The sequence below is a fragment of the Bradyrhizobium sp. DOA9 genome (assembly GCF_000617845.2).
Taxonomy (GTDB): Bacteria; Pseudomonadota; Alphaproteobacteria; order Rhizobiales; family Xanthobacteraceae; genus Bradyrhizobium.
The window spans coordinates 6,947,229-7,003,176 of record NZ_DF820425.1 but is presented as its reverse complement, the minus strand read 5'-3'; the positions used below and the strand labels follow the sequence as shown (position 1 = coordinate 7,003,176).

The 55,948-nt window shown below is 65.4% G+C and carries 53 protein-coding genes and 1 pseudogene (2 of these 54 only partly in view); 27 read left to right on the top strand and 27 right to left on the bottom strand.

The genetic code is table 11. The features are described from left to right. On the top strand, positions 1-988 hold the 3' portion of the coding sequence (locus BDOA9_RS32865; protein WP_025038198.1) for an ABC transporter substrate-binding protein. The gene continues 755 nt to the left of window position 1, outside the view; the window shows 988 of its 1,743 coding nt (coding positions 756-1,743); its start codon lies off the left edge, out of view; the stop codon is at positions 986-988. A 218-nt stretch (positions 989-1,206) separates the two neighbouring features. Here BDOA9_RS32865 and BDOA9_RS32860 read toward each other — a convergent pair whose 3' ends face one another. The 5 genes from BDOA9_RS32860 to BDOA9_RS32840 form a co-directional block, all read right to left on the bottom strand. After that, entirely contained in the window at positions 1,207-2,307 is a 1,101-nt protein-coding gene (locus BDOA9_RS32860; RefSeq protein WP_025038197.1) for an alkene reductase, read from the bottom strand. 181 nt (positions 2,308-2,488) lie between these two features. After that, positions 2,489-2,992, bottom strand: a complete 504-nt coding sequence (locus BDOA9_RS32855) for a DUF1993 domain-containing protein (protein ID WP_025038196.1) — start codon at positions 2,990-2,992, stop codon at positions 2,489-2,491. Positions 2,993-3,253: 261 nt separating this feature from the next. Beyond that, on the bottom strand, positions 3,254-4,555 hold the full coding sequence (locus tag BDOA9_RS32850) for a lytic murein transglycosylase (protein ID WP_025038195.1): 1,302 nt from the start codon (positions 4,553-4,555) through the stop codon (positions 3,254-3,256). A 91-nt stretch (positions 4,556-4,646) separates the two neighbouring features. After that, complete coding sequence (locus tag BDOA9_RS32845; RefSeq protein ID WP_025038194.1) at positions 4,647-6,587, bottom strand: glycosyltransferase; 1,941 nt, start codon at positions 6,585-6,587, stop codon at positions 4,647-4,649. Further along, positions 6,584-7,927, bottom strand: a complete 1,344-nt coding sequence (locus BDOA9_RS32840) for an HlyD family secretion protein (RefSeq protein ID WP_025038193.1) — start codon at positions 7,925-7,927, stop codon at positions 6,584-6,586. Before BDOA9_RS32840 ends, BDOA9_RS32845 begins: the two co-directional genes overlap by 4 nt. A 287-nt stretch (positions 7,928-8,214) precedes the next feature. Between BDOA9_RS32840 and htpX the strand changes: the two genes are divergently transcribed. The 3 genes from htpX to BDOA9_RS40055 all read left to right on the top strand — a co-directional run bounded on the left by htpX (position 8,215) and on the right by BDOA9_RS40055 (position 10,530). Beyond that, positions 8,215-9,153, top strand: a complete 939-nt coding sequence (gene htpX, locus BDOA9_RS32835; protein WP_025038192.1) for a zinc metalloprotease HtpX — start codon at positions 8,215-8,217, stop codon at positions 9,151-9,153. A 135-nt stretch (positions 9,154-9,288) separates the two neighbouring features. Continuing rightward, positions 9,289-9,930 (top strand): tetratricopeptide repeat protein, encoded by a 642-nt coding sequence (locus BDOA9_RS32830; RefSeq protein WP_025038191.1) that lies wholly within the window; start codon positions 9,289-9,291, stop codon positions 9,928-9,930. Positions 9,931-10,110: 180 nt separating this feature from the next. Continuing rightward, the gene (locus BDOA9_RS40055; RefSeq protein WP_340162402.1) at positions 10,111-10,530 is read left to right on the top strand and encodes a DUF3551 domain-containing protein; all 420 of its coding nucleotides are present in this window, start codon (positions 10,111-10,113) and stop codon (positions 10,528-10,530) included. 223 nt (positions 10,531-10,753) lie between these two features. On the opposite strand, the gene BDOA9_RS32825 is transcribed toward BDOA9_RS40055, so the two are convergent. From BDOA9_RS32825 to BDOA9_RS32815, 3 genes are all read right to left on the bottom strand, one after another. Beyond that, positions 10,754-11,695, bottom strand: a complete 942-nt coding sequence (locus BDOA9_RS32825; protein ID WP_052363064.1) for an IS5 family transposase — start codon at positions 11,693-11,695, stop codon at positions 10,754-10,756. Between the two features lie 274 nt (positions 11,696-11,969). Beyond that, positions 11,970-12,320 carry a hypothetical protein gene (locus BDOA9_RS32820; protein WP_025038189.1) on the bottom strand — a complete coding sequence of 117 codons (351 nt, stop codon included), beginning with the start codon at positions 12,318-12,320 and terminating at the stop codon, positions 11,970-11,972. A 166-nt stretch (positions 12,321-12,486) separates the two neighbouring features. Then, the gene (locus BDOA9_RS32815; RefSeq protein WP_025038188.1) at positions 12,487-13,287 is read right to left on the bottom strand and encodes a hypothetical protein; all 801 of its coding nucleotides are present in this window, start codon (positions 13,285-13,287) and stop codon (positions 12,487-12,489) included. A 232-nt stretch (positions 13,288-13,519) separates the two neighbouring features. Here BDOA9_RS32815 and BDOA9_RS39165 point away from each other — a divergent pair, with 232 nt between their 5' ends. After that, positions 13,520-13,813, top strand: coding sequence for an antibiotic biosynthesis monooxygenase (locus BDOA9_RS39165; RefSeq protein WP_025038187.1), 294 nt, complete (start codon positions 13,520-13,522; stop codon positions 13,811-13,813). Positions 13,814-13,954: 141 nt separating this feature from the next. On the opposite strand, the gene BDOA9_RS32805 is transcribed toward BDOA9_RS39165, so the two are convergent. Beyond that, on the bottom strand, positions 13,955-15,400 hold the full coding sequence (locus BDOA9_RS32805; RefSeq protein WP_025038186.1) for a helix-turn-helix domain-containing protein: 1,446 nt from the start codon (positions 15,398-15,400) through the stop codon (positions 13,955-13,957). Positions 15,401-15,630: 230 nt separating this feature from the next. Here BDOA9_RS32805 and BDOA9_RS32800 point away from each other — a divergent pair, with 230 nt between their 5' ends. The 3 genes from BDOA9_RS32800 to BDOA9_RS32790 all read left to right on the top strand — a co-directional run bounded on the left by BDOA9_RS32800 (position 15,631) and on the right by BDOA9_RS32790 (position 18,299). Beyond that, positions 15,631-17,265: an isocitrate lyase gene (locus BDOA9_RS32800; RefSeq protein WP_025038185.1), complete on the top strand. Its 1,635-nt coding sequence runs from the start codon at positions 15,631-15,633 to the stop codon at positions 17,263-17,265. 72 nt (positions 17,266-17,337) lie between these two features. Then, positions 17,338-17,550, top strand: a complete 213-nt coding sequence (locus BDOA9_RS32795; RefSeq protein WP_024341447.1) for a DUF4170 domain-containing protein — start codon at positions 17,338-17,340, stop codon at positions 17,548-17,550. A 194-nt stretch (positions 17,551-17,744) separates the two neighbouring features. Continuing rightward, positions 17,745-18,299 carry a hypothetical protein gene (locus BDOA9_RS32790; protein WP_025038184.1) on the top strand — a complete coding sequence of 185 codons (555 nt, stop codon included), beginning with the start codon at positions 17,745-17,747 and terminating at the stop codon, positions 18,297-18,299. Positions 18,300-18,403: 104 nt separating this feature from the next. Here the strand turns inward: BDOA9_RS32790 and BDOA9_RS32785 are convergent, their stop codons facing one another. Continuing rightward, on the bottom strand, positions 18,404-19,288 hold the full coding sequence (locus BDOA9_RS32785) for a metallophosphoesterase family protein (protein ID WP_025038183.1): 885 nt from the start codon (positions 19,286-19,288) through the stop codon (positions 18,404-18,406). Positions 19,289-19,381: 93 nt separating this feature from the next. On the opposite strand from BDOA9_RS32785, the gene BDOA9_RS32780 reads away from it, so the two are divergent. The 4 genes from BDOA9_RS32780 (at position 19,382) to BDOA9_RS32765 (ending at position 22,609) form a co-directional block, all read left to right on the top strand. Beyond that, positions 19,382-19,873: an NUDIX domain-containing protein gene (locus BDOA9_RS32780; RefSeq protein ID WP_025038182.1), complete on the top strand. Its 492-nt coding sequence runs from the start codon at positions 19,382-19,384 to the stop codon at positions 19,871-19,873. A gap of 48 nt (positions 19,874-19,921) precedes the next feature. Beyond that, positions 19,922-21,064 carry a hypothetical protein gene (locus BDOA9_RS32775; RefSeq protein ID WP_244521563.1) on the top strand — a complete coding sequence of 381 codons (1,143 nt, stop codon included), beginning with the start codon at positions 19,922-19,924 and terminating at the stop codon, positions 21,062-21,064. Next, complete coding sequence (locus tag BDOA9_RS32770) at positions 21,061-22,002, top strand: glycosyltransferase family 2 protein (RefSeq protein ID WP_025038180.1); 942 nt, start codon at positions 21,061-21,063, stop codon at positions 22,000-22,002. Before BDOA9_RS32775 ends, BDOA9_RS32770 begins: the two co-directional genes overlap by 4 nt. Before the next feature lie 91 nt (positions 22,003-22,093). Continuing rightward, on the top strand, positions 22,094-22,609 hold the full coding sequence (locus BDOA9_RS32765) for a GNAT family N-acetyltransferase (protein ID WP_025038179.1): 516 nt from the start codon (positions 22,094-22,096) through the stop codon (positions 22,607-22,609). 155 nt (positions 22,610-22,764) lie between these two features. On the opposite strand, the gene BDOA9_RS32760 is transcribed toward BDOA9_RS32765, so the two are convergent. The 6 genes from BDOA9_RS32760 to BDOA9_RS32735 form a co-directional block, all read right to left on the bottom strand. Then, entirely contained in the window at positions 22,765-25,134 is a 2,370-nt protein-coding gene (locus BDOA9_RS32760) for a TonB-dependent receptor (protein WP_025038178.1), read from the bottom strand. Positions 25,135-25,279: 145 nt separating this feature from the next. Then, complete coding sequence (locus BDOA9_RS32755) at positions 25,280-25,696, bottom strand: DUF2946 family protein (protein ID WP_025038177.1); 417 nt, start codon at positions 25,694-25,696, stop codon at positions 25,280-25,282. A gap of 143 nt (positions 25,697-25,839) precedes the next feature. Beyond that, positions 25,840-27,903, bottom strand: coding sequence for a membrane protein (locus BDOA9_RS32750; RefSeq protein ID WP_025038176.1), 2,064 nt, complete (start codon positions 27,901-27,903; stop codon positions 25,840-25,842). Positions 27,904-27,970: 67 nt separating this feature from the next. Then, on the bottom strand, positions 27,971-30,781 hold the full coding sequence (locus BDOA9_RS32745; protein ID WP_025038175.1) for a DUF4159 domain-containing protein: 2,811 nt from the start codon (positions 30,779-30,781) through the stop codon (positions 27,971-27,973). After that, positions 30,778-31,722, bottom strand: coding sequence for a DUF58 domain-containing protein (locus BDOA9_RS32740; RefSeq protein ID WP_025038174.1), 945 nt, complete (start codon positions 31,720-31,722; stop codon positions 30,778-30,780). The genes BDOA9_RS32745 and BDOA9_RS32740 overlap by 4 nt, the downstream gene beginning before the upstream one ends. Then, on the bottom strand, positions 31,722-32,720 hold the full coding sequence (locus BDOA9_RS32735; RefSeq protein ID WP_025038173.1) for an AAA family ATPase: 999 nt from the start codon (positions 32,718-32,720) through the stop codon (positions 31,722-31,724). Before BDOA9_RS32735 ends, BDOA9_RS32740 begins: the two co-directional genes overlap by 1 nt. Positions 32,721-33,013: 293 nt before the next feature. Between BDOA9_RS32735 and BDOA9_RS32730 the strand changes: the two genes are divergently transcribed. From BDOA9_RS32730 to BDOA9_RS32700, 7 genes are all read left to right on the top strand, one after another. Continuing rightward, positions 33,014-33,625, top strand: coding sequence for a DUF1285 domain-containing protein (locus BDOA9_RS32730; RefSeq protein WP_025038172.1), 612 nt, complete (start codon positions 33,014-33,016; stop codon positions 33,623-33,625). A gap of 2 nt (positions 33,626-33,627) precedes the next feature. Continuing rightward, on the top strand, positions 33,628-34,299 hold the full coding sequence (locus BDOA9_RS32725) for a CoA pyrophosphatase (protein ID WP_025038171.1): 672 nt from the start codon (positions 33,628-33,630) through the stop codon (positions 34,297-34,299). Further along, positions 34,296-34,559 carry a DUF6111 family protein gene (locus tag BDOA9_RS32720; protein WP_025038170.1) on the top strand — a complete coding sequence of 88 codons (264 nt, stop codon included), beginning with the start codon at positions 34,296-34,298 and terminating at the stop codon, positions 34,557-34,559. Before BDOA9_RS32725 ends, BDOA9_RS32720 begins: the two co-directional genes overlap by 4 nt. 10 nt (positions 34,560-34,569) lie before the next feature. Then, positions 34,570-35,826 carry a CCA tRNA nucleotidyltransferase gene (locus BDOA9_RS32715; RefSeq protein ID WP_025038169.1) on the top strand — a complete coding sequence of 419 codons (1,257 nt, stop codon included), beginning with the start codon at positions 34,570-34,572 and terminating at the stop codon, positions 35,824-35,826. Next, positions 35,823-36,593: a sulfite exporter TauE/SafE family protein gene (locus BDOA9_RS32710; protein WP_025038168.1), complete on the top strand. Its 771-nt coding sequence runs from the start codon at positions 35,823-35,825 to the stop codon at positions 36,591-36,593. Before BDOA9_RS32715 ends, BDOA9_RS32710 begins: the two co-directional genes overlap by 4 nt. A 257-nt stretch (positions 36,594-36,850) precedes the next feature. After that, on the top strand, positions 36,851-37,681 hold the full coding sequence (locus BDOA9_RS32705) for an outer membrane protein (protein WP_025038167.1): 831 nt from the start codon (positions 36,851-36,853) through the stop codon (positions 37,679-37,681). Positions 37,682-37,848: 167 nt separating this feature from the next. Then, positions 37,849-38,202: a cupin domain-containing protein gene (locus tag BDOA9_RS32700; RefSeq protein ID WP_025038166.1), complete on the top strand. Its 354-nt coding sequence runs from the start codon at positions 37,849-37,851 to the stop codon at positions 38,200-38,202. A 266-nt stretch (positions 38,203-38,468) separates the two neighbouring features. Here BDOA9_RS32700 and BDOA9_RS32695 read toward each other — a convergent pair whose 3' ends face one another. Together BDOA9_RS32695 and BDOA9_RS32690 are read right to left on the bottom strand one after the other, a co-directional pair. Further along, the gene (locus BDOA9_RS32695) at positions 38,469-38,672 is read right to left on the bottom strand and encodes a YodC family protein (protein ID WP_025038165.1); all 204 of its coding nucleotides are present in this window, start codon (positions 38,670-38,672) and stop codon (positions 38,469-38,471) included. Positions 38,673-38,784: 112 nt separating this feature from the next. After that, positions 38,785-39,834: a hypothetical protein gene (locus BDOA9_RS32690; RefSeq protein ID WP_042336838.1), complete on the bottom strand. Its 1,050-nt coding sequence runs from the start codon at positions 39,832-39,834 to the stop codon at positions 38,785-38,787. Positions 39,835-40,077: 243 nt separating this feature from the next. Between BDOA9_RS32690 and BDOA9_RS32685 the strand changes: the two genes are divergently transcribed. Beyond that, the gene (locus BDOA9_RS32685) at positions 40,078-41,061 is read left to right on the top strand and encodes a Bug family tripartite tricarboxylate transporter substrate binding protein (RefSeq protein WP_042336837.1); all 984 of its coding nucleotides are present in this window, start codon (positions 40,078-40,080) and stop codon (positions 41,059-41,061) included. Positions 41,062-41,466: 405 nt separating this feature from the next. Here the strand turns inward: BDOA9_RS32685 and BDOA9_RS32680 are convergent, their stop codons facing one another. The 4 genes and pseudogenes from BDOA9_RS32680 to BDOA9_RS32665 form a co-directional block, all read right to left on the bottom strand. Next, entirely contained in the window at positions 41,467-42,210 is a 744-nt protein-coding gene (locus BDOA9_RS32680; RefSeq protein WP_042336836.1) for an HAD family hydrolase, read from the bottom strand. Further along, on the bottom strand, positions 42,207-43,094 hold the full coding sequence (hemF, locus tag BDOA9_RS32675) for an oxygen-dependent coproporphyrinogen oxidase (protein WP_244521562.1): 888 nt from the start codon (positions 43,092-43,094) through the stop codon (positions 42,207-42,209). The genes BDOA9_RS32680 and hemF overlap by 4 nt, the downstream gene beginning before the upstream one ends. Positions 43,095-43,114: 20 nt before the next feature. Next, the gene (gene queE, locus BDOA9_RS32670; RefSeq protein WP_025038160.1) at positions 43,115-43,747 is read right to left on the bottom strand and encodes a 7-carboxy-7-deazaguanine synthase; all 633 of its coding nucleotides are present in this window, start codon (positions 43,745-43,747) and stop codon (positions 43,115-43,117) included. Between the two features lie 10 nt (positions 43,748-43,757). Next, positions 43,758-44,226: pseudogene (locus BDOA9_RS32665) on the bottom strand (tRNA (cytidine(34)-2'-O)-methyltransferase). A gap of 279 nt (positions 44,227-44,505) precedes the next feature. Between BDOA9_RS32665 and petA the strand changes: the two are divergent. The 7 genes from petA (at position 44,506) to BDOA9_RS32635 (ending at position 52,106) form a co-directional block, all read left to right on the top strand. Further along, positions 44,506-45,036, top strand: coding sequence for a ubiquinol-cytochrome c reductase iron-sulfur subunit (gene petA / locus BDOA9_RS32660; RefSeq protein ID WP_025038159.1), 531 nt, complete (start codon positions 44,506-44,508; stop codon positions 45,034-45,036). Between the two features lie 62 nt (positions 45,037-45,098). Next, complete coding sequence (gene fbcH / locus BDOA9_RS32655; RefSeq protein WP_025038158.1) at positions 45,099-47,171, top strand: cytochrome b/c1; 2,073 nt, start codon at positions 45,099-45,101, stop codon at positions 47,169-47,171. Positions 47,172-47,404: 233 nt separating this feature from the next. Further along, positions 47,405-48,079 carry a dienelactone hydrolase family protein gene (locus BDOA9_RS32650; RefSeq protein ID WP_025038157.1) on the top strand — a complete coding sequence of 225 codons (675 nt, stop codon included), beginning with the start codon at positions 47,405-47,407 and terminating at the stop codon, positions 48,077-48,079. 3 nt (positions 48,080-48,082) lie between these two features. Then, a complete protein-coding gene (locus BDOA9_RS39160) occupies positions 48,083-48,244 on the top strand; it encodes a hypothetical protein (protein WP_192859642.1) in 162 nt (53 codons plus the stop codon). Between the two features lie 218 nt (positions 48,245-48,462). After that, positions 48,463-50,628, top strand: a complete 2,166-nt coding sequence (locus BDOA9_RS32645) for an anthranilate synthase component I (RefSeq protein WP_025038156.1) — start codon at positions 48,463-48,465, stop codon at positions 50,626-50,628. 9 nt (positions 50,629-50,637) lie between these two features. Then, on the top strand, positions 50,638-51,177 hold the full coding sequence (locus BDOA9_RS32640; RefSeq protein ID WP_025038155.1) for an adenine phosphoribosyltransferase: 540 nt from the start codon (positions 50,638-50,640) through the stop codon (positions 51,175-51,177). Positions 51,178-51,308: 131 nt separating this feature from the next. Then, complete coding sequence (locus tag BDOA9_RS32635; protein ID WP_025038154.1) at positions 51,309-52,106, top strand: hypothetical protein; 798 nt, start codon at positions 51,309-51,311, stop codon at positions 52,104-52,106. 57 nt (positions 52,107-52,163) lie between these two features. On the opposite strand, the gene BDOA9_RS32630 is transcribed toward BDOA9_RS32635, so the two are convergent. The 5 genes from BDOA9_RS32630 to BDOA9_RS32610 all read right to left on the bottom strand — a co-directional run. Further along, a complete protein-coding gene (locus BDOA9_RS32630; protein ID WP_025038153.1) occupies positions 52,164-52,832 on the bottom strand; it encodes a hypothetical protein in 669 nt (222 codons plus the stop codon). Positions 52,833-52,894: 62 nt separating this feature from the next. Next, a complete protein-coding gene (locus tag BDOA9_RS32625; RefSeq protein WP_025038152.1) occupies positions 52,895-53,647 on the bottom strand; it encodes a hypothetical protein in 753 nt (250 codons plus the stop codon). Between the two features lie 208 nt (positions 53,648-53,855). After that, positions 53,856-55,064, bottom strand: coding sequence for a M48 family metallopeptidase (locus BDOA9_RS32620; RefSeq protein WP_025038151.1), 1,209 nt, complete (start codon positions 55,062-55,064; stop codon positions 53,856-53,858). A 33-nt stretch (positions 55,065-55,097) separates the two neighbouring features. Continuing rightward, positions 55,098-55,658 carry a LemA family protein gene (locus BDOA9_RS32615; protein ID WP_025038150.1) on the bottom strand — a complete coding sequence of 187 codons (561 nt, stop codon included), beginning with the start codon at positions 55,656-55,658 and terminating at the stop codon, positions 55,098-55,100. Positions 55,659-55,796: 138 nt separating this feature from the next. Then, positions 55,797-55,948 carry the final stretch of a small ribosomal subunit Rsm22 family protein gene (locus tag BDOA9_RS32610; RefSeq protein WP_025038149.1) on the bottom strand. The gene runs 826 nt beyond the window's last position, so only the last 152 of its 978 coding nucleotides appear in the window; the start codon falls outside the window, past its right edge; its stop codon occupies positions 55,797-55,799.

Genomic DNA, 55,948 nt, shown 5'->3' with positions numbered 1-55,948 from the left:
CTTCACCGACGCCTGGCTGTCGATGGCCGGCAACGGTGACAAGGGCATTCCGAACGGTCTGCCGGTCGACGAATGGGGCATCCGGATGGAGGGCTGCCGCCCGGTCGGCTCTTCGGTGGAGCGTGGCGGCGACACCAATGGTCCGGCCGCAGTCTACTCGATCACGAAGTATCTCGACTGGATGAAGAAGTATGCGCCGCCGCAGGCGCAGGGCATGACTTTCTCCGAGTCCGGCCCCGTGCCGTCGCAGGGCAACATCGCCCAGCAGATGTTCTGGTACACCGCCTTCACTGCCGACATGGTGAAGCCGGGACTGCCGGTGGTGAATGCGGACGGTACGCCGAAATGGCGTATGGCTCCGTCGCCGCACGGCTCCTACTGGAAGGAAGGCATGAAGCTCGGCTACCAGGACGCCGGCTCCGCCACGCTGCTGAAGTCGACTCCGCCGGATCGCCGCAAGGCAGCCTGGCTCTATCTCCAGTTCATCGTCTCCAAGTCGGTGAGCCTGAAGAAGAGCCATGTCGGTCTCACCTTCATCCGTGAATCCGACATCTGGGACAAGTCGTTCACCGAGCGTGCGCCGAAGCTCGGCGGCCTGATCGAGTTCTACCGCTCGCCCGCGCGCGTGCAGTGGACCCCGACCGGCAACAACGTGCCCGACTATCCGAAGCTCGCGCAGCTGTGGTGGCAGAACATCGGCGATGCCTCGTCCGGTGCGAAGACGCCGCAGCAGGCGATGGATGCTCTCGCGGCGGCCCAGGACTCCGTGCTGGAGCGTCTGGAGAAGTCCGGCGTGCAGGGCGCCTGCGGTCCGAAGCTGCACAAGAAGGAAACCGCCGAGTACTGGTTCGCCAAGGCCCAGAAGGACGGCACCATCGCGCCGCAGCGCAAGCTCGCCAACGAGAAGCCGAAGGGCGAGACGGTGGACTACGACACCCTGATCAAGTCGTGGCCCGCCACGCCGCCCAAGCGCGCCTCGTTGCAGTAAGCGACGCCTCATAACGACGAAAGGCCGGGAGCGATCCCGGCCTTTCTTGCTTGGGGCACAGCTGTCACCACACCGTCATTGCGAGCCAACGGGTCCGCGCGAAGCGCGGCCCGATGACAGGCTCCGCGAAGCAATCCAGAATTTTTCCACGGAGGCAGTCTGGATTGCTTCGTCGCAAGGGCTCCTCGCAATGACGAGGAGAGAGCGACGACCCGCCGCTACTCCGCCGGCTCGGCCGCGAGCGTCGGGTAATCCGTGTAGCCCTTGGCGCCGCCGCCGTAGAAGGTGTTCTTGTCCCAGTCGTTCAGCGCCGCACCCGCCTTCAAGCGTTCGACGAGGTCGGGGTTGGAGATGAAGGGCTTGCCGAAGGCGATGAGGTCGGCCGCATTCGTCTCCAGCACCTTGCTGGCGAGGTCGAAATCGTAGCCGTTGTTGGCGACGTAGGCGCCGCCAAAGCGCTTGCGCAATGAGGCATAGTCGAACGGCGCGATGTCGCGCGGCCCGCCGGTGGCGCCTTCGACCACGTGAAGATAGACCAGCTTCAGCGCGCTGAGGCCGTCGACGATGTGATCGTAGAGGGCCTGCGGATTTGAATCCGAGATGTCGTTGGCCGGCGTCACCGGCGAGATGCGGATGCCGGTGCGCTCGGCGCCGGCCTCGGCGACGACGGCCCTGGAGACCTCCAGCATCAGCTTCGCGCGGTTCTCGATCGAGCCGCCATAGGCATCGTTGCGCTTGTTGGCGCCGTCCTTGGCGAACTGCTCGAGCAGATAGCCGTTGGCGCCGTGGATCTCGATGCCGTCGAAGCCGGCTTCCAGCGCGTTCTTCGTCGCACGCTTGAAGTCGTCGATGATCCCGGGAATTTCGGAGAGTTCGAGCGCGCGCGGCTCGGAGACGTCGGCGAAGCCGCCGTTGACGAAGGTCTTGCCCTTGGCGCGGATCGCGCTCGGTGCCACCGGAGCTGCGCCATTCGCCTGCAGGTCGACATGCGAGATGCGGCCGACGTGCCAGAGCTGGATGAAGATCTTGCCGCCGCGTTCATGCACCTTGTCGGTGACTTTGCGCCAGCCGGCGACCTGCTCCTTGCTATAGATGCCGGGCGTGTCCTGGTAGCCCTGACCTTGTTGCGAGACCTGGCTGGCCTCGGTGATCAGGAGGCCTGCGGAGGCGCGCTGGGCGTAATAATCGGCGGCGAGCGGACCGGGTACGAAGCTGCCGGGTACGGCGCGGTTGCGCGTCAGCGGCGCCATGACGAGGCGGTTGGCCAGGGTGATCGGGCCGAGCTTGTAGGTCTCAAACAATTTGGTCGAACGGCTCATGGGAATGCTTCCAGGCGATGAGAGGTCTCGAACAATTGTGCATCGCGACATCAGGCGCAAGGGACGAGCCATACGGAAAGTGCAGGCGAGCTACGCGGCAGCGCCCGCGTAGCATAATTCATGTGCAATTGCGGCGGCGGCAGCAGATTTCCGCTGCCGGCCGCCGTGCGATTCGACGAGGTTAGTTCGTGCCCATGAAATCACGTTTTCCGATCTCGACGCCGTTGTGGCGCAGGATGCCGTGCGCGGTCGCGGCGTGGAAGTAGAAGTTCGGCAGCGAAAACGAGCTCAGGAATTGCTGGCCCTTTATGGTGATGGATTTGTCCGGGCCGGCCGGGAAGGTGACGTCCCTGACATCGGCGCCTTCGAACTGCTCGGGCTTGAACGATTTGACGTAATCGATGGTCCTGGACAGCCGCTGCTTCAATTCCGCGAAGCTGGTCTCGGTGTCTGGCGTCGTGGGCACTTCGCTGTGAGTGAGCCGGGCGCAGCCCTTGGCGGCGAAATCGCTGACGAGCTGGACCTGCCGCGACAACGGCAGCATGTCCGGGAACAGGCGCGAGCCGAGCAGGACGCCGGGATCGATCTTTTTAGCCGCGCAATGCGCCTCAGCCTTGGTGAGCAGCCCGGTCACGCTGTTCAGCATTTGCAGATAGGCAGGGACGACGGCGTCGTAGAAGGACATGTGATGCTCGCTTCAATAGTGGGAAATCTCAGGAGAAAACCTGAGCCACTCACATGGGAGCCTCATGGAAGAATACAATCGCGGGGAAGGCTTGTGCGATGCGAAAATTCTGCCTCGTCACTCTCCGCCGTCATCGTCTGCCTTGTGCGCACTTGCGCACTGGGGCGGGCGATCCAGTACGCCGAGACGGCAGTGATTGAATCGAGAAGCTGCGGCGTACTGGATTCCCCGCTTTCGCGGGGAATGCTGCGGAGAGATTGTCTATCTGATCGTCGCCTGTGGCTGCGCCTGCGCCGTGCCGCCGCGCATGCGTGCCAGCAGCTCGGCGGTCGGCCAGGAATCCGCCGGGAGGCCGTACTTGACCTGCATCGCCTTCACCGCGGCGCGGCTCTGCTGCCCCAGCACACCGTCGACCTTGCCGACGTTGAAGCCGGCGCGCACCAGCAGCTGCTGCAATTCCTTGAGCTCGTTGAACGGCAATTGCGCGACCGGCGCAGCCGGCTTGCGCATCGGCGCCGCGCCGGCGATGCGCGAGGCGAGATAGCCCGCGGTGGTCGCGTAGATCAGCGAGTTGTTCCACTCGGTGTAGGCTGCGAAGTTCGGATAGGCCATGAAGGCCGGCCCGAAGCGCCCCATCGGCAACAGCACGGACGCTGCGAGATTGTCGTTCGGCAAGGGGCGGCCGTCGGGATAGGTGACGCCGAGTTGCGCCCATGTCGAGCGCGGCTCGCGCACGGTGAGATCGGTCTTCTCCCACGGCAGGTTCGGCGGCACCTTGATCTCCTCCAGCCACGGCTCGCCGCGCCGCCATTTCAGTCCGTTTGCGATGTAGTTCGCGGTCGAGCCGATCACGTCGGCCGGCGAGCGCAACAGGTCGCGTCGTCCGTCGCCGTCGTAGTCGACGGCGTAGTTGGCGTAGTGCACCGGCAGGAATTGGGTCTGGCCGAGCTCGCCGGCCCAGGAGCCGATCATCTCGTCGGGATGCAGATCGCCGCGGTCGATGATCTTCAGCGCCGCGATGGTCTCGTTCACGAACATCTCGGAGCGGCGACAATCATAGGCCAGCGACACCAGCGATTTCAGCGTCGGCAGATTGCCCATGTTGGCGCCGAAATCGCTCTCGAGGCCCCAGAACGCGGCGATCACGGCGGGCGGCACGCCATATTCCTTTTCCGCGCGCGCGAACGCCGCAACGTATTGCTTGATGTGCTGCTGCCCGTTCTGCATGCGATAAGGCGCGGCCATGCGGCCGGCGAATTCGGTGAAGAGCTGGCCGAACACGCGCTGGCCGCGGTCGCGGTTGACGATGCCCTGGTCGTAGACGAGATAGGGCGAGGCCTCCGCGATCGTGCGCTGCGACACGCCGGCGGCCACCGCCTGCTGCTTCACGTCGGCGAGGAAGCGATCGAAGCTCGCGCCGTTATGGCATGAGGCCGCGCGCGGCGACGGCGCGCCGGCCTTGGGCGCCGCGGGTCTTGCGGGCGGCGGAGCGAACTGGGCAGAGGCTGTGGCGGAGCATGCGAGGAGCGCGACGGCCGCGATCGCAAATCGGGTCTGGAGCATAGGGGTTCCGGCGGGAGGGCGGGCGTGGATTCGCCGGAAGTCTAAAGCATGATCCGGAAAAGTGCGAAGCGGTTTTCCGAAAAGATCAGGCCTACCCAAACAGCCGCATGAGCAGCGCCTTGCCGACCGGGAGCGCCTTGACGCTCTGATAGGCGCGGACATACTCGCCGGCATAGAACGCCCTGATCGCGTGCACGCGCGCGTCCATGCCCTCCTCGAACCGCACCGCGAATCCGTCCGTGGTCCGCCGCACCACGATCGCAGCGATCGAGCGGCCATAGATCCTGCATTCGATCGTGCTGCCGGGCCTCGGCGGATCGGGGTCGATCAGCCGGGCGCCGGTTATGGAGATGTCGGCGAGCCGCGCCAGATGCGACCTGCCGTCCTGACGCAGCAGCACCGGCTCGTTGCGATGAAAGCGCTCCGCCTTGCGCTTGCGTGGCTGCTCGATGCAGACGAAGCAGACCACGGTGAGGATGAGTGCGTTGTAGAGGCTCCAGGCCAGCGCCAGGCCGCCATAGGCGATGTTTTCGCCGCGCAGATGCAGAATGAAGGCATAGCCGATGGCGGCGAGCGTGATGATGAGGGTGGTGCCATAGAGCCGCAGCAGCGGCCATTCGACGAACCGCCTGTCACGGTCGCCGCCTTTCGCAGTGACCTTGAACTTGTGTCCTTTCGGCTTCAACAGGCCGGTCGCAACCGCCTTGAGCACGGCGGGCGCGGCGATGAGCTGCGAGACGTCCGTCATCATGGCGAGCGAACGGCCGTGCGACAGCCAGGCCATGGTGAGGCCGTTCCAGACATAGAACGGCAGAAAGACGCGCAATAATTCGGTGAGATCGGCACGGACCGCCTTGATGCCGAACAGCAGGAACAGCCAGGGCACCACCAGGCCCGCCACCTTCGATGTGTAGACTGCGGCCCAGCTCATGAAGGCGTCGATCAGCGAGAGCCGGTCGATGAAGGCAAGCTTTGACTCCCGCGAGAGCGGTCCGCTGCGGCCGCGGACGATCTGCATCAAGCCGAGGCACCAGCGCGCGCGCTGGGTGATGTATTCCTTCAGGCCTTCGGGCGCGAGCCCGATCGTCAGGCGCTCGTTGAGATAGATCGTGGTGAGGCCGCGCTCCTTGAGGCGCAGGGTGACGAGGTAGTCCTCGGTCACCGAGTCGGTCGGAAACCCGCCGATCTGCACCAGCCCGGCATAGCGAATGAGGGACGACGTGCCGCAGCAGAACGCGACGCCCCAGGCGTCCTTCGCCGGCATGAGGATGTCGAAGAAGAAGCGTTGCTCGTCGGGCCAGACGTCGGTCGCGGCAAGGTTGGTCTGAATCGGGTCAGGGTTGATGAAATGCTGCGGCGTCTGCACCACGCCGACCGACGCATCGTCCATAAGCGGGATGGTCCGCGCCAGGAAGTCGGGCCGCGGCACGAAGTCGGCATCGAGAACGGCGACGAATTCCGGTGGCTGCGGCAGCGCGCCGACATGCTTGAGCGCGTGATTGATGTTGCCGGCCTTGGCGTGGCGGTTGTCGGGCCGCGTGAGATAATGGCAGCCGAGCTCGGCCGACAGGCGGCGCAGCCAGGGCCGCCTTCCGTCGTCGAGCACCCAGACGCGATAATTGCCGTAATCCATGCCCGTCGCGCCGATGATCGTGCGCTCCAGGATCGATCGCTCCTCGTTGTAGGTGCAGATGAAAACGTCGATTAGCGGCGCGGCGGGATCGGTGGCGCGGACGTCGACACTGCCCGATCCGGTGCGGTCGCGCGTCCGGCTCAGGAACAGCAGCGACAACGCGACCGCGACCAGCGAGGCCGCCTCCAGCACCATGAAGGGGTAGCCAATCGCGGCATCGACGGTCAGATGCGGCGGCGGAAGCGTCGCCGTGGCCCGCCAATGCAGATAGCGCAGCAGCAAGGCCACCGACACGGCGGCCAGCAACGAGCGGGCCATCGTGCTGTCGCGCCGCAGCAGCGGCACGATCGCGATGAAGGCCCCGAGCGCAATCAGGCCGGGTGTCAGCGCGGTCGTCACGGCGCGGTCTCGAGCCTTGCAAACACGACGCGGCCAGTGCGCCCCACCGTGCAGCCATGGGCGGCCGCATCGGCTAGCGCAACGGTCACGCGATACGGCTCCTTGCTGAGCGCGTCGGGATTGATGGCGAGATTGGCGGGTGCACCGGCGGCTCCGGTCAGATTGACCACGGTGCCGGAGATCGGCGCACCGCCGTCGTTCGGCTCGAATGTCGCGTGGTCGCCGAGCTGCAGGCGGTTGTAGACACCTTCGGTGACGTTCGCGGTGATGACGGCGCTGCTGCAATCGAGCACCTTGAGTAGGGGCTGGCCGGCCTGCACGTCCTCGCCCGGCGAGGTCATCATCTCCCAGACGCGCCCTGCGACAGGCGTCGTGATGTTGGCCTCGGAGAGATCGGCGAAGCGAACCTCCTCGATAATGATCTCGTTGGCGAGCCAGGCGATCTCGGTGTCGATGCGTGCGAGATCGGCCTCGAGATCGCTGGCACGCTGCCGCATCTCCTCCTCGCGCTGCACCGAGCTGGGCCGGTCGTTGTAGCTGTCGCCGAGGAACGAGCCGTTCTGTGCGGCGGCGAGTTCGATCTTGGCCGCGTCCAGCCGCTTGCGCGCACCGAGCTCGGTCTGCTGCGACACCGAGAGCTCGCGCGTCAGCCGTGCCAATTCGACGGTCGAGACGTTGCCGGATTTCGCCAGCGAGGAGGCGCGCTCGACGGCGGCGCTGGCCTCGTCCCGCCGCGCTGCGGCCGCTTCGATCGATGTCTGGATCTCGGCGATGCGGGCCTCGAGCTGGAGCACACGCCCATCGCGGAATTGGGCGGCCTGCCGCGCCATGTCCTTTTGCGCTGCTTGCGCCGAGGTGAGCTTCGCCGCAAGGCTCGGCCGCTCGTGCTCCAGGCGCGATTTCTGCCGCCGGAGATCGTCAAGACGGGTGCGGTCGCCGCGCGAGTTGACGACGCGCAAGGCGACGGCGCCGGCGTCCAATTTGGCCTGGTCGGTCAGGCGCTGGGCGGCGACCACGCGCCCGCCGATCGGGGTGCGCAAGGTGACGAGGCGGGAATTCAGCACGGCCTCCACGCTCGAATATTCCCAGATCGCGCGCAGCGGTAGCCAGCCGAACACGGCGAGGATGGCAAGGCCGATGGCGATCTTGGCGCCGCGCCGCAGATACGGCCAGCGCCGCTGCGGTTCCGCTGCGGTCCGCGCCTCTTGCGAATGACCGTGGTCGTCGTTGGCGAACAGCTGCTCGTGCAGCGCCTCCTGCAATCCCTTGGCGTCGGTCTTTGTGTCTTGGGAGGACGGAGCGGCGGGATCGGCGGAAGCGGCGCGCGAGCGGTCTGCCATGACGGTCACCTTGCTGACGGGAGGTCAACGGAACCGGTCAATGCGCAAAGGCCGTGCAGTGTGCCCGGTTACCGCAGATTAAGCCCAGGGTGCACTTTCCAGGTTGCTAAGCCTCCGCGTGTGTTTTTGTGCAAATCTCGGTCAAGCTTTACCGGCGGCGGAAAGGCTGATCTCCGGCCATTGGATCTGCGGCCCCGCGACGCACGAACCTTGCAGGAGGCCGCCGCATTTATACCTCGAAGGTGCCGGCCAGAGGTTTTGCCCGCGGCCGGCCAGGAGAGACGGCCATGAACTATTTTCGTACCGCAATGCTGCTTGCAGGCCTGACCGCCCTGTTCATGGGCGTCGGCTATCTGATCGGCGGAGCCTCGGGCGCGATGATCGCGCTCGTCATTGCCGCCGCAACCAACCTCTTCACCTACTGGAACTCCGACCGCATGGTGCTGTCGATGTACGGCGCCCATGAGGTCGATCGTTCGACTGCGCCGGAGCTGGTCGGCCTCGTCGCCGAGCTTGCGGGCCGCGCCGGCCTGCCGATGCCGCGCGTGTTCGTGATGGACGAGATCCAGCCCAATGCGTTCGCCACCGGCCGCAATCCGGAAAACGCCGCGGTCGCGGTCACCACCGGTCTGATGAACCAGCTCAGCCGCGAGGAGCTCGCCGGCGTCATCGCGCACGAGCTCGCGCACATCAAGCATCACGACACGCTGCTCATGACGATTACCGCGACCATCGCCGGCGCGATCTCGATGCTGGCGCAGTTCGGCATGTTCTTCGGGGGCAATCGCGAGAACAACAATGGTCTCGGCATCGTCGGCTCGATCCTGATGATGATCCTCGCGCCGCTCGGCGCCATGCTGGTGCAGATGGCGATCAGCCGGACCCGCGAATATGCCGCCGACAATCTCGGCGCGCGCATCGTCGGACAGCCGATGTGGCTGGCGTCCGCGCTGGTGAAGATCGAGGGCGCGGCGCACCAGGTCCCGAACTACGAGGCCGAGCGCAACCCTGCGACCGCGCACATGTTCATCATCAATCCGCTGTCGGGCCACGGCGTGGACAATCTGTTCGCCACCCATCCCTCGACGCAGAACCGCATTGCCGCGCTCCAGCAACTCGCGGCCGAGCTCGGCGGGCGCGCGGCGCCGTCGGTCGGCGCCAACGAGAACTATCCGCCGCGCGGACCGTGGGGCCGCTCCTCCTCGCGTCGTGGTCCCTGGGGTTGACGGAGCCGGCAAGGATTGCGTCCGGCTTTGTGATCTGGCGCACACAGGGGCGTCCCCGACCGGTGTTAACACCTCGGTGTGACCATTTCTTCGAAAGGGGATGCGTGGCCGGCGCGCTGCCGGCCACCGTCGAAGATGACCAGAATTGCCGTACCATTGCTGATCGTCCTTTGCGTGCTCGTCGGCTTGTCCACGCACATGGTCGTCAATTGCGGCGACGAGGACGATCCCGACATCTGCTCGGCCGTGATCGGCTTTTCGCCGCTACGCGGCTCGCTGATCGCCTTTGCCTATGCAGGACGCGGACGGATCGCACTGCGCCATGGCGACTTCAGGCGGGCGATCGCCGATTTCGACGAGGCCATCCACCTCAATCCCAACCGCGCTTCGCTCTATCGCGACCGGGCGCTGGCGCGCCGGCAGAACGGTGACCTCGAGCTTGCCGTTGCGGATTACGACGAGGCGATCGCGCATGATCCCAAGCGCGCGGCACCTTATCACCAGCGCGGTCTCGCGCTCGCCGCAATGGGCGATCTCGACCGCGCCATCCTGAGCTACAGCACGGCGGTCCGCCTCGACCCCTCCGATGCGCAGGTCCGTCTCGACCGCGGCCTTGCGTTCCTCGCCCGCGGCCAGGCGGACGACGCCCGCGCCGATTTCGAGGCCGCGCTGGCGCTGCCCGCCGGCAAGGACGCTCATGCGCGAGAGGCCGCGCGCGCCAAGCTCGCGGAACTCGCCAGCGCCGAGCCGACATTGGTAGCCGCGCCGCGAAGATGAGGATCTGGCGCGGCCTTCGCGGCGGCAGCCTCTCGCGGCTTAGGGCAGGTGGCTTGCCGCATCGCGGCGAGTTCGGTGAGAGATGCGAAAAGCGAGACCGTCGCGGCCGCCTGCTGCGCGTATGAACCAATTCAACTAATATTGAGTTGGATCAAGACTGGCCGGGGCCAGAGTGCATCCATGTCGTCACCCCTGGAGGAGCTTCCAATGTGCAAATGGGCTTTGACGATCTTGACCGTGAGTATCGCCCTGACAGCGGGGCAGGCTCGGGCCCAAAAATATGACCCGGCTTATCCCGTCTGCTTGAACGTCGTTTCTCGCGGAATGACCCCTTACTACCGATGCAGCTTCACGACGATGGACCAATGCAGGGCGTCGGCAAACGGCCAGATGTGCGTCCTCAATCCCTATTACGCCGGTCCTGCCGCGAAAGGAAACGCCCGGCGTCAGCATCGCCAGAGCTACGCGCCCCCGAGGCCGCCGATCCACTACCGGGCTGCACCCTACAATCAGTTCAATGAACCCTACTATGGAGCGTCCCAAGGTTACGCGCCTGGCGAGAAAGAGCGATTTCTCCAAAGTGTGAGGCAATACATGTGAGGGATGTCGCTCGACAATGTTCGCGCAGCGCATGCCGAAAGCCTGATGAGATCAGGTTGATTGCTACAACGGAAGTGTACTCCCTCTCCCGCTTGCGAGAGCTTTGCGTAATGAGTTGTGCTGGAGTGAAGTTCGATATGGGGCTTTTTTTGAACGGCCTCGCGTAGCCCCAGAGGGGTGGGGCGTCTGTTTTTCGTGGCCGCGGGGTAGCGGCGGGTGGTGGTCACGCTGCGGCTCCTATCGGGCACAGCACCGCCCATCGTTTGAGGTTCATGGCGAGGCAGATCAGGCGCAGATGCGTCTGATTGCGCGCCAAACCCAGATAGCGAGCGCGCGCCCAGCGGTAGCTGCCCTTGAGGCGCGCGAAGACCTGCTCGACCGGTGCGCGGCGCTTTCCCACGGCATTGTTGAAGCGCTTCTGCCGCTCGGTGAGCGGATGATGCTTGTTCGGCCGGAACATCAGCCTCGGCTTGATTCCTCGCGCGGCGAGCCCGCTGCGGCGCTTGTGCTTGTCATAGGCTTGGTCGGCATAGACCGCCTTCTCATCACCACAGACCAACTCGTCGGCGGGCACCGTGTCGTTGACCGCAGCGTCGGTCAGCTTGCTGCGGCGGACGATGGCCGAACTCTGATCCATGCCGATATGGGCTTTGTAGCCGAAGTACCGCTTGCCGCCCTTCTTGGTCCAGCGTGCATCTGGATCGCGCTTGCTGTTGACCAGCTTGCTCGGTTCACGGCCGTCCGGGCCGGGCGGCTGCGGGTCCTTTGGCGGCTTCGGCGGCTTTACTGCTGCCGAGATCAGGCTCGCATCGATCAATGTGCCCCGGCGCAGCACCAGCCCGCGTGCGTCGATCTGATGCAGGATCTCGGCGAACAGCTTCTCGTCCAGACCGGCTCGCTGCAAAGCCTCGCGGAATCGCCAGATCGTCGTGTGATCAGGCGTCTCGTCGCTCAGCACAAAGCCGCAGAAGGCGCGGAACGAGGCCCGGTCGTCGAGCGCTTCCTCCAGCGCCGGATCGGAAAGCCCATACCATTGCTGCAGCAGCAGCGCCTTGAACAGCACCAGTCGCGGATAGGGCGGAGGGCCGCGCTCCGGCTCCGGAAGACCATTCAGCACTCTCTCCACTGCCGCCCAGTCGACCAGTTCGCCAATCCGCTTCAGCACCGGGCTACCCTTCCCCGCCGCGATACCAGCGCATCCGCGAAGCTCAGTTGCCCAACCTCTCGATATGCCATCCGAATCCGCCTCCACCACAGGCCCTAGAGAATCGCAAATCCTCCTCTTGTGCAAAGCTCTCGCTTGCGGGAGAGGGCCGGGGAGAGGGTGTATCCGCGACGGGATAACCCCCGAGAGGAGAAAGCCCTCCACCGCGCCGAGCCCTTGGCAGTCGATCCAACCTGAAGCCAATCCCGCGGCGGCAATCAGCGAGGAGCAACGGCTACGTCTTCTTTTTCGCTTTGGCCTTCTTTGCGGCCTTCTTCGCCGGCTTCTCGTCCTTTGCCTTCTTCTCCGCCTTCACCGGAACAGGCGTGCTGGCGGCCAGGCGCATCGACCGCGCGTAGCTGTCGGCGACGTTGTCGGCGGACATCTGCAGGCGCTTGGCGGCCGCAGTTGCCTGCTCCATGGTGGCCTTGGCCATCATCTTGAAGCGCTCGCCGGTCTCCTTGCCCTTGGCCTTGGCCGCAAGGCTGTTGAAGCGATCCCGCCGCTCCTTGGCACGGGTCATCAGGCCCGTATGCAGCTGTCTGGCCAGTTGCCGGATCACGACATCCAGGTCGGCGTCCGCCATGTTCTCTCATCCCCTTCGAAAAACGGTATCGATGCGGGCGGGACTATGCAGATCGGACCCCGCCTTGGCAATTGCCGCCTGTGCGTCATCCGCAGCTTACCGAGCGAGCGAAACGAAAAAGCCGCGCTGTACGCGCGGCTCTTTGGCTTGGCTTGCCGCCTTCGGCTTACTTGAGCGAGGCGACCGGGCCGTTCGAGGCTGCCGGCTCGGGGTCGAAACCGAACACGCCGACCAAATATTTGTAATAGTCCGGCATCTTCTCCTTGAGTGCCTCGCGCGACTTCGGATCGTGGAATTCGCTTTTGCCGGCCAGGAAGATGCTGGCGGTCACCGCGAAGAATTCCATGGGATTCTTCATCGCATAGGATTCCTTGGGCAAGAGATCCTTGGACTTGGCGAGGGCGTAATAGGCGATCACGCCCTTGTTGGCGTAGCCGTCCGGCAAGAGCCGCGCGTGGAAGGCGTGCAGCATCTCGTGCAGCAGCACGGCCTCCTTCTCGTAGCGCATCATGTCCGGCCGCAGCATGATCACGCCGAGGCCCGAATCGACCGCGAGGTCGACGGCGTTCGGATTGGTCCAGCGCTGCTTGTTCGGATCCCATACCGTCAGCGTTCGCGGCGCGCTGCGGCGGATGTCCGGCGTGACCCGGCCGTAGCACGCGGTTGCGGCGCCTTCGTCGAGGCAGGCGAGCTCGCTCGCGACGATCGGCACCGTATGGAAGAAGCGCAGCACACGTGGCGACAGGCCGGCGCCTTCGACGAGGTCGATCTGCTGCTTCAGATTGTCGGTGAGCTTGTCGACGTCCTTGCGGTCGGAGTTCTCCGACAGGTCGAACATGTAGCCGCGATAGCCCTGGAAGCCCGGTGGCAACGGCTGCGCCGGATCGGCGTCGAGCGAGCCGGCGATGGTTGGACTGGCGAACAGCGCGCCGACGATGGTTGCGGTCAGCAGCAACGTAATGCGCATGATGAACCCCCTGATGTCACTTCGCCCGGCAGATTAGGCCGCCGTTGTTTGCGAAAAGTGAGTGCGGCGAGACTAAGGCACCGATGTTGAGGCGTGCTTAACCGTTGGTTGCAGATCGCGCAGGCGGATTAGGAACGGGTTAACCAAGCGTGGATCGGCGGCGCGCTTCGGCGTAACATCCGTCTCCGGGCAACGAGCCCGGAAGTCGAGACAGCCGGAAGGGGAGGATGCCATGTATGCCGCCATCCGTCAGGCCAAGGCGAAAAGCGGGAGCGCGGAAGAGCTGACGCGCCGCATCAAGGACGGCGCCGTTCCCATCATCAGCGACGTCGACGGTTTCCGCGCCTATTACGTCGTCTATGCCGGCGACGACACCGTCACTGCGATCTCGATCTTCGACAAGTTCGAGCAGGCGGAGGAAGCCAACAGGCGCGCCATCGCCTGGATCGAGAAGGATCTCGGCCCGCTGCTCGCCGGCGACGCCCGCGCCGTGGCGGGGCCGGTGATCGTGCATACGCTGGCGTGACTTCGCGTCATTGCGAGGAGCCCGCGACAAAATTGCGAAGCAATTTTGCGCAGGCGACGAAGCAATCCAGGCTGTCACCGCGGGAAGACTCTGGATTGCTTCGCTTCGCTCGCAATGACGAGGAGGCAGCTGCGCCGGCCCTCACAACTCCCTTGCATTCGAGAACGCAAAGCTCGACACCCGCCGCGTCGTCTCATCCAGGATCAGCGTGCGCGTGATCGGCGGCTCGGCGCGCTGGGCGCAGTTCTCGCGCTCGCAGAGGCGGCAGTTGACGCCGATCGGGGTGCCCTCGGCCTTCTCCAGGTCCATGCCCGAAGCGTAGGTCAGGCGGGCGGCATGGCGGATCTCGCAGCCGAGGCCGATGGCAAAGCGCGGCTGCGGCAGCGGATGCGGCGCCACGGGGCGGCGCACCATCTGCGCGATCGAGAAATAGCGCGTGCCGTCGGACAGCTCGATCACCTGCTTGAGCAGGCGATCGGGCGTGTCGAAGGTCGAGTGCACGTTCCACAGCGGACAGGTGCCGCCGAATTTCGAGAATGGAAAGGTGCCGGAGGAAAAGCGCTTCGAGACGTTGCCGGCATTGTCGACGCGCAGGAGGAAGAACGGAATGCCGCGCGCGTTCGGCCGCTGCAGCGTGGTGAGGCGGTGGCAGACCTGCTCGAAGCCCGAACTGAAGCGCTGCGCCAGCACGTGGATGTCGTAGTTCAGCGCTTCGGCGGCCGCGAGGAACGCCGGGTAGGGCATCATCACGGCGGCCGCGAAATAATTGCCGAGGGTGATCCGGAACAGCCGGCGCGGCGCATCGTCCAGCGGGCCGGCCCGGCCGATGATGGTCTCCAGCGCCTGCGCGCATTCCCCTAAGCCCAGCTGGAAGGCGAGCTGGAATGCGCGGCCGGGCGGATCGACCAGCTCCGAGATCAAGAGCTGCCGGCGGTGGCGGTCGAAGCGGCGGAGCGTCTCGCGCATCACGTCGACCGGCATGATGCGGGTCTGGATCGAGTGCTTCTCGCGCAGGCGCGCCACCAGCGCCCCGTACAGCCCCTCGGCGGGCACGTTCAGCTCGTCGCGCAGGTTTTCCGCGGCCTGCTCCAGCTCCGGAAAATAATTGCGGTTGGCCTCGATCAGCTCGCGCACGCGCTCGACCGGATTGGCTTCAAAGCGCGTGCCGACGTCGCGGTCGGCCATCTGTGCCGCCGCCAGCGTCTCGCCCTGGCGCGCCTCGGTATAGGCCGCGTAGAGCCGTTGCAGCGCATGGGTGACGCCGGGGCAGAGCTCGGCGAGGTCGCGCAGCTCCTGCTTGGGCACGTCGATCTGCCGGAACAAGGGATCGGAGAAGATCTCGTTCAGCTCGGCGAAGAAGCGGTCCTCGTCGGCGGTGGCAAGGTCGCGCAAGTCGAGGTCGTAGGTCTCGGCCAGCCGCAGCAGGATCTGCGCCGTGACCGGGCGCTGGTTCCGCTCGATCAGGTTGACATAGCTCGGCGAGATCCCGAGCCCCTCGGCGATCTGGGTCTGCGACAGCCCCAATTGCTGCCGGATCCGCCGGAAGCGCGGGCCGACGAAGAGTTTCTTGCCGGACTCTGCGGCCATGGCTCGAGATCTCCATCTTGCATCAAGGACAGTCTTACTGACCTAATATTTACAAGCTTCACAAAATAACATCTATTACACGTTCAGATGTTACATGACATCACCAATAAAAAACAAGCCATCTATACGAACTTTGTCTTTTCGCGTTTAGCTCCTGATACGCATCTCGCAATGCATTGTCACGAATGTCGATGGTACCCATCGCCATCGTCAACGAAAGGATCAGGCACATGAATTACCAGCCCCGCGGCATCAGCACCCTCCAGGGCCCGTCTTCATATCTCGACGAGGTCAAGGCGGCTCAGGCGCTGCTCGAGACCCAGCCGACCTGGAACGGCGTCTCGGCCGAGGCCGTCGCGCGCATGCGCCTGCAGAACCGTTTCAAGACCGGCCTCGACATCGCCCGCTACACCGCTTCCGTGATGCGCGCCGACATGGCCGCCTATGACAAGGATCCTACCAAGTACACCCAGTCGCTGGGCTGCTGGCATGGCTTCATCGCCCAGCAGAAGCTGATCTCGGTGAAGAAGCACTTCGGCGGCAAGACCGACCGCACCTACCTCTATCTCTCCGGCTGGATGATCGCGGCGCTGCGCTCCGAATTCGGTCCGCTGCCCGACCAGTCCATGCACGAGAAGACCGCGGTGCCGGCGCTGATCGAGGAGCTCTACACCTTCCTGCGCCAGGCGGATTCCCGTGAGCTCAACGACATCTTCCGGCTGCTCGACAAGGCGCGCAAGGAAGGCGACAAGACCCGCGAGCAGGAACTGATCGCCAAGATCGACAACTTCCAGACCCACGTCGTTCCCGTCATCGCCGACATCGATGCCGGCTTCGGCAACGCGGAGGCGACCTATCTGCTCGCCAAAAAGATGATCGAGGCGGGTGCCTGCGCGCTGCAGATCGAGAACCAGGTCTCCGACGAGAAGCAGTGCGGCCACCAGGACGGCAAGGTCACGGTGCCCCATGACGTCTTCCTGGCGAAGATCCGCGCCTGCCGCCACGCCTTCCTCGAGCTCGGCGTCGAAGACGGCATCGTCGTGACCCGCACCGATTCGCTCGGCGCCGGCCTGACGCAGCAGATCGCCGTCAGCCACAAGCCCGGCGATATCGGCGACCAGTACAACAGCTTCCTCGATTGCGAGGAAGTGACGGCGGAGAACGCCAGGAACGGCGACGTCATCATCAACCGCAACGGCAAGATGATGCGTCCGAAGCGGCTGCCGTCGAACCTCTACCAGTTCCGCCCCGGCACCGGTGCGGACCGCTGCGTGCTCGACTGCATCACCTCGCTGCAGAACGGTGCCGACCTGCTCTGGATCGAGACCGAGAAGCCGCATATCGAGCAGATCGCCAGCATGGTCGACCGCATCCGCAAGGTCGTGCCGAACGCCAAGCTCGCCTACAACAACTCGCCGTCGTTCAACTGGACCCTCAACTTCCGTTGGCAGGTCTACGACGCGATGAAGGAAGCGGGCCAGGACGTCAGCAAGTACAACCGTGCCGAGCTGATGAAGGCGGAGTACGACGACACGCCGCTGGCGAAGGAAGCCGACGAGCGCATCCGTACCTTCCAGGCGGATTCGGCCAAGCGCGCCGGCATCTTCCACCACCTGATCACGCTGCCGACCTATCACACGGCGGCGCTCTCGACCGACAATCTCGCCCGCGAGTATTTCGGCGAGCAGGGCATGTTGGGCTACGTCAAGAACGTCCAGCGCGCGGAGATCCGTCAGGGCATCGCCTGCGTGAAGCACCAGAACATGGCCGGCTCCGACATCGGCGACGACCACAAGGAGTACTTCGCGGGCGAGGCTGCCCTCAAGGCGGGCGGCGCCCACAACACGATGAACCAGTTCGGCTAACGGCGGATCGGACCGGTCTGGAAGCCAGGTTGGAGTCCAGGCCGGTCACGCACCTCAAACAGGAGACTGACAATGACCAAAGGCAGCAATTTCTGGGTGATCGGCGGCGAGTTCGGCTCGATGAACTTCCACAAGCTCGTGGAAGGCTCGGCCCAGGTCAAAGGTCCGTTCAAGACCCGCAAGGAAGCCGAGGACTGCTGGCGCGAGGTGTCGGAAGAGAGCCGTCACAAGGCCGGCGTTCGCTTCTCGATCGTGGAAGAGCCGCAGCGCGCCCCGGCAGCCTGATCGGCCGCTGCCGAGCTGAAACAAGAAGACGTCCAAGGACGGATGGTCCCATCCAGGCGCTGCCTGGGTGGGATCGTCTGCTTTTGGCACAGGTGAAACGGCTGTGGGCGTCGTAAGTCTCTGGAATTGTGGGCCTTTGCGGAGGGTTTGGTTGCTGATAGGTTAACGAGGATAAGTCGAGGACGAGGCCGACAATGTCAGAGCCCGAGACCAGCGGGACCCATCCCGGCCAACCGCGCCCGGTGCGGCTGCGCGATGCGCTGCTGCGTGCGCGGATCGAGGCGGCCGACCGCACCGGCGTCGTCGTCGATTTGCGCGACGCCGAGGTGGCGCGGCTCGAGATCCTCAACGACGCGCTCGATCCCCTGTTCGCGCAGGTCCCTGATCAGATCGACCTGTTCGACCGCGGCATCAGCCAGGGCGATACGCCGCGGCTGTGGATCGACGTCGTCGCCCACATCGTGATGGGGCGCGACAAGCGGATGTACCGCTTCGTCCAGGACACCCGCTTCGGCCGCATCGTGCTCGCCGAATCGCACGACACCGCAATGATCGTCGAGGCCGTCACCGACTATGTCGCCCGCCGCATGATCGAGCGCGAGCGTGCGATGGTGATCGCGCCCGAGCCGCAGGTCCCGGCCGCCGCGCCGCCGCGCCGCTCGCGCCTCTGGCCGTTCGTGTTCGGCTTCGTGCTCGGCGCTGCCGCGTTGTTCGGGCTCGCGGTGCTTGCGGTCCTGCGGAACTGGTGAGGCTCTCTCCGTAGTCATTGCGAGGAGCCCTTGCGACGAAGCAATCCAGACTGCCTCCGCGGAGGGATTCTGGATTGCTTCGCTCCGCTCGCAATGACGGAGAGCTAAATCAACCGCACATGCTTGATCTGCCCGATTTGAAATCCCGCCCCGAGGCTTCGCACCGTCTGCTCGCAGCGCCAGCCGGCATTGTCCTTCTCGATGGTGAACAGATTATACGCCGCTGCCGGATAGCGTCCGTGCGCGAGCGCGGAGGCCGAGGGCACGCCGAGCGCGGGAATGTTGCCGTTGGGTCCCTCGACCCACATCGTCGAATGAATGTGATCGTGTCCGTGCAGGATCAGCTCGACGCCGTGGCGCTTGAGCAGCGCCAGCAGATCGGCAGCGTCCGTCATCCGCTTCGCCCGCGCGCTGGATTTCAGCGGATGATGCACCAGCAGCACGCGGAAGACGTCTTCCGCCGCGAGCCGCTCGAGCACCTCCGCAAGCGCAGCGAGCTGATCGCGCCCGAGCGTGCCGGTCGCCATCAGCGGCAGGGTCGGCACCGCCGTGGACAGGCTGATCAACGCCAGCGGCCCGCGCCGGCGCACCGCGGGGAAAGCTGCACCGCCAGGTGTGTCCGCGGCGATGTAGTGCAGGAACGTCTCGCCGAAGAGGTGACTCGTCGCACCGACATAGGCGTCGTGATTGCCGGGGATTGCGGTCACGCGGTCGGGCGGGCCGACGCTTTCGAGCCAGGCCAGCGCCGGCGCGAACTCCGCCTCCAGCGCCAGGTTGACGAGATCGCCCGTCACTGCGATGTGGTCGGGCGCCTGCGCCTTCATGTCGGCGACCAGCGCATCGAGCACCTCGCGGCGCTGGTACTTGTGGCGGTTGCGGGTCCAGTTGACATAGCCGAGCGCGCGCTTGCCCGCGAGCTCGATCAGCCGCGGCTTCGGCAAAGGTGCCAGATGCGGATCGGACAGGTGGGCCAGCGTGAAGGGAGTCATGGCGCGCGAATGCCTCGCTATTGCTCCGCTGTAATGGCAAGGTCGCGCGCGCCGCGCAAGCAGGGCCTGAAACGGGGGACGTCGAGGAGCCTGATGGGAGAACGTCTGAACCGAGCCCGACGGAAAGCCGAGCCGCTGCTGCGGCGGTTATTCCACGCCTATTTCCTGCTCGTCCGCGGCATGACGCTGGGCGTCCGCGCCGTGGTGCTGGACGCCGACAATCGCGTCTTCCTGGTCAGGCACAGCTACGTCAGCGGCTGGTATTTGCCCGGCGGCGGCGTCGATCTCGGCGAGACCATGGAAGAGGCGATGCGGCGCGAGCTCAAGGAGGAGGGCGACATCGATCTGACCGGCGAGGCGATCCTGCACGGCGTCTTTCTCAACAGCCACGTCTCCCGCCGCGATCACGTCGCGGTCTACGTGGTCAGGCAGTTCAGGCAGGACCGAATCCCCGAGCCCAACCGCGAGATCGTGGAATGCGGGTTCTTCGACAATGCCGATTTGCCCGATGGCACAACGCCCGGCACGCGGCTGCGGATCGCCGAGGTGCTCGGCGGCAAGCCCTCGATTGCGACGTGGCGCTGAGGGCGGCCTGTGCTAGTAACCCGCCTGATGCGCCCCACGGAAGACCGGATGAAGATTGCCAAGCTCGCCTTCGGCCTGATCTGTCTTGCGATCCTCGCCAGCAACATCGTCACGATGTCGCGCTGGAGCGAGGCGCGCGGGGTCTATGACGACATCTGCTATCTTCGCCAGGCGCATCTGTTCCAGCGCCTCGGCATCGGAGGGCTCAACACCAATGCCCAGCTGGACTACGACCATTATTTCGAAGGCAAGCTGAAGCAGATCGCGTTCGCCGAGTGGCAGGACCCGCTGCGCTGGCCGTGTCACAACCCGATGCCGAGCGGCAAGGTCGTGATGCAATATCCGCCGGGCACCGGCTTCCTGCTGGCGCTGTTTCCGGAAGGCAACCAGGTGGTGCCGCTGTACATCGTCGCGAGCCTGATCGTCTGCAGCCTTGCGCTGGCGGCGATTGCCATGGCGCGCACGCCGCCTGCGATCCTCGGTGCCGGCCTGTTCGGCGCGCTTGCCGTCTATCTCATGATCAACCCCGCCAAGGCGAGCTATTCGATCGCGCCGACCATGGCGCTCTGTGCGGTCGCGGGATTCCTGACCGCGTTGTGGCTGACCGGGGGCAAACGCAGCGTGCTGCTGATTGCGCTGGTCGGCCTCCTGCTCGGCGCCTCCGTCAATTTCAGATTGCCGAATGCGCTGCTCGCGGCCGGCCATGCCATCTATCTGGCCCTTGCGTTCCTGCGGACGCGGACGCTGTCGGGCTTCGCGCAGGGGCTCGGCTTCGGCGCCGCAGTCCTCGTCGGCATGGCCCCGACCCTGGTTGCGCAGGCCATCAATGCCGGCAGCCCGCTGGCCACGACCTATGGCAGTGCCGATGTGGTTGCGCCGGCCTTCGATCTCGCCGTGCTCGGCCGTTATCTGCGCGACATGCAATTCGTGCTGATCGTGCTGGCGGCCGGCAGCACGGCCTGGTCGTTGCGGGTGGGCGAGGGCAGCGTGCGCCAGGTGGCCCTCGTCGTCGCCGGCAATCTCGTCGTCAACCTCGGCTTCTTCCTCAGCCATCCGGTCTTCACGCCCTACTACGTCGTGCCGATTGCGATGCTCTCGCTGTGGAGCGTCGCGTTCGCCTGGCTGATGCAGCCGGAGCAGGTCGTCGCGCTCGGGCGCGCAACGACAAGCCTCGGAGTACCGTCGCGATGACCTCAGCGCAGCTTCGCATCGCGGTGCTGGTGCCCTGCTACAACGAGGAGGCGGCGGTCGCCACGGTCGTCGCCGATTTCCGCAAGGCGCTGCCCTCGGCGCAGATCTACGTCTACGACAACAATTCGCGCGACCGGACCGCCGCGGTCGCGCGCGAAGCCGGCGCGATCGTGCGCAGCGAGCGCCGGCAGGGCAAGGGCCACGTCGTGCGCCGCATGTTCGCGGACGTCGAGGCCGACGTCTATGTGCTGGTCGACGGCGATGCCACCTACGATGCGCCGAGCGCGCCGCGCATGATCGACAGGCTGCTCGACGATCGTCTCGACATGGTGGTCGGCCTTCGCGTCGATCAGGTCCAGGCCGCCTATCGGCTCGGCCACCGCACCGGCAACCGCATGCTGACCGGCTTTTTGTCCTCGACCTTCGGCCACGCTTTCAAGGACATCCTGTCCGGCTACCGGGTGTTCTCGCGCCGCTTCGTCAAATCCTTCCCCGTCCTGTCCGACGGTTTCGAGATCGAGACCGAGCTTGCGGTCTATGCGCTGGAATTGTCGCTGCCGGTCGCCGAAATCGAGACGCCCTATTTTGCGCGTCCAGAAGGCTCGTTCTCCAAGCTCAACACCTGGCGCGACGGCTTTCGCATCCTCGGCACCATGCTCAAGCTCTACCGTTCCGAGCGGCCGCTGCGTTTCTTCTCGGTCATCGGAATCCTGCTGGCGCTGGCCTCGATCGTCCTCGCGATCCCGATCGTGATCACCTTCATCGAGACCGGGCTCGTGCCGCGCCTGCCCACCGCCGTGCTGTCGATGGGCCTGATGATCATGGCCCTGCTGTCGGTGTCGTCGGGGCTGGTGCTCGATACCGTGACGCGAGGACGGCGGGAGATGAAGATGCTGGCCTACCTGTCCCAGCCGGCCTCGAAACGGGACGCGGGTTGAGCCGGGACTGCGCTTCACCCCGCTGGGCAGCGGCGAGGCTCGGCACCGCCCATGGACCTTCGCAGGCGCAAGTGCTACTCCGCGAATTGACATGAACGATCTCTCAGTGACCATCCTTCCCGAAGCCGCCGGCGACGCCCAGGCGATCGAGCGGCTGCACGAACGCACCTTCGGCCCCGGCCGCTTCGTGCTGAGCGCCTACCGGATCCGCGAGCACGTCGATCATCTGCTCGAACTGTCCTTCACGGCCCGCATCGGCACGCTCCTGGTCGGCTCCGTCAGGCAATTGCCGATCCTGATCGGCGCCACGCCGGCGCTGCTGCTCGGGCCGCTCACCGTCGAGCCGCCGTTCCGCGATCGCGGCATCGGCCGCCAGTTGATGGAGCGCGCGGTGAAGGACGCCAAGGCGAAAGGTCACCGCCTGGTGCTGCTGGTCGGCGACGAACCCTATTACAGCCGCGTCGGCTTCAAGCAGGTCCCCAAGGGCCGCGTCACCATGCCGGGCCCAGTCGATGCCGCCCGCATCCTGGTCTTCGAGCTCGTCGACGGCGCCTTCGAGGGCGTGTCGGGCCAGGTGGGCCCCGACTGGAGCAAGGCACGGAGTTAGATACTCGCAACGACGGAGTGTGCCGGGGCCCTCAAAGCGCGATGAGATCAGGATGAATCATCATCGCGCTTTAGGTTGTCGTTTGCGCATGATCTTTCCGGAAAACCGCTTCGCACTTTTCCGGATCATGCTTTAGGCCCCGACACAAGCGACGCTCAGAACTTGAAGTTCGCGAACGCCCTGACGCCGATGCCGGGCAACAGCACCTGGTCCTTGTTGAAGGAGACGGCATTGCGGATGTTCTCGTTGAGCAGGTTGTTGCCGACGAGCCCGACATGCATCTCGCGCGCGCCGAACCAGCTTCGATCGAGCTTGGTCTTGTAGCTGACCTCGGCCCTCAGCAGGTTGTAGCCGGGCGTCGGCGTCTCCGCGATCGGTGCGATGTCGTTTTGCGCGAATGCGTGCAGCAGGTTGATTCGGGCAAACCAGTCGGCGTCGCGATAATACACACCTCCGCCCAGCCGCTGGGGCGGAATGCGTGGCACGTTGGTGCCGTCGTCGAAGGTCGCGCGCACGATGTCGTATTGACCCTCGATGCCCCAGATCCCGTTCCAGACCGGCATCACGTCGTACTGGAACTGGAATTCGCCGCCACGAAATGTCGCGTCGCGCTGCGAATAGACCGCCTGATTCAGTTCGAGGCCCGCGCCAAGCTGGCAAACGCCGTCCTCACACGTGTTGCCGGTCAGGCGCCGGTAGATGAATCCGTTGAACTTGGTGTAGTAGCCGGTGATTTCGAAACGAAGCGGCCCGACCGCCCGTCGCAGTCCCGCCTCGACCGACTTGGCGGTCTCGATGCCGAGATTGGGATTGCCTATGTCGAAAGTGGTGGTGGCATCGTGGCCGCCGCGCGAAAACAATTCCGCCGGTTTCGGCGCACGCTCGACATATTGCCCGGTGATGCTCGCGACCAGATCCCAGGGAAGATTGTGGATCAGGCCGATGCTCCCGCTCACCGGCGTGAAGTTGCGGTTGACCGCCGTTGCGGGGCCGATCGCGGCCGGATCGACGGCAAGGTCGAACACATCGGGGACGAAGGCCGGCGCCGTGCCGCTCAACCTTGCGTTCTCGACCCTCCCGGCGATCTGAGCCTTGGTGGCTTCGCTGAACTTGAACTCGTTGAAGATGTACCCGGCGACCTTCGTGTTCTTGTTGGGGTCGAACAGTCCGTTGATCGGGCTGCCTGGATCGTCCGGACTCGGCGCGGTCAGCTTCTGGTGCGACGCCTGAACGCCCACGGCGGTGGTCAGCGCAGCAAAGCGGACGTCGAACGGCGCAAGCTGCACCTCGACGCGGCCTTCCTGTTCCTTGTTGGTGAAGGTCTGTCTCACGCCGAGGGAGCCGAGGTCGGCAGAGTCGGCGAGCCCGACCTCGTCGTGCTTGTAGTCGGTGGCGCTGGCCCAGAACCGGATCGCATCGATCGCCGCCGCGTCCGGCCGATATTCGCCTTTTGTCGTGAATTTGGTTTGTCGTCCGTCGATCCGCGTCAGGAACTCGCTGCCCTCGATACCGGGAATGTGGTAGAGCGCGTTGTGCTGCGTGATCGCCGCGCCGACGTAGCCGCCAGCGAAGATGTAGGAGCCGCCGACAGATCCGCCGTAGGCCTGCGATGCCGAATTCGGCTGGCGTCCGTTGAACGGCAGCGTCGGGTCGGTCAGGAACGGGTAGCTCGGGATGTTGTAGTCGCCGGCCTTGCGGCCAAAGGCATCGGCGTGGACGGCAAAGTTGCCGCCGCCGGCATCGAGCAGCACGGCACCTTCGGTCCCGCGATCGACCGAGGTCACGGCCGTTCGTGTTTCCGCGGTGATGCAGCCCGGCGATCCCACGTTTGCCAGCGGCGCCTTGGTCGGGAGTCCGTAAGTCGGAAAGGGCGCCGTGCAGGACGGCAAGGCATCCGGAATTCGATTGTTGGTTGCGCTGACCACGCCGCCGATCGCGGTGGAGCCGTAGCGCAGCGTCGCCGGTCCGCGGATGACCTCGACCTGGGTGGCTGCCAGCGGATCAATCGGCACGAAGTGATCCTCGCCGAGATCGGACGCGCCGTTGCTGCCCGTTCCGTTCTCGATGATGCCGACCCGGTTGGTGTCGAGCCCGCGAATGATCGGGCGGCTGGATGCGCCCGGTGCGTATTCAGAGCCGGTGATGCCGGGCTTGGAGAACAGGAGATCGCCGAGCGTGCCGCCGCCGTTGCGCCGAATCTCCTCGTTCGGCACCACGGTGACGGTCGCGAACTGGTCGGTGACAACGGGCAGTACGCCCTGCTGGGGCGCGGCGGCGGGGGCTGCCGCTGCCGGCGCTGCTTCCGCGGGGGGCTGCTGGCCGCGAACGCGTGCGGTGCGCGTGGGGCGGGCCGGACTGCGCGTCGGCACCACCGCTCTGCGCACGATGGGGCTCGGCGCCGTTACCGTGATGGCCGGAAGTTCGGTCGATGAGGCGCTTTGCGCGAACGCCGATGTGGTGGCGGCGCCGAACAGGAGCAGGCTTGCTCCGCCAAGGCGCTGCGCGCGTCGCGATTGAAATGACATGGTCCTGATTCCACTTGAGGCGCCGTCCGGATGAGGCTCTGCTGATCGGAGGCGGCCTGCCGCCGCAATGCGACGGAATTCGACTTCAACTTGTCCCAGGCACTTGCCGATGCGCGGCGAGGCTGGGCGTGATCTAGCGTTGGAGTCAGGACGCAGGAGGGGCGCGCGGCTGGAACGCCGTGCCGGCCGATGTCAGATGGGCGAACTCGGCGTCGAGGCTGCGCCGGAGCAGCTCGATCGCCTGCGGCAGCAGCAGCACGGGCGGCGTTGCCGACAGGACGGTGCCCGCCATCGCAATGATGGCGCAGATGGCGCAATTGTCTTCGCCCGAATGCTCGCGGTCAGGGCTCCCGGGCGATTGCTTCTGCACCGCGGCGCGGTCGCTCGCGGCAACGCCGTCGGTGCTGTCCCTGGCGCTGTCGTTCTGCTGGACTGAGGATTGAGCAAGGGGCGCGGCCTGCGCGAACCAATGGCTGTGGCCGAACGTCAGCACGAGCTGCACCAGCATCGCGAACAACGCGAGCCGGGCGCCGTGCCTGGTATTCGACCGGAACCACTTCATCTGGAAACGCCACCCCCACACCGGGGCGTCAATCCCAGGACGCCGCGATGTTATAGTATAACATCGCCCGATCGGTTCACGGATGTCAACGGCAGGCGGGATCGGCGCATGCAAGCCGTCCGGCCGATGTGTCGTTCGGGCAACTAGCGCCCCTCGCGCACCCAGGTCGCGGCGAAGGCGCCGAGCAGCAGCAACAGGCCGATCACGCCGGAGAAGATCGGCAGCACGCCGACGCCCTTGACCACGCTGGCGTCGCGCATCCGCACGCCCATCCAGCCGTCGCCGTGGAACATGCCGACCGAGCGCACCGGCAGGATGCGCGGCAGCTCGACGCTCGAGCCAGAGGCCACACGCACGGCGTCGCCGCCGGTTGCCTGTGTCAGCGGCTTCAACGTATCGACGGTGGAGGTGACTTCCGAAAATTCCTTCGGATTGGTCGGGCCGACATTGATCAGCGCCTTCAGCGTGCCGTCGGTGGCCTGCCACAGGCCGAGCTCGCTCGCCGGCAGGCTGGCGCGCCACTCGCCGGGATCGCCGGGCGAGAGCGTCAGATCCTGCGATACGCCCGACGGCGAGGTCACGCTGACGGGCTGGACGCTGTCCGCCATGGTCTGACGCACCACGACGAGGTCCTTGCCCTGCACCTGGAGGCGCAGCGCTTCCTCGTCGAGATCGGGCTGCTTCATCAGCCAGTGCGACATCCGCCGGAGCAGGTCGAGATGCGGACCGCCGCCCTCATAGCCGCGCGCCCACAGCCAGATGTGGTCGGACAGCAGCAGCGCGACGCGGCCCTCGCCGAAGCGCGACAGGAACAGCAGCGGCTTGCCGTCGACGCCGGTCATGACGGGCGGGTTGACTGCATTGCGGGTATCGACGGTGCGGAAAAACCGGCTCCAGCGCGGCGGCTCGCTGGCGGAGCCTTCGAGCCCGCGCGTGACCGGATGACGTTTGCCGATGTCGGACAGATGCGCATAGAACGGCTTCTCGGTGACGCCGACGGGCTCGGCCGGCAGCACCGAATCGAGCGGCGTGCGCCAGATGCTGCTATTCGAGGCATAGTCGGGACCGGCCGAGACCAGCACGGCGCCGCCTGCGCGCACGTAACGCGCCATGTTCTCGAAATAGGGGATCGGCAGCACGCCCTGGCGGGCATAGCGGTCGAAGATGATCAGCTGGAATTCGTTGATCTTCTGCTGGAACAATTCGCGGGTCGGAAACGCGATCAGCGACAATTCGTTGATCGGCGTGCCGTCCTGCTTCTCCGGCGGGCGCAGAATGGTGAAATGCACGAGGTCGACGCTGGCGTCGGACTTGAGCAGATTGCGCCAGGTGCGCTCGCCCGAATGCGGCTCGCCCGAGACCAGCAGCACGCGCAGCTTGTCGCGCACGCCGTCGATGGCGACCACGGCGCGGTTGTTCACCGGCGTCAATTCGCGCTCGAGCGGCGAGGCCTCGATCTCGACGATGTTCGGCCCGGCATGCTTGATGTCGACGTCGACGCTCGCGGCCTGGCCGCTCGCCAGCGTGCGCTCGTTGATGACCTCGCCGTCGCGCCGGACCGTGACCCTGGCGCGCTCGCCGGAAACGCCCTGGTCGTCGAGGCGGTAGGAGATGGTCTGGCTCTGCCCAACGATGCCGAAGCGCGGCGCGGCGGTGATGGCGATGCGGCGGTCGCGCTCGTCCTTTTGGCCCGTGACCAGCGCGTGCACCGGCGCCTGGAAGCCGAGCGCTGCGGCGTTCGCCGGAATGTCGTGGACGCGGCCGTCGGTGATCAGGAACGCGCCGGCGACGCGGTCGACCGGCACGTCCGCCAGGGCCGATGCCAGCGCGCCGAACAATTTGGTGCCGTCGGTCTCGCCGTCGGCCTGGCCGGCCTCGACGAGGCGAACCTCGAGACCCTTGATCTTCTTCAGGCTGTCGACCAGCGCCTCCTGCGCTTGTGCAGCTTCGCGATTGCGGCTGCCGAAGTTCTGGCTCGGGCTCTTGTCGACGACGATTGCGGCGACCGAGGTCAGGGGATCGCGATCCTCGCGTGTGAAGGAGGGATTGGCGAGCGCCAGCAGGAACAGCGCCAGCGCCGCCACGCGCACCGCGGCGCCGCGCGCACGCGCCAATAGCAGCACAAGCGCAATGACCACGATCGCGGCGAGCGCGAGCCACAGCACGATGGAGGGAACAAGCGGCGTGAACGCGATGCCGTAATTCATGACGAGCTTCTATTCGTTGTGAGCATGATCCTGCCGGAAAACCGGCTTCCACTTTTCCGGATCATGCTCATTGCCCTAGCCGTTCGATCAGCGCCGGAGCGTGCACCTGGTCGGCCTTGTAGTTGCCGGTCAGCGTGTACATCACGATGTTGGCGCCGGCACGGTAGGCGAATTCGCGCTGCCGGGCGTCGCCGCCGGTCACTGGCAGCATGGCCTGTCCGTCGGGCCGCACCGCCCAGGCGCCGGCCAGGTCGTTCGAGGTGATGATGATCGGCGAGACGCCGTCGCCGCCGCGCGCGGGCCGCTGCGCGCTCTCGTCGTCGTCTTCGCGCGGCAAGGTCTCGACCCAGGTCTGGCCGGCGGTGAAGCGGCCGGGGAAGTCGCGCAGCAGGTAGAAGGTCTTGGTCAGCACGTGCTCGCGCGGCACCGGCTCGAGCTCGGGCACGTCGAGCGAGGACAGAATCTCGCGCAGCGTCTGCATGGCTGGGGTCTGCGCCGCGCCGTTGGCGCCGGGCGGCGCCTCGATCGCGTCGCGGGTGTCGAACAGCACCGTGCCGCCCTGCTTCATGTAGGCGTCGATCTTGTTGATGGCGTCCTGCGGCGGCTTCGGCGCACCCGGCACGATCGGCCAGTAGATCAGCGGGAAGAAGGCGAGCTCGTCGCGCGCGGGATCGACGCCGACGGGATCGCCGGCCTCGAGCGCCGTGCGCTGGGCCAGGAACAGCGTCAGCCCGTTCATCCCGGCCTTGACGATGGAATCGACGTCCGCATTCCCCGTCACGACATACGCGAGGCGGGTCTGCGACACCGACTTCATCGCGAACTCGTCCGTGACGCCGTCGGCACGCGACGGCGCCGGCGAGAGCGCCGCGAATCCCGCGAGCAAGGCGAGCGCGATCATCGCGGGCGCGGCGCGGCGGCGCAGCAGCGCGGCAATGCCGCCGCCGAGCACCGCGATGATGATGGCGTCGATCAGGAACAGCGCGAGCGCCGTCGACAGCAGCCAGCCGCGCAAATCGCGCGGCTCGGCATTGGTGTAGGTGGCGTGCCGGGCGCGCAGGCTTGCGGTGTTCAGTGCGGCGATGCGGTCGGCGCTGGCAAGCGTGTTCACGGCGAGCGGTCCTTCTGCCGGACCATAGAAGCCGGGCGGATGATCTGATGTGGCGCGGTCGCGATAATCCGCAGGAAGCGGCTTGGCGGTCGCGGGCGGCGGACCGAACGCGCCGAAGCCGTCGAGGATGTGCAGCGGCGCCACCGTCTCACTGCTTGCTTCGCCGGCAACGCCGGCGCCGGGCTTTGCCGTGTAGCCGGACATGTCGACCACCCGCCGCAGCATTTCGACGAAGGTGCCCGACATCGGCAGGTCAGACCAGCGCATGTCGGCGCTGACGTGGAACAGGCTGACGAGGCCCTTGCCGCGATGCTCGCCGGTGACGAGCGGCGTGCCGTCTTCCAGCGAGGCCCAGCTCTTGGTGGCGAGCACGGCGTCGGGTTCGGCCAGCACCTGCCGGCTCACGGTGACGTCCTTCGGAACCGCGACGCCGGCGAACGGACCATCGGCGGCGAAGGAGGCGAGATGCTGCGGCTTCTCCCAGGTCAGGCTGCCGCCGAGCGTGCGGCCGCCCTTGCGGAGCTTGACCGGCACGAGGTCGTCCTCCGCCTGTGCCAGCCGGGGCCCGGCGAACCGCACCAGCACGCCGCCCTGGTCAACCCAGGCATTGAGGCGCTCGCGCAGCTCGGGCGCGATGGTGCCGACATCGGCGAGGATGATCATCGGCAGCTTCTGGTCCAGAAACTGCGTGATGCCCTGCTGCGGCGAGCCCTTGTCGGCGAGCCTGACGTCGGCGAACGGCGCCAGCGCGCGGGTGAGATAGAAGGTCGGCGCCAGCAGCGGCTGCGCGGTCTCGCTGGTCGCGCCCGAGATGATGCCGATGGCACGGCGGCGCCAGCGCTTGTCGAGCAGCTGCACCGCGCCGGCGGAGCGCTCGCCGGAGATCTCGAGCCTCGTGATGTCGTTGCGCAGCTCGACCGGCAGGTCGAACGCCGCTTCGGTTTCCCTGTCCTGCGGACCGAACGAATAGCGCGCTTCGCCGATGGGCGAGGCCTTCTGGTCCAGCGCGCGCACGGTCCCGACCGCGATCCCGCCGTCGGTGCGCAGCACTTTCACCGTCATCTTTGCCGCGGCGTTCTCGGCGGCGACCAGGGCCAGCGGCGAGGAGGTGCCGCCATCGAACACGGTCAGGCTGCGGTCGCCGATGGTCTTGCCGAGGCCGGCCACGAAGTCCTCGCCGCGGCCGGTGTCGACGCCGTCGGAGAGCCAGGCGATCTCGCAGTCGCCGGTGACCTTGAGGAAACGATCGACCGCGGCCAGCGTCTCGACGCGGTCGATGGAATAGGGCTTTGGCGCCAGCTGCCGCAGCGCGACGCGCGCCGCACCTGCCGGCATCAGGGTGATGTCGCGGTTCGGCTCGGACAGCGGCACCAGGGCGATACCGCGGCCGTCATTGTCGGCATTGGCGATCAGTTCGTCCGCGGTCCTGATCCTGACGTCCCAGTGCGATGCGGCGCTCCAGCCGTCGTCGAACATGATCATCAGCGGCGCCTTGCTGCCGGCGAGCCCCGTTTGCGGATTCCAGATCGGGCCGGCGGCGGCGAAGATCACCAGCGCGGCGGCGAGCAGGCGGAGCGCGGTCAGCCACCACGGCGTCCGCGAGGGCGTCTCTTCCCTTGGCGTGATGTCGAACAACAGCCGCGTCGGCGGAAACTCGATGCGGCGCGGCCGCGGCGGCATCACGCGCAGGAGCCACCACAGCACGGGCAGGCTGAGGAGGCCGATCAGGAGCAGCGGTTGCGTGAAAGCGAGCGGCAATCCCATCATGCGGCCGGCCCCGCCTTGATGGTCGTGGTGCGGGCGCCGGACTTGCTCACCTGCATGCCGGCATGCAGGAACAGCAGGAGCTCGGCGGCGGAGCGGTCGGTGGCATGCGTCGTGAACAGCCAGTCGAGCTTGTTGGTCTCGGCACGGATCTGGTCGCGGTGCAGCGCGAGGCGCGCGGTGTAGTCCTGCGCCCAGCTCTCGGCGCGGCCGGCGGTGATCACGCCGAAGCCTTCCGGCTCGACGAACTCGACGCGGCCGGAATAGGGAAAGGATTCCTCGGCGGGATCGACCACCTGCACCATCGTGCCGTGCGCCCCCGAGCCGGAGAGCCCGGCGAGCGTCGTCCTGATCTCGGAGATCGGCGACCAGAAATCCGACAGCACGATGATTTCGGCGAGCGCGGCCGGAACGAAGGACGGCGGCAGGCTGAGGCGGTCGGCATCGTCATGCAGCATCGCCTGCGCCATCCTGTCGATCACGCTGCGGCTCGCGGTCGGCGCCATCAACCCGGGAATGCCGACGCGCTCGCCGCCGGCGACGAGCAGTTCGGCCAGCGCGAAGGCGACGATCAGCGTCCGCTCGAGCTTGGACTCGCGCGCGGTCTTCGAGGCGAACGCCATCGAGGGCGAGCGGTCCGGCCAGATCCAGACCGTGTGCGAGGCTTCCCATTCCAGCTCGCGCACGTAAAGATGGTCGTCGCGCGCCGAGCGGCGCCAGTCGACGTTCTGCGACGGTTCGCCGGAGACGAAGCGGCGGTACTGCCAGAAGTTTTCGCCCGAACCGGCGCGGCGGCGGCCGTGCAGGCCGTGGATGACGTTGGCGGCGATGCGGCGGGCCTCGAGCACCAGGCGCGGCAACGAAGCGGCGAGCGTGCGGCTTTCGCCATCGGCACGTCGGATCGCCAGTATCTCCTTCGCTCCCCGCCCGTTCTCCGCTGCCATCAACCGATCCGTGTCTTCAATTGCCGGATCACGTCCGGAATCGTGCGGCCTTCGGCACGCGCCTGGAACGTAAGCGCCATGCGGTGCTTCAGCACGGGCTCGGCAAGGTCGAGCACGTCGTCGATCGAGGGCGCCAGGCGCCCGTCGATCAGCGCACGCGCGCGCACCGCCAGCATCAGGGATTGGCTGGCGCGCGGGCCGGGGCCCCAGGCGATGAACTTGCCGGCTTCGCCGGCGTCCGGACCCGGGCGGGCCGAGCGCACCAGCGACAGGATCGCCTCCACCACGGAATCGCCGACCGGCAGGCGCCGGATCAGCCGCTGCGCGGTGATCAGCGCATCGGGCGTCATCGCGCCCTTGGCCAGCGTCTCCTCCGCGCCCGTGGTCTCGAACAGGATGCGGCGCTCGGCATCGCGGTCGGGATAGTCGACGTCGATCTCCATCAGGAAGCGGTCGAGCTGGGCTTCCGGCAGCGGATAGGTGCCTTCCTGCTCCAGCGGGTTCTGCGTCGCGAGCACGTGGAAGGGCTTCGGCAGATCATGGCGCGCGCCGGCGACGGTGATGTGCTGCTCCTGCATCGCCTGCAGCAGCGCCGATTGCGTGCGCGGTGAGGCGCGGTTGATCTCGTCGGCCATCAGGAGCTGTGCGAAAACGGGACCGGCAATGAAGCGGAAGGCGCGCCTTCCCGCGGTGCTCTCGTCCAGCACTTCGGCGCCGAGAATGTCCGAGGGCATCAGATCGGGCGTGAACTGGATGCGCTTGGCGTCGAGACCGAGCGTGACGCCGAGCGTCTCGACCAGCTTGGTCTTGGCAAGGCCCGGCACGCCGATCAGCAGCGCATGGCCGCCGGAGAGGATGGTGACCAGCGTGTTCTCGATCACGCGATCCTGGCCGAAGATGACGGAGGCGATCGCGTCCTTGGCCGCGCGAACCTGGCTCGACACCTGCTCGGCCGAACGGACGATCCCGTCCTCGAGTTTCTCGACACTCTCCGCCATTCGCTTGCTCCTTCAGCCTGCCACGCGGCTTGCTTGCATCGTGAGCCTGTCACGTCAGGTCATCACGTCAGGTCATTACGCCAGATCATCACGCCTGATCATGGGCCCCATGCTAGACTTGCAGGAAGACCATGTATTCGTTGAATTAACCTATCCCCACCTTATCGGCTTCGGGGTATGTACGGCATCACGAAGTGGCGACCTCCACACCGGACTATTCCGGATGGAACCGCGCACCCGAGTACAACGTAGACCTGCACCAATCGTGCCAAATCACAAAGTCAGGGCAAACCATGGCGAACCAAGGGCAGAGCGCGGATCGCGGTCTCGAGGGACTGACGGCCGCCGCCAAAAGTGCTGCCAATGCCGAAGGTGCCAAAAAGGGCCTGCCTCCGGTACATCTGTGGAATCCGCCGTTCTGCGGCGATCTCGACATCCGAATCGCCTCCGATGGTACTTGGTTCTACATGGGGACGCCAATCGGGCGTCCGGCGCTGGTGCGGCTGTTTTCGACCATCCTCAAGCGCGAGGGCGACAAGCATTTCCTGGTCACGCCGGTGGAGAAGGTGGGCATTCGCGTCGACGATGCGCCTTTCATGGCGGTCGAGATGTCGAAGAGCGACGAGGACAACCATCGCGTGCTGCGCTTCCGCACCAATGTCGACGACTGGGTGATTTGCGATGCGGCACACCGGCTGCGTTTCGAGCAGGCGCAGGATGGCGGGCTGACGCCCTACCTGCACGTCCGCGCCGACCTCTGGGCCAAGGTGACGCGCGCGCTCTATTACGATCTGGTTGACATGGGCGAGGAGCGGGTGGTCGATGGCCAGCCGATGTTCGGTGTCGAGTCGGCCGGCGAGTTCTTCGCCATGGCCGATGCGGAGCAGGTGAGGGCGGCGCTTTGAACTTGAACAAGCCTATCGTGACGAACGAGCCGGTCGCGCTTGGCGCTGCGGATTTCTTCGCCCGCTCCAGAGCGAGGCTCGGCTTCGACGTGCCGCCCGGCCTCTATGATCCCAACATCATTCCCGCCTCGGGCGATGCCGGCACCGACAAGATGCTCGAGATCATCGCGCGCGAGCAGCCGGTGCGCCCGGCGGCGGTCCTGATCGCGGTGGTCGATCATCCCGAGCCCACCATTCTCCTGACGCAGCGCTCGGCGCATCTCAACGACCATGCCGGCCAGATCGCGTTTCCCGGCGGCAAGATCGACGCGACCGACGCCTCGCCGCTGGATGCGGCGCTGCGCGAGGCCGAAGAGGAGGTCGGGTTGTCACGCGACTTCGTCGAGCCGCTCGGCTATCTCGATCTCTACGGCACCGCCTTCGGCTTCCGCATCCTGCCGACGGTGGCGAAGGTCAGGCCCGGGTTTTCCCTCACCATCAACCATTCCGAGGTTGATGATGCGTTCGAGGTGCCGCTATCCTTCCTGATGAATCCGGGGAACCACCAGGTGCACAGCAAGGAATTCCGCGGCACGCCGCGGTCCTATTACGCGATGCCGTTCGCGGAACGCTACATCTGGGGTGCGACAGCCGGAATGCTGCGCGTGCTGTATGAGCGGATCTATTCATCATGATCCGGGCGGTTCTGACCGAGATCGGAATCTTCCTCGTCCCGTTTGCCGTCTATGCACTGTTCCTGGCCGCCACGCGCTCCGGCCTGTTCGCGCGCTCGTCCTGGCCGGTCGCGATCGTCGCGCGTCTTGCGCTGGCGGCGATCGTGCTGGTCATCGCCGGCCTGATCGGCTTGGCGCATTTCTCCGGCGCGCCGCCGGATTCGACCTACGTCCCCGCCCATATCGAGAACGGCAAGCTCGTGCCGGGCGCGGACAGATAGGGGCCGGCCGATGAGCGCGGAGACTTTACTCGCCAATGCGCCCTGGCTGACCGCAGGCGGGACAGCGCGCGTCCTGGCGCTGCTCGGCACCGATGGCGAGGAGGCGCGAGTGGTCGGCGGCGCCGTGCGCAACGCGCTGCTCGGTCTTGCGCCCGGCGACATCGACATCGCGACCACCGCGCTGCCGGACGAGGTGATACGGCGTGCCAAGGCCGCCGGCATCAAGAGCGTGCCGACCGGCATCGACCACGGCACCGTCACGCTGGTGATCGATTCTCATCCCTATGAAGTCACGACGCTGCGCGAGGACACCGAGACCTTCGGCCGCAAGGCCAGGGTCGCGTTCGGCCGCGACTGGGCCAAGGATGCCGAGCGGCGCGACTTCACCATGAACGGCCTGTCAGTCGACGCGCGCGGAATCGTCTATGATCATGTCGGCGGCATCGCTGATGCCAAAGCGCGGCGCGTGCGCTTCATCGGCGATCCCGACCAGCGCATCGCCGAGGATTATTTGCGCATCCTGCGCTTCTTCCGCATCCACGCCGCCTTCGGCGCCGGCGATCCCGACCGCGACGGCTATCTCGCCTGCATCCGCGGACGCGCGGGGCTCGCCAGCCTGTCGGCCGAGCGCGTGCGCATGGAGATGCTGAAGCTGCTGGTGGCCGGCGGTGCTGGCGCGGCAGCGCTCGCCATGGCCGATGGCGGATTGCTGCAAACGCTGATCGGCGGCGTCGTCTATACGGGCCCCCTGGAGGCGATGATCGCGATCGAGCGCGAGCTCGGCCTCGGCCCCAGCAGCACGCGCCGCCTCGCCGCGCTCTCGGTTGCCGTCACCGAAGACGCCAAGCGCGTTGCTGCCCGCCTGCGGCTCTCCAATGCCGAGGCCAAGGCGCTGGATTCGATGGGGCACCGCTGGTGGCGCTTCGCCACCAAGGACGAAGCCAGGGCGCGGCGCTTGCTGTACCGGCTCGGGCCCGAGCGCTATCACGACCGCGTGTTGCTGGGCTGGGCCCGCGCCGCCGCCGACGTGCATTCGCCGCGCTGGCGTGCGCTCGCCGAGCTGCCGCAGCGCTGGAGCGCGCCGAAATTTCCGCTCAAGGCCGCCGACTTCATCGCCCGCGGCCTCGCCGAAGGACCTGCGCTCGGCCATGTTTTGACGCTCGCCGAGGACGCTTGGCTCGCGGCGGATTTCCCGTTAGAGCAAGCCGCGCTCGCCGCCATCGCCGATCAAGCCGTCGCCCGCATCAAGGGCGACCAGAAAGATTGACCATCGTCTCGGGCTTCGCCGATATCTCGCTTCTGCAGCTTCTGCTGGTCGCAGCGATGGCGTTGTTTGCTTCGATCATCGGCGGTCTCGCCGGCTACGGCACCGGCGCCTTGATGCCTCTGGTGCTGGTGCCGCTGGTCGGTGCCGAACCGGTCGTGCCGATCATCGCGATCTCCGCGATGCTGACCAATGCGAGCCGCGCGCTCGCCTATGTCCGTCATGCCGACCGCCGCCGCGCCGCGATCGTGCTGGCCTGCGCCGCGCTGACCACCGCCCTCGGCGCCTATGGCTACACCCGCCTCACCAGTGCCGGCGCCGCGCTCGTGATCGGCAGCATGCTGATCCTGAGCGTGCCGCTGCGCCGCGTGCTCCGCCGCCGCGCTGTGAGGATCGGCGACACCGGCCTTGCCGCCGGCTCGGTCGGCTACGGCGTCCTGGTCGGCGGCACCTCGGGCTCCGGCGTGATCCTGCTCTCGCTGCTGATGGCCGCAGGGCTCGAAGGCGCCGCCGTGATCGCGACAGATGCGATGATCTCGCTCGGCACCGGCCTCATCAAGATCGCGGTGTTCGGCCTCGCCGGCGCCGTCACCGCGCAGGTGCTCGCCTTGGCGCTATTGATCGGCGGCATGGCCGTGCCCGGCGCCTTCCTCGCCAAAGCTTTCGTCGAACGGATGCCGGTGCGGATTCACACGGCGATCCTCGATGCCGCCGTGATCACCGGCGGGCTGGTGATGATCTCGGCGGCGGCGAGGCAGCTCGTGGCGTAGACGACGGGCGGCTGAAATGGCGTTCTTGGCGTCCGAGGAGCACCCGAAGTCGCGACAATCTCGGTTACGTCGCGTCAGGCGAACTTCGCGCGCATAAACCCTGTTCGACAGCTCTAAGCTGTGCTGCCGATGCTACAGCAGCAACGCGAGATCACCTCTATAAATTGGCCGAAGCGGACGGCCGGTCATTGGCCGTTCGACGAGTGCTCACGCGGCAAGGCGCCGCCTTGTCACGCGCACGGCGTTCGAGGGAAGTCATGAAATCCATTATCTCCGGTACTCTCCTGGTCTCGGCTCTCTGTCTCTCCCACGCCGCCTTCGCGGCCGATCTCGGCAGGGCTTACACCAAGGCGCCGCCCGTGCCGGTCGCATTCAGCTGGACCGGTTTTTATGCCGGCGTGCATGGCGGTTATGGCTGGAGCGATCCGACCGCGACCTTCGATCCGGGCGCGCTCGCAACCGGGACGGTCCCCGGCTATGTCGTCACGGGTGGCACCGGGCCGTTCTCCCTGGATGTGAGTCCCAAGGGTGGATTCGGCGGCGGCCAGATCGGCTATAACTGGCAGTCCGGCACGTTCGTGTACGGTCTGGAAGCGGATGTCAGCGGCGCGGCCATCAAGGAGACGGCGAGCCGCCCCTTCAGCGTCACCGGAACGATCGGCGGCGACAATGGCGCCTTCACCGGCGTCTTCAACCTGAAGCAGGAAATCGATGTCTTCGGCACGGTCCGCGGACGTCTCGGCTACGCGGCGAACAATGTGCTGATCTACGGTACCGGCGGCTTCGCCTGGGGCCACGTCAAGAACAGCATCTTCACCTCCAATCTCGCCACGCCGAATATTGCCAATTTCAACGGCTTCTTCCCGGCCCTGACGCGAAGCGCGTCCTCGTCGGAGTTCCAGGTGGGCTTCTCCGCGGGTGGCGGCCTTGAATGGGCTTTTGACCCGCGCTGGACGTTCAAGGCCGAGTACATCTACATCAATCTCGGAAAGTCGAACGGCAATGCTCTTGCATTCCCCGGAGCGTCCTTCACGGACACCGAGGTTCAGCTTCATACGGCCAAGGGCGGCATCAACTATCGGTTCTGATCCGACCGACATCGGCTCGCAGGATGGGTTGAGCCGTTGCGAAACCCATCCTCGTGCCGCTCCCGGCCATCCCGGCGTCGCTGCAGTCTCGTATTGTGATTCAGCTCGTGCTAACCCGCACAGCCCGTCTTGCAAACGTGGACCAGACTGCTCGTCCAGGAAACGCCATGAAAGCCCCCGCAAATCTTGCCGAGAAGCTCGCAACGTTCACCGATCGCTTCTCCCCGCGCACCGTCGCGACCTATAACGACAACGACATCATGGTGGCCAAGCTCGAGGGGCCATTTCATTGGCACAAGCACGAGGACACGGACGACTTCTTTCTCGTGCTCAGCGGGACGCTCGACATCGAGCTGCGGGACCGCACGGTCACCCTCAACCCCGGCGAGGTTTTTGTCGTGCCGAAGGGCGTTGAGCACCGGCCGGTGGCGCACGGCGAAGTGCACATCCTCCTGATCGAACCGACGGGGACACCGAATTCGGGCGACAAAGCCACGGCGGCGCCTCGCATCCTCGTCTGATCAACCGGCGCAGGGCTATCGCTTATGACTTGTGGCGACCGCCGGTGCGCACGCCTCGTCCTTCGAGGCGGCGCTGACGCGCCTCCTCAGGATGAGGCTCATCAGATTCAGTGCCCGTTGAAACTGCAGCCGCAAACTCCGTCCCTGAGGAGCCCGCCTCAAGCGGGCGTCTCGAAGGATGGCGGCAGGGAACAGCTCTCAAATGCCAGAGCCCTGGCCATCAAGGGAAGCGCCCGGTTGTCACGGGAATGCGGTCCGAGAAGTGCCTACTCCTCGTCATCATCCTCGTCTTCATCGTCCTCGTCGTCTTCTTCCACCTGCACCAGGACGGCGAGCGGCAGCGTCTGCCGGAACAGCTCGCCTTCCATGCCCATCCACAGGCACAGCACCTCGTTGTCCTTCACCTCCGCGACGGTCAGCGGCTGACCGCCGGATTTCAGCATCACGACATCGCCGGCCTTCAGATCCATGGATTGTCCTTTCGGGTTGATCGACAGGGCCAACGCTAACAGGCCGTCATGACAGGTCGATCACGCCGGCCGCCGGTACTAAAAAGGATCCGCTGGTGTCGTGCGGCACGCTTCAGCCGCGCGCGCTCGTGACCGGCTGGTTCGGCAGGCACTGGTTGCTGAAATAGCCGATGGCATCGCGCGCGAGCGGAACATGGCAGAAGAAGCCGGTGGGGCGGTATCGCACCCTGATGCGGTCGAGCTGCGCCATGGTCAGCGTCATGAACGCGTCCAGCCGTCGCGCCTGAAGCTGCAGCCGGTGCTCGTTGCTGTCGCGCGGCTTATCGAGCTTGTGCTCGTTCGGCATGTCGTTGCTGGAGGCCGGAGCTTGCAGAGCATTCGGTCCGCCGCGGAGCACCTCGAAGCAATGATGCATCGCCAGGACGTGGTGCTTGGCGCTCCACCAGTTGATGGTCACGACCTTCTGCAACGCATCGATCTCGCCATTCGCGCGTCTGGCACAGAGGTTCACGTAGGATTTGGGCCCATTGGCCGCGGGGTCGTTGCACAATTCGTCGCTGGGGCGTCCGGGATCGGCGCCATTGTAGATCGCGCCTCTGAACTGCGGAAGATTGTCTTCGGAATCGCAATCGAAATTGTACTTGGTGAGCAGCGTTGCCGTCAGGGGATCCTGGTCGAGCGAGTGCTCCGCGGCCGGATCGCGGCCGAGGTCGCTGGGCCAGTCGATGTAGATCTCCGCCTTGCGGGCGAAGATGGCGCCGTTCCGCCGCAGCGACGTGCGCGCCTTCCAATAGTCCGAGAGCGAGTCGAATGTCTTGGAGTCCACCGGGATGAAAGCGGGCGTTGCCTGCGCTTTCAGCGAGCCGAACTGCTCGCGCAGCATGGTCTCCTGCTGCATCTGCACGTCGGCGAAGGCATCCGATATCTCGAGGAAGGTGTCGGTCGCCTTCTGCATGTCCGCCTTGGCCTGCTCGCCGACCTTCTGCTCATAGGAGCTCAGGTACTGGAAATATCCGCCCAGGAAGCCGGTCAGCAGGGTCACGGCCGTCAGTCCCTTGGTGACCGAGAGGCGGCTGTCCCATGATTGAATTCGCTGCCAGATGCCCGCCGCCTTCACCGGGGATCGCGTGCGCGCTGCCTGCTTCGGAAGGTCCTGCTCCATTGTCGCCTCCAACTCACCACGCCCCATGTCACGAGGCTACCGCAATCCCGGATTGCGGCTTGTGAAGCATTTCACTTCAAGTGAGGCAGGCGGGTTGTCGGATGCAGGCGCCGGCGCGGCGGTTTCGCTGCGACAAAACGCTGATGATAAAGAGTGGATCAATCAATCCAATCTGAGCATCAATCGGGATGGCATGAGCCCGTAAAATAGGCCCTCAGAAAACGTCGCAACGGAGGATCGGCAATGGGCAATGCAACTCTCTTATCGAAGATTCGATTTTGTGCCGCTGGCATCATACTTCTTGCCGCGACCTCGATGGCATACGCGGCCTGGCCGGAAAGGAATATCACCTTCATCGTTCCATTCCCGGCGGGAGGCTCGTCCGACATGGTCGCGCGAGCAATCGGACAGAAGGTTTCCGATACGCTGGGGCAGCCGGTGGTCGTCGAAAACCGCTCCGGCGCAACGGGCGCTCTTGGAGCAACAGCGGTGGCCCGGGCGGCAGCGGATGGATACACCATCCTCGTCGGCTCGATCGGTGTCTATGCGACAAATCCATTTCTTCAGCCCAATCTGAAGTATGATCCTCTGAAGGACTTCGACCTCTTGACGGTCGCTGTACGCGCACCGAACGTCCTGGTCGCCAACTTGAACTTTCCGGCAAACACGGTCGCCGAACTGGTGGACCAACTGAAGAAGGCGCCCGGCAAGATCACTTTTGCAAGCTCGGGTGCCGGTTCGTCCGATCATCTCACGGCGGCGCTGTTCTGGCAGCGCACTGGGACGACCGGTCTCCACGTGCCGTATCGCGGCGGGGCGCCTGCCGTGAGTGATCTCATCGCGGGGCATGTCAACGTATCGTTTCAAAACGTCAACGCCGTCATCGGGCAAATTCAATCCAGGCAGCTCAAGGTGCTCGCCATCACCGGTGACGCCAGATCCCCTCTTTTGCCCGACGTGCTGACCTTGAAGGAACTTGGGGTTGATGGTGTCGACGTTTTTTCGTGGCAGGCGGTGGCTGCTCCGAAGGGCCTTCCTGCCGACGTGAAAGCAAAACTGCATGGCGAGATCGTCGCGGCGCTGAAGGCGCCGGACGTCCGCAAACGAATGGAGGATATCGGCCTCGAAATCGTGGCCAACACCCCGGAGCAATTCCAGGAGTTTCTGGTCTCCGAGTTGGCCCGCTGGAAGCGGGTCATCGAGACCGGCAATATCACCGCGGAATAGGCTGCCTTCGGCGTGATCGAACCTGTCGCAGGAGCGCGAGCAGAGCGGAATGGCTTTAGTGCGAACCGATTGCCGCGGCTCGTTCACCTCTCCCGCTTGCGGGAGAGGTCGGCGCGAAGCGCCGGGTGAGGGCTTTCTCCTCTTGGGGGTTGTCCCATTGTGGAAACACCCTCTCCCCAACCCTCTCCCGCAGGCGGGAGAGGGAGCGCACCTTCCTCCTTGCAGTGACCGAGCCTCATTTCATCATGCTCTAGGCTCGATCGCACCCCTCGCGACCATGCCATAATACCCCTGTTTTGCCCGACGGGTCAGGAAGTATTTCGTAAAATCCGTAAGCCCTTGATTTTGCAGCAGCCGGCTACTGTGCATGGGGTTGTTTTCGCAGTTTTGTTTTTGGGCCCTCGATCATGCCCGATCGGGCAGCAGCTCGCCGAGCGAGCGGATGATGCGGTCGGGCTTGATCGTCGATCCCTCGGGCAGGCCCTCGCCATGCACGTCCATCCAGATCGCGTAGATGCCGAGGCGCTGCGGCGTCACGACTTCCCATTCCAGATTGTCGCCGATCATCCAGGTGTCCTTGGCGGTGACGCCGAGCGCCTGCATCGCGTGCAGATAGGCGCGCTCCTCGGGCTTGCCGAAGCCGTGTTCGCCTTCGATCTGGATGTGGTCGAAGCGATGCGCCAGCTCGAAGCGTTCGACCTTGGCGCGCTGCATGTCGGCGGCGCCGTTGGTGACCAGCGCGAGCTTGATGCCGAGCGCCTTGAACCGGTCGATCGCCTCATGCGCGCCGGGAAAGACGAACATCTCCTCCTCGCGATAGGCGGTGAAGCGGTCGGCGAGGCGAATGGCGAGGTCGTCGGGCAGGGCGCGGTGGCCTGCGGCCGCGAGCGCGGCGAAGCCGCCCTTCACCGTCAGGTGCCGGGCCTCGGCGAGCTTCATCCGCCACGCCGCTTCCGCATTGGCCCAGAAGTTTCGCGCGAAGGCCAGCACTGCGGTTGCGACCATCGGCGGCGGCAGCGGGGCGAGCTCTTCGGCGAATTCGGCGGTGATCGTGTTCCAGGCGATCTCGGGCCTTCCATAGGCCGACAGGATGGTGTCGTCCATGTCGATCAGCATGGCGCGGGGGAGCGGCGGCGGCACGGCGTTCATGGCCACTTCACCTCCGGCGGCAGCGACGACAGGATGGAGTCCACGTTGCCGCCGGTCTTCAGTCCGAAGATGGTGCCGCGGTCGTAGAGCAGGTTGAACTCGACGTAGCGGCCGCGGCGGATCAATTGCTCCTCGCGGTCCGCAGCCGTCCAGGCGCTCGCGAAGTTGCGCCGGACGATCTCGGGATAGATCTTCAGGAAGGCGCGGCCGACGTCCTGGGTGAAGGCGAGGTCGGCGTTCCAGTCGCCGCTGTCGTGCCAGTCGTAGAAGATGCCGCCGATGCCGCGCGCCTCCTTCCGGTGCGGCAGGTAGAAATACTCGTCGCACCACTTCTTGTACTTGTCGTAGTCGGCAACGCCGCTCGGCTGCGTGCAGGCCTCTCGCATTGCGGCGTGGAAGGCGACGCTGTCGGGATCGTCCTGCGTCCGCCTTCGCTCCAGCACCGGCGTCAGGTCGGCGCCGCCGCCGAACCAGGCCTTCGTGGTGACGACGAAGCGCGTGTTCATGTGCACGGCGGGAACGTTCGGATTGCGCATATGCGCGATCAGCGAGATGCCGGAGGCCCAGAATTTTGGATCCTCTGCAGCGCCCGGGATCTGGGCCCGGAATTCGGGGGCGAACTCGCCATGCACCGTCGAGCAGTGCACGCCGACCTTCTCGAACAGCCGGCCCGACATCATCGACATCACGCCGCCGCCGCCGGCCGCGCCGGAATGGTCGGTGCGCTGCCAGGGCGTGCGCCTGAAGCGGCCGGCCTCGCCCGGATGGAGGTTTTGCGGCGCGTCGTCCTCGAGCCGCTCGAAGCTCGCGCAGATGTCGTCGCGCAAGCGCTCGAACCAGCCGCGGGCGCGGGCCTTGCGCTCTTCGATCCTCGTGTCGTCCATCTGCATTCGAAGGTCGGGTCCTATCTGATGCCGAGCGATTTGTGGGTCTGCACGCTGAGCCGCCATTGCGGATGGCGCAGGCAATAGTCGATCGCGCGCGCGGTGTTCTCGATGACCTCAGGGCCGTCCATCGGCTGCAGCGAGAAGCGCTCGAAGGCGAGATCCTCGAATGCGTCGGGCATCGCCAGCGCCTGCGGATAGACCAGCTTCAGCTCGTGGCCGCGCCGCAGCACCAGCTCGCTGCCGCCCTTGGGACTGACGCAGATCCAGTCGAGCCCGTCGGGAGCCGCGATCGTGCCGTTGGTCTCGATGCCGATCTCGAAGCCTCTTTCGTGCAGCGCCTCGATCAACGCAGTGTCGACCTGGAGCAGCGGCTCGCCGCCGGTCAGCACCACGTAGCGATTGGCGGCAGCCGCAGTCCATTGCGCGGCGATGGTATCGGCGAGTTCCGCAGCCGAGCCATAGCGCCCGCCGAGCGTGCCGTCGGTGCCGACGAAGTCCGTGTCGCAGAACTTGCAGGTTGCATCCCCGCGGTCGGCCTCCCGGCCGCTCCAGAGGTTGCAGCCGGCAAAGCGGCAGAACACCGAGGCGCGCCCGGCATGGGCGCCTTCGCCTTGCAGGGTCAGGAAGATTTCCTTGACGGCGTAACTCAAGCCTCTCTCCTCAACCTGTCACACTTTTCGGGTTCCGGGTCTGCCGCAGCGCCTCGCCGGCGGCCATGGCCACGCTCATGGCCACATTGAGCGACCGCAGCCCCGGCCTTGATCGGGATCACCAGGCGCGCATCGGCGGCCTCGACCACCGCGTCGGTGACGCCGGCGCTCTCGCGCCCGAATAGCAGGATGTCGGAGCTCTGGTAATGAAAATCGCGGTAGTCGGTGGCGGCCTTGGTGGTGAACAGCAGCAGCCGGTGGCCCTGGCCTGTGCGCCAGTCCTCGAATGCCGCCCAGGAGACGTGGCGGGTCAGCCTGACATGGTCGAGGTAATCCATTCCCGCCCGGCGGAACAGGCGGTCCGAGATGGGGAAGCCCGCCGGTTCGATGATATGGGCGTCGAGCCCCAGGCAGGCGCAGAGGCGAAGAATCGTGCCGGTGTTCTGGGGGATGTCAGGCTGGAAAAGCGCGATCTGCATGGGTGGCGGCGAGTTGGCTTGCGGGCGCAAAATGTCTCAATAAAACATCGCCCGCCCGGGAATTCGTGCATTGCACGCTCCCACGCCGTTAGCGGGCTTGCGCTCGCCCGGCAAGGGTGCCAATAGAACGATTCTGGACTGCTGTTTCACCCGTTTAGAGGTGAACAAGCCAAGTTCTGCCGCCGCGGGGGGCCGCGGGCGCCGGCAGCCTTTCCGGGGACCTCTTGGGCGCCCCTCGGAGCGGTTCCACCGGTAGCGCAAGAAGAAAGGGTTGGAATCGTGACGACAGCGTCTTCGGCGGACCATCCGACACGCCGTGATTTCTTATTCGTTGCAACAGGGGCATTTGCAGCAGTAGGGGGCGCGGCTGCGCTCTGGCCCTTCATCTCCCAAATGAATCCGGATGCCTCGACCATCGCCGCCGGTGCGCCGATCGAGGTCGATCTCAGCCCGATCGCGGAAGGCCAGGACATCAAGGTATTCTGGCGCGGCAAGCCGATCTACATCAGCCACCGCACCAAGAAGCAGATCGACGAAGCGCGCGCCGTCAACGTGGCGAGCCTGCCGGATCCGCAAAGCGACGAGGCCCGGGTCAAGTCCGGCCACGAGCAGTGGCTGGTCGTCATCGGCATCTGCACCCATCTCGGTTGCATCCCGATCGCTCATGAAGGCAGCTACGACGGCTTCTTCTGCCCCTGCCATGGTTCGGTGTACGATACGTCCGGTCGCATCCGCCAGGGCCCTGCGCCCTCGAACCTGCCCGTGCCGCCGTACCAGTTCGTTTCCGACACCAAAATCCAGATCGGCTGAGCTTCGGGCCTTAGTCCGAAGCTTCGCGCCGTCTCGTCGTACTATTTCCTCAGGATCGCATCATGAGCGGACCATCCGACTACCAGCCGAGTAATCCGGCCCTGCAATGGATCGAGCGGCGCCTGCCGATCTTTGGTCTCATCCATTCCTCCTTCGTCGCCTATCCCACCCCGCGCAACCTGAATTATTGGTGGACCTTTGGCGCCATCCTGTCCTTCATGCTGGGGATGCAGATCCTGACCGGCGTGATCCTGGCGATGCACTACACGCCGAACGCCGATCTCGCCTTCAAGTCGGTCGAGCTGATCGTCCGCGACGTGAACTACGGCTGGCTGCTGCGCAACATGCACGCGGTCGGCGCCTCGATGTTCTTCGTCGCCGTCTACGTCCACATGTTCCGCGGGCTCTACTACGGGTCGTACAAGGAGCCGCGCGAGGTGCTGTGGATCCTCGGCGTCATCATCTACCTCCTGATGATGGCGACCGGCTTCATGGGCTACGTGCTGCCGTGGGGCCAGATGAGCTTCTGGGGCGCTACCGTCATCACCAATTTGTTCTCGGCCGTGCCCTATGTCGGCGAGAGCATCGTGACGCTGCTGTGGGGCGGCTATGCGGTCGGCAACCCGACACTGAACCGCTTCTTCTCGCTGCACTATCTGTTGCCGTTCGTGATCGCGGGCGTCGTCGTGCTCCACGTCTGGGCGCTGCACGTCGCCGGTCAGAACAATCCTGACGGCGTCGAGCCGAAGACGGAAAAGGACACCGTGCCGTTCACGCCGCATGCGACCATCAAGGACATGTTCGGCGTCGCCTGCTTCATGCTGCTGTACGCCTGGTTCATCTTCTACATGCCGAACTATCTCGGCGACGCCGACAATTACATTCCGGCGAACCCGGGTGTGACGCCGCCTCACATCGTGCCGGAATGGTATTACCTGCCGTTCTACGCGATCCTGCGCTCGATCCCGGACAAGCTCGCGGGCGTCGTCGCGATGTTCGGTGCGATCATCATCCTGTGCTTCCTGCCCTGGCTCGACAGCGCCAAGACCAGGTCGTCGAAGTATCGCCCGCTCGCCAAGCAGTTCTTCTGGATCTTCGTCGCGGTCTGCATCCTGCTCGGCTATCTCGGCGCACAGCCGCCGGAAGGCATCTACGTCATTGCCGGCCGGATCCTGACGTTCTGCTACTTCGCCTACTTCCTGATCGTCCTGCCCCTGCTCGCGCGCATCGAGAAGCCGCGGCCGGTGCCGAACTCGATCTCGGATGCCGTGCTGGCCAAGACCGGCAGCCGGTCGACGCCGATGGTCTCGACCGCGATCGTGCTGGCGCTCGCCGCTTCGCTGTTCGCCAGCTCGGTCGACACCGCGAAGGCGGCCGAAGGCGGTGACAAGCCGCCGGGCAACAAGTGGTCGTTCGCTGGGCCGTTCGGCACGTTCGATCGCGGCGCGCTGCAGCGCGGCCTGAAGGTCTACAAGGAGGTTTGCGCCAGCTGCCACGGCCTCTCCTATGTCGCCTTCCGCAACCTCGCCGAGCCCGGCGGGCCCGGCTATTCGGTGGCGCAAGCCGCGGCGTTCGCGTCCGAGTACAAGGTCAAGGACGGCCCGAACGATGCGGGTGACATGTTCGAGCGGGCCGGCCGGCCGGCGGACTATTTCCCCTCACCATTCCCGAACGAGCAGGCCGCGCGTGCCGCGAACGGCGGCGCCGCGCCACCGGACCTGTCCCTGATCACCAAGGCGCGCTCCTACAAGCGCGGCTTCCCCTGGTTCATCTTCGACGTCTTCACCCAGTACCAGGAGCAGGGGCCTGACTACGTCGCCGCGGTGCTCCAGGGCTATGAGGAGAAGGTGCCCGAGGGCGTCACCATCCCAGAGGGCTCGTACTACAACAAGTACTTCCCCGGTCACGCCATCAAGATGCCGAAGCCGATCAGCGACGGCCAGGTGACCTATGACGACGGCGCGCCGGCCACGGTCGCGCAGTACGCCAAGGACGTCACCACCTTCCTGATGTGGACCGCCGAGCCGCACATGGAGGCACGCAAGCGCCTCGGCTTCCAGGTGTTCGTGTTCCTGATCATCTTCGCGGGCCTGATGTACTTCACCAAGAAGAAGGTCTGGGCCGCCTCGCACTGAGCGGCGCAAGATGTGAATGAAAAAGCCCCCGCAAGGGGGCTTTTTGCTTTGTCATTCCGGGGCGCGCGATTGCGCGAACCCGGAATCCATTGCGCGGCGGAGATGGTGATAAATGGATTCCGGGCTCGATGCTGACGCATCGCGCCGGAATGACGAGAGTGTGGATTGCGCCGACCGCTCCCACCCGCCAAAATGCCGCCAACCGATCCCCCAGAAACTCACCGGAGGACACCATGGGAACCAGCATCACCTTCAAGCGCCCGGACGGCAAGGACGCCTCCGGCTATCTCGCCAACGCCGCGCGCGGCAATGCGCCAGGCGTCGTCGTGATCCAGGAATGGTGGGGCCTGTCGGACCAGATCAAGGGCCTGTGCGACCGCTTCGCACTGGCCGGCTTCGATGCGCTGGCGCCCGATCTCTACAAGGGCAAGGTGGTGCCGTATCACGACACGGACAGCGCCAACAAGGAGATGAACTCGCTCGACTTCATGGACGCCACCACGCAGACCGTGCGCGGCGCCGCGCAATATCTGTCACGCAACGGCGCCAAGGTCGGGCTGACCGGCTTCTGCCTCGGCGGCGCCGTGACCATCATCGGCGCGACCAAGATCCCGGAGCTCGCGGCCGGCGTCGTGTTCTACGGCATCCCGCCCGAGCAGGCGGCCAAGCCCGCCGACGTCAAGATCCCGCTCCAGGCCCATTTCGCCAACAAGGACGATTGGTGCACGCCGGAGCTGGTCAACGGTTTCGAGAAGGCCATGAAGGCGGCCGGCAAGTCGCTCGAGCTGTTCCGCTATGACGCCGAGCACGCCTTCGTCAACGAGCAGCGCCAGGCCGTGCACGACCGTGAAGCCGCCGAGCTCGCCTGGGGTCGGGCGACGGAGTTTTTCAGGAAGCATCTGGGGTAGCGGATGCCAGACCGATCCGAGGACAAGAGGCGCCGGGAACGCGAGGTCTTCGCGATCCCGGAGGAGCAAAGGGCGGCCGTTCGCGACGGTCTCGATCAAGCCGACCGCGGAGAGTTTGCCAGCGATGCCGAGATGGCAGCCCTCTGGAAGAAGTGCGGCCTCTGACCCGCAGCCCAGCCGCCCTTGACGCCGCCCCCGCGCCATGGTGAGTATCCCCCCATGAGCACCGCCGTCCGCCCAGCCCGTCTTTGGTGGCGCACCTCCTGACGAGGTGGCCGGTGCGATTTCTTTTCCCAAAATCGTCGAAGGTCGCCCACGCAGTGCGGCGGCCTGATCGTTTGTCCTGTGTGGCGTTCCCTCGGCAAGTTTCGTAAGAGGACGACATGAACAGGACAGTCTTTGCCCTCCCGGCCAGAAGTGACTATGCGACCCGCGCGGGTCTGGCGATCACGCGCGTGGCAGAGCAATTCACCGGCGGTGCCAACCGGCTCGACGACCTGATCAACCTGCTCGACCGCCGCCGCGGCGTGGTGCTGTCCTCGGGCACGACCGTGCCCGGCCGCTACGAGAGCTTCGATCTCGGCTTTTCCGATCCGCCGCTCAAGCTCGAGACGGTTGGCGTCAATTTCAAGCTGGAAGCGCTGAACGCGCGCGGAGAGGTGCTGATCGCCTTCCTCGGCGACGTGCTGCGCGAGCCCTGCGTCGTCATCTCCGAGAAGACGGCAACGCGCTTGGCCGGCCACATTATCCGCGGCGATGCGCCGGTCGAGGAGGACCAGCGCACGCGGCGTGCCAGCGTGATGTCGCTGGTGCGCGACATCATTGCCGCCTTCTCCGCTGGCGATGACGGGTTGCTCGGCCTGTTCGGCGCCTTCGCCTACGACCTCGTCTTCCAGATCGAGGACCTCGTGCAGAAGCGCCCCCGCGAGGCCGACCAGCGCGATATCGTGCTCTATATTCCCGATCGTCTGCTCGCCTACGACCGCGCCACCGGCCGCGGCGTCGTGCTCTCTTACGATTTCACCTGGAAGGGCAAATCGACCGAGGGCCTGCCGCGCGAGACCGCCGACAGCCCCTATCTGAAGACGCCGCGTCAGGGCTTTGCCGATCACGCGCCGGGCGAATATCAGGCCACCGTCGAGACCGCGCGCGCCGCCTTTGCCCGCGGCGATCTGTTCGAGGCCGTGCCGGGCCAGCTTTTCGCCGAGCCCTGCGACCGCTCGCCGGCCGAAGTGTTCCAGCGCCTCTGCGTCATCAACCCGTCGCCCTATGGCGCGCTGATGAATCTCGGCGAGGGCGAATTCCTGGTCTCGGCATCGCCCGAAATGTTCGTGCGCTCGGACGGCCGCCGCGTCGAGACCTGCCCGATCTCGGGCACGATCGCGCGCGGCCTTGATGCGATCGGCGATGCCGAGCAAATCCGCCAGCTGCTGAACTCGGAGAAGGACGAGTTCGAGCTCAACATGTGCACCGACGTCGATCGCAACGACAAGGCACGCGTCTGCGTGCCCGGCACCATCAAGGTGCTGGCACGCCGCCAGATCGAGACCTACTCGAAACTGTTTCACACCGTCGATCACGTCGAGGGCATGCTGCGCCCCGGCTTCGACGCGCTCGATGCCTTCCTCACCCATGCCTGGGCAGTCACCGTCACCGGTGCGCCAAAGCTCTGGGCGATGCAGTTCGTCGAGGATCACGAGCGCTCGCCGCGGCGCTGGTATGCCGGCGCGATCGGCGCGGTGAATTTCGACGGCAGCATCAACACCGGCCTCACCATCCGCACCATCCGCATGAAGGATGGTCTCGCCGAGGTGCGCGTCGGCGCCACCTGCCTGTTCGATTCCGATCCGGCCGCCGAAGACCGCGAATGCCAGGTCAAGGCCGCTGCGCTATTCCAGGCGCTGCGCGGCGATCCCCCGAAGCCACTCTCGACATTTGCGCCGGATGCCACCGGCTCGGGCAAGCAGGTGCTGCTGATCGACCATGACGACAGCTTCGTGCACATGCTCGCCGATTATTTCCGCCAGGTCGGCGCCAGCGTCACCGTGGTCCGCTATGTGCATGCGCTCGACATGCTCAAGCAGAAGAGGTGGGATTTGCTGGTGTTGTCGCCCGGCCCCGGGCGCCCTGAGGATTTCGGGATTAAGAAGACCATCGACGCGGCGCTGGAGAAGAAGCTGCCGGTGTTCGGCGTCTGCCTCGGCGTGCAGGCGATCGGTGAATATTTCGGCGGCGAGCTCGGCCAGCTCACCCATCCGGCCCACGGCCGGCCCTCGCGGGTCCAGGTGCGCGGCGGCCGCCTGATGCGCAATCTGCCGAACGAGATCGTCATCGGCCGCTATCACTCGCTCTATGTCGAGCGCGACAGCATGCCGGAGGTGCTCAGCGTCACCGCCAGCACCGAGGACGGCGTCGCCATGGCGCTGGAGCACAAGACCCTGCCGGTCGCCGGCGTGCAATTCCATCCGGAATCGCTGATGTCGCTCGGCGGCGAGGTGGGGCTACGTATTGTCGAAAACGCGTTCCGGCTGGATGCGCCGGTCAATTGAGAGGCACGAATGACCTTTGACCACGACATCAAGGCGAGCGTCCGCACCATCCCGGATTATCCCAAGCCCGGGATCATGTTCCGCGACATCACCACCTTGCTCGCGGATGCGCGCGCATTCCGCCGCGCCGTGGACGAGCTCGTCAACCCCTGGGCCGGCAACAAGATCGACAAGGTCGCCGGCATGGAGGCGCGCGGCTTCATCATCGGCGGCGCGGTGGCGCATCAGCTCTCGGCCGGCTTCGTGCCGATCCGCAAGAAGGGCAAGCTGCCGCATACCACCGTGCGCATCGCCTATTCGCTCGAATACGGCATCGACGAGATGGAGATGCATGTCGACGCAATTCACCCCGGCGAGCGCGTCATCCTGGTCGACGACCTCATCGCCACCGGCGGCACCGCGGAAGGCGCGGTGAAGCTGCTGCGCCAGATCGGTGCCAACGTCGTCGCCGCCTGCTTCATCATCGACCTGCCCGAGCTCGGCGGCGCCGCCAAGCTGCGCGCCATGGACGTGCCAGTACGCACGCTGATGACATTCGAGGGGCACTGAGCTTCGTCGTTCGTCCTTCGCGGGGACGTTGGTCAAGAGTTCTGCAGCATCACGCTGATCTCGAAAATCGCGGAACGTCGTGTGATGCCGTCGGCTCCGCTGATGGAGCTCGGTTGCGGTGAGATTTCGTCATGGAAGATCATCCTCTCCTGACCGCGCTGGCAAACTGGCCAGGACGTGTTTCGACACAACTCGCCTTTGAGGCGCGCGGCTTTGCGTTGCACAGGGCATGGCAGAATCGCATGATCGAATTCTGCGGCGAGAACCAGGCGGACTTGCTCAATCGATACTGGGATGAGGTCGCGTTGGAGACAATGCGATGCGCGGGAAGGGTCCTTTCCGAGACGCGGTATTTTGGCATCGAACCACAATACCGTTCTGCATTTTTGGACGAGCTCTTTGCGGTCAGGGATTTTGTCGAACCTCCATTTCAATCTCCTCCCCTCGTCAGAGGCTTGTATGAGCATTTGAAGAAAACCTGGTTTGACAGGGAGTTTGCGAACAGCGAATTGGCCCCCATCAGGATGCAGAAGAGGCGGGAGGGCGAGCGTCTGGGAATCCAGACAACCGGTTGGACAGGAAAGAAACGAGACGTCCTTCCTTTCATCGATGAGTTCAGCTCGGCGCTCGCATTCAAGCGCCGTCGCAATCGCTGGCATAAGAATCTGGACTGCGGTCTCGTCTTCGAGGTCAGCACCGATCTTGGCGGGAGTCCTTATTGTACCCAGATGCCATTGATGTTTTGGATCTCTCACGCCGACGATCCCGCATTCGTATTTGAGTTGGGAGGGAATGAGCCCTTCAATCAGCTTGTCGACGGGAGTCGATTATATGGCGGAGGAGGGGATGCCAGGGATTTTGTACTCGGAATTCGGGCCAACATTGAGCTGTTTGATGTAATCGCCGTGTCCTTGGAATCTTCTCAGTAAGCTTAGGATCTGAAGTCGTCCTGCCTTCTTGGGTCTCGGCCTTCGCCGGAAGGACGGTCAAGACCGCTGCAATATCAGGCTGAGCTCGAGCTCCCGGAAAGCGATGTAATTGCGCCGCGTCCACTGGTGCAGCTCGGTCGAGGAGTCCTTTTCCTGGCGCAGATAGCCGGTGAAGGAGAAATTCAACCGGTCGATATAGGTCTTCAGGAAACCCGGCAGCGCGGGCAGGCGGAACAGCCGGCCGCCTCCCATCGCAGGCGGCAGCTCGCCGCGGACGACATATTCGTTGTCCACCGTGACCAGGTTCATCCGCGGGATCTGCCCGCGCAGCATCTCGTGGGCGCGGGCCGAGACGCGGTCGGTGTCGGCGAGGAACAGGATCATCGGCGCAACGTGGCGCCGCGCCGCCTCCTTCAAGAGGCCGATCTCGTCGGTCATCTTGAAGAACTCGTCGAAGGCGTGGAAGCCGAGGTCGATGACCTTGGCAACACCGTCATCGACGATGACGCGGTCCATCAGTTGCATCTTGCCGTAGGTGTCGATCACGTCGGCGGTCTCGGTCACCTTTGGCAGGTAATCGAGCAGCGACGGCTCCTTCAGGTTGACGTCGAAGGCCGCGACGTTGCCGTTCTTGAGCAACAGGAATTCGCTCAAGAGCCGCGCCAGCAGGGTCTTGCCGACCTGCGGGCGAGGCGAGCAGATGATGTAGACGGGCGTTGCGGGCATCGACAGTTATTATCTGGGCCAACTCACCGCCCAATCCAGCCGTATCCGCCCGGGGTCCGCAACTATTTTTCGCTGTTGCGGGTGACGGATTTCGAGCCAACGATGTCGGTGAGGCGGATGCGGTCGAACTCGCTCCAGACATTGGCTAGCCAGTGCCGGACATAGCCGCGCAGCACGAAGGAATAGTTCGCGGCCTCGTCGTTGATGCCCTTGTTGGCGACGAATTTCAGGAACGGGACGGAGGACACCTCGACCTGCTCATAGGCCATCTCGTTGAGCTTGGGGATGGTCAGCTCGGTCGCGTCCTTGATGCGGTGGAAGTAGGAATTATAGGTCGCCTGGTCCCACTGGAAGAACTGGGTGTCGTTGATGAAGTTCTTCACCAGGAAATATTTCGCGCCGCCCATGAAACCTGCGGTCTCCGCGATTTCCTCCAGCGAGGCGATCGAAGGGCCGAGGATGTGGAACACGGCGAAGGTGATCTGGCCGGCCTTGGCGGCGTCGAGGAAGCCGATGTCGCGGAGCGAGGCCAGCGCCGGCGAGAGCAGGCCGGCGCGGACGTCGATCACGGTGACCGAAGGGCTGACAGCGTTGAGCGTGTCGAAGATCTTCATCTGGTCCGAGGTCGTCGTCATGTCGACGATCTCGGTGATGTCGGGATGGAAGCGCTTCAGGGTTCCGCGCGGCGACTCCGTGTCGAAGGCGCGCGTCGGCACGTTGTTGGCCGAGAAATAATCGAGCAGGGTGCGCGATACCGTGGTCTTGCCGACCCCGCCCTTGTCCGCGCCCACCACAACCACTGCCGGCTTTGCCATTTCTGTCCCCTAACGCGCGCCCCCGATCGCGAGGTCGCAATCGGCCGGGCCCCAAATCGATGTCCCAAAAGACGTCCCGAGTCTGCTGTTGGGCGCGAACATGGCAGAAACAAGGGAGAATTCAATTCCTTGTGCTCCCCTTGCGGTAATTCCCGAGGATTTTCCCGATTGCCGCGAAACCCGCCGCATGGAGCGGCAAATCACGCCGTCAGTGACGGCCCCACGGTCCCATCGGATTGGCTGCAGGGGCTGCTGAGGGGCTGGGCGCGGGAACGGACGGCAGGTTGGCAGGACCGGCGCCATCGCTCCACGGCCCTTGCGAGAGCGGCGGCGGCCCATCCTGCGCGCCGACCTGTTCGGCCTCGGGCTGTTCCGTCTCTTCGGTGGGGTCCGGCAGCGGACCGGGGTCGCGGCCGCCTGCGAACTTGACCAGGGCCTCGACCCGGGACTGCACGGAAGGGTGGGTCGCGAACAAATCGGCAAAGCCCTCGCGCGGATTGTCGACGCAGAGCTCCATCACCGCCGAGGTCGCGCCCGGCAGCTCGCCGCGGCCCTCGATCTTGCGCAACGCCGAGATCATCGCATCGGGATCCTTCGTCAGCTCGACCGAGCCGGCATCGGCGAGATATTCGCGTGACCGTGACAGCGCGAGCTTCACCACCTGCGACAGCAGCCAGGCCAGCACGATCAGCACGATCGCGATGATGATGACGATGATCGCACCGCCCCCGGAGCTCTTGCTGTCGCTCGAGGACGAAGACGACCGCGACGACGAGCCTGAGGACCACGAGCCGCCGGAGCCCGAGCTCCAGTTCAGATTCGTGAACAGGCGGAAGAACAATTCGCCGAAGAAGCCGACCACACCGGCGATGATGACGGCGACCACCATCAGCTGCACGTCGCCGTTCTTGATGTGGGTCAGCTCGTGCCCCAGCACCGCCTCGATCTCCTTGTCGTCGAGCGCATCGAGGAGGCCGGTGGTCACGGTGATGGAATATTGCCGCGGATTGAGGCCGGTCGCGAACGCGTTCAGCGCCGGACTCTCCATGATCTTCAGCTTCGGCATGGTGATGCCGCGCGAGATGCAGAGATTTTCGAGCAGGTTGTAGAGCCGCGGCTCTTCCTGCCGGGTGACGCCGTGGCCGCCGGTCACGGCGTCGATCATCGACTGGTGGAAGAAATAGGCGATCGCGATCCAGGCGAGCGCCGCGATGGTGGCGAAGGGCGCGGCCTTGAGCAGGTCGGCAAAGGCGCGGCTCAGGTAGTAGCCGACGGTCCCATTGCCGTTGATGACGACCTCGGCCACCAGCGCGCCGGCATAGACCAGCACATAGACCAGCGCGAACAGACCGGCGAGCAGCAGCATCGAACGAAACTTGTTCGAGGCGATGTGCGTGTAGAGACCATACGCGGCCATGACGCGGGTGCCCTGCCGGCCTATCGGCTCAAATCAGAACTTCACCTGCGGCACGGTCTCGACCTCGGTGCGGCTGGCGCCGAGATCGAAGAAGTCCTTCTTGGTGAAGCCGAACATGCCGGCAAACAAGGCAGCGGGCAGCTGCTGGATGCCGGTATTGTATTCCTGCACCGCGTTGTTGAAGAAGCGGCGGCTCGCCGCGATCTTGTTCTCGAGGTCGGAAAGCTCGGATGCGAGCTGCTGGAAGTTGGCGTTGGCCTTGAGGTCGGGATAGGCTTCCGACAGCGCGATCAGCCGGCCGAGCGCGCCGGAGAGCTGGGTCTCGGCGGCGGACACTTGCGCAGGTCCTTGGGCCGACATCGCCGAATTGCGCGCCTTGATGACGTCGTCGAGCGTGCCGCGCTCGTGCGAGGCATAGCCCTTCACGGTCTCGACCAGGTTCGGGATCAGGTCGTGACGCTGCTTGAGCTGCACGTCGATATCGGCAAAGGCCTGGCCGACCCGCTGGCTCAGCGCCACCAGGCGGTTGTAGGCGCTGAAGGCGAACAGCGCGAGGACGACGATGACGCCGAGAACGATCCAGCCGGTCGACATGAAAAACTCCTGAAGAGGGAAGAAGGCGGGCGTCAGGGTAGACCAAATTGGCGCGGAGCGAGAGCCCGCCGCGGAGGGGAGGTAGGATTTGGTCGGATGAGGCGCCAACGGAGTTCAAGGCGAAAGCCCTGAACGAGGTTAACTTTCAGCAACAACCGCGTCGCCCCAGCGCCAGCGCCGGGCACTCGCATAGGCGGCTTTATCGCGCCGTGGGACCTTCGTCAGCGCGACACCGTTCCCGGTGCAGAGCTTCACCGTGATCTCGGCCTTGCCGACCTCCGGCGGTGCCA

Bases quoted from the DNA above. Each gene is read 5' to 3' on its own strand.
- BDOA9_RS32860 (WP_025038197.1), bottom strand. From the start codon at position 2,307: ATGAGCCGTTCGACCAAATTGTTTGAGACCTACAAGCTCGGCCCGATC.
- BDOA9_RS32855 (WP_025038196.1), bottom strand. From the start codon at position 2,992: ATGTCCTTCTACGACGCCGTCGTCCCTGCCTATCTGCAAATGCTGAAC.
- BDOA9_RS32850 (WP_025038195.1), bottom strand. From the start codon at position 4,555: ATGCTCCAGACCCGATTTGCGATCGCGGCCGTCGCGCTCCTCGCATGC.
- BDOA9_RS32840 (WP_025038193.1), bottom strand. From the start codon at position 7,927: ATGGCAGACCGCTCGCGCGCCGCTTCCGCCGATCCCGCCGCTCCGTCC.
- htpX (WP_025038192.1), top strand. From the start codon at position 8,215: ATGAACTATTTTCGTACCGCAATGCTGCTTGCAGGCCTGACCGCCCTG.
- BDOA9_RS32830 (WP_025038191.1), top strand. From the start codon at position 9,289: ATGACCAGAATTGCCGTACCATTGCTGATCGTCCTTTGCGTGCTCGTC.
- BDOA9_RS40055 (WP_340162402.1), top strand. From the start codon at position 10,111: ATGTCGTCACCCCTGGAGGAGCTTCCAATGTGCAAATGGGCTTTGACG.
- BDOA9_RS32820 (WP_025038189.1), bottom strand. From the start codon at position 12,320: ATGGCGGACGCCGACCTGGATGTCGTGATCCGGCAACTGGCCAGACAG.
- BDOA9_RS32815 (WP_025038188.1), bottom strand. From the start codon at position 13,287: ATGCGCATTACGTTGCTGCTGACCGCAACCATCGTCGGCGCGCTGTTC.
- BDOA9_RS39165 (WP_025038187.1), top strand. From the start codon at position 13,520: ATGTATGCCGCCATCCGTCAGGCCAAGGCGAAAAGCGGGAGCGCGGAA.
- BDOA9_RS32805 (WP_025038186.1), bottom strand. From the start codon at position 15,400: ATGGCCGCAGAGTCCGGCAAGAAACTCTTCGTCGGCCCGCGCTTCCGG.
- BDOA9_RS32800 (WP_025038185.1), top strand. From the start codon at position 15,631: ATGAATTACCAGCCCCGCGGCATCAGCACCCTCCAGGGCCCGTCTTCA.
- BDOA9_RS32795 (WP_024341447.1), top strand. From the start codon at position 17,338: ATGACCAAAGGCAGCAATTTCTGGGTGATCGGCGGCGAGTTCGGCTCG.
- BDOA9_RS32790 (WP_025038184.1), top strand. From the start codon at position 17,745: ATGTCAGAGCCCGAGACCAGCGGGACCCATCCCGGCCAACCGCGCCCG.
- BDOA9_RS32785 (WP_025038183.1), bottom strand. From the start codon at position 19,288: ATGACTCCCTTCACGCTGGCCCACCTGTCCGATCCGCATCTGGCACCT.
- BDOA9_RS32780 (WP_025038182.1), top strand. From the start codon at position 19,382: ATGGGAGAACGTCTGAACCGAGCCCGACGGAAAGCCGAGCCGCTGCTG.
- BDOA9_RS32775 (WP_244521563.1), top strand. From the start codon at position 19,922: ATGAAGATTGCCAAGCTCGCCTTCGGCCTGATCTGTCTTGCGATCCTC.
- BDOA9_RS32770 (WP_025038180.1), top strand. From the start codon at position 21,061: ATGACCTCAGCGCAGCTTCGCATCGCGGTGCTGGTGCCCTGCTACAAC.
- BDOA9_RS32765 (WP_025038179.1), top strand. From the start codon at position 22,094: ATGAACGATCTCTCAGTGACCATCCTTCCCGAAGCCGCCGGCGACGCC.
- BDOA9_RS32760 (WP_025038178.1), bottom strand. From the start codon at position 25,134: ATGTCATTTCAATCGCGACGCGCGCAGCGCCTTGGCGGAGCAAGCCTG.
- BDOA9_RS32755 (WP_025038177.1), bottom strand. From the start codon at position 25,696: ATGAAGTGGTTCCGGTCGAATACCAGGCACGGCGCCCGGCTCGCGTTG.
- BDOA9_RS32750 (WP_025038176.1), bottom strand. From the start codon at position 27,903: ATGAATTACGGCATCGCGTTCACGCCGCTTGTTCCCTCCATCGTGCTG.
- BDOA9_RS32745 (WP_025038175.1), bottom strand. From the start codon at position 30,781: ATGATGGGATTGCCGCTCGCTTTCACGCAACCGCTGCTCCTGATCGGC.
- BDOA9_RS32740 (WP_025038174.1), bottom strand. From the start codon at position 31,722: ATGGCAGCGGAGAACGGGCGGGGAGCGAAGGAGATACTGGCGATCCGA.
- BDOA9_RS32735 (WP_025038173.1), bottom strand. From the start codon at position 32,720: ATGGCGGAGAGTGTCGAGAAACTCGAGGACGGGATCGTCCGTTCGGCC.
- BDOA9_RS32730 (WP_025038172.1), top strand. From the start codon at position 33,014: ATGGCGAACCAAGGGCAGAGCGCGGATCGCGGTCTCGAGGGACTGACG.
- BDOA9_RS32720 (WP_025038170.1), top strand. From the start codon at position 34,296: ATGATCCGGGCGGTTCTGACCGAGATCGGAATCTTCCTCGTCCCGTTT.
- BDOA9_RS32715 (WP_025038169.1), top strand. From the start codon at position 34,570: ATGAGCGCGGAGACTTTACTCGCCAATGCGCCCTGGCTGACCGCAGGC.
- BDOA9_RS32705 (WP_025038167.1), top strand. From the start codon at position 36,851: ATGAAATCCATTATCTCCGGTACTCTCCTGGTCTCGGCTCTCTGTCTC.
- BDOA9_RS32700 (WP_025038166.1), top strand. From the start codon at position 37,849: ATGAAAGCCCCCGCAAATCTTGCCGAGAAGCTCGCAACGTTCACCGAT.
- BDOA9_RS32695 (WP_025038165.1), bottom strand. From the start codon at position 38,672: ATGGATCTGAAGGCCGGCGATGTCGTGATGCTGAAATCCGGCGGTCAG.
- BDOA9_RS32690 (WP_042336838.1), bottom strand. From the start codon at position 39,834: ATGGAGCAGGACCTTCCGAAGCAGGCAGCGCGCACGCGATCCCCGGTG.
- BDOA9_RS32685 (WP_042336837.1), top strand. From the start codon at position 40,078: ATGGGCAATGCAACTCTCTTATCGAAGATTCGATTTTGTGCCGCTGGC.
- BDOA9_RS32680 (WP_042336836.1), bottom strand. From the start codon at position 42,210: ATGAACGCCGTGCCGCCGCCGCTCCCCCGCGCCATGCTGATCGACATG.
- hemF (WP_244521562.1), bottom strand. From the start codon at position 43,094: ATGGACGACACGAGGATCGAAGAGCGCAAGGCCCGCGCCCGCGGCTGG.
- fbcH (WP_025038158.1), top strand. From the start codon at position 45,099: ATGAGCGGACCATCCGACTACCAGCCGAGTAATCCGGCCCTGCAATGG.
- BDOA9_RS32650 (WP_025038157.1), top strand. From the start codon at position 47,405: ATGGGAACCAGCATCACCTTCAAGCGCCCGGACGGCAAGGACGCCTCC.
- BDOA9_RS39160 (WP_192859642.1), top strand. From the start codon at position 48,083: ATGCCAGACCGATCCGAGGACAAGAGGCGCCGGGAACGCGAGGTCTTC.
- BDOA9_RS32645 (WP_025038156.1), top strand. From the start codon at position 48,463: ATGAACAGGACAGTCTTTGCCCTCCCGGCCAGAAGTGACTATGCGACC.
- BDOA9_RS32640 (WP_025038155.1), top strand. From the start codon at position 50,638: ATGACCTTTGACCACGACATCAAGGCGAGCGTCCGCACCATCCCGGAT.
- BDOA9_RS32635 (WP_025038154.1), top strand. From the start codon at position 51,309: ATGGAAGATCATCCTCTCCTGACCGCGCTGGCAAACTGGCCAGGACGT.
- BDOA9_RS32630 (WP_025038153.1), bottom strand. From the start codon at position 52,832: ATGCCCGCAACGCCCGTCTACATCATCTGCTCGCCTCGCCCGCAGGTC.
- BDOA9_RS32625 (WP_025038152.1), bottom strand. From the start codon at position 53,647: ATGGCAAAGCCGGCAGTGGTTGTGGTGGGCGCGGACAAGGGCGGGGTC.
- BDOA9_RS32620 (WP_025038151.1), bottom strand. From the start codon at position 55,064: ATGGCCGCGTATGGTCTCTACACGCACATCGCCTCGAACAAGTTTCGT.
- BDOA9_RS32615 (WP_025038150.1), bottom strand. From the start codon at position 55,658: ATGTCGACCGGCTGGATCGTTCTCGGCGTCATCGTCGTCCTCGCGCTG.